Annotated in this window: 50 protein-coding genes (2 of these 50 cut by a window edge); 27 read left to right on the top strand and 23 right to left on the bottom strand. The window is 39.0% G+C overall.

Going from position 1 to position 57671, the window contains the following annotated elements:
• Both LQ201_RS12600 and LQ201_RS12595 read right to left on the bottom strand, forming a co-directional pair.
• Positions 1 to 619, bottom strand: partial view of a hypothetical protein gene (locus LQ201_RS12600; protein ID WP_230142834.1) — the 5' portion only. Its footprint begins 1196 nt before the window's first position; 619 of the gene's 1815 nt are visible here — the first part of the coding sequence; it begins with the start codon at positions 617 to 619; its stop codon lies beyond the left edge, outside the window.
• 68 nt (positions 620 to 687) lie between these two features.
• Positions 688 to 2475, bottom strand: coding sequence for a hypothetical protein (locus LQ201_RS12595; protein WP_230142832.1), 1788 nt, complete (start codon positions 2473 to 2475; stop codon positions 688 to 690).
• Positions 2476 to 3601: 1126 nt separating this feature from the next.
• Here LQ201_RS12595 and miaB point away from each other — a divergent pair.
• The 8 genes from miaB to LQ201_RS12555 all read left to right on the top strand — a co-directional run bounded on the left by miaB (position 3602) and on the right by LQ201_RS12555 (position 11547).
• Complete coding sequence (miaB, locus tag LQ201_RS12590; protein WP_230142830.1) at positions 3602 to 5017, top strand: tRNA (N6-isopentenyl adenosine(37)-C2)-methylthiotransferase MiaB; 1416 nt, start codon at positions 3602 to 3604, stop codon at positions 5015 to 5017.
• Between the two features lie 69 nt (positions 5018 to 5086).
• A complete protein-coding gene (locus LQ201_RS12585; RefSeq protein ID WP_230142828.1) occupies positions 5087 to 6334 on the top strand; it encodes a sigma 54-interacting transcriptional regulator in 1248 nt (415 codons plus the stop codon).
• Between the two features lie 124 nt (positions 6335 to 6458).
• Positions 6459 to 6971: an LptE family protein gene (locus tag LQ201_RS12580; RefSeq protein WP_230142826.1), complete on the top strand. Its 513-nt coding sequence runs from the start codon at positions 6459 to 6461 to the stop codon at positions 6969 to 6971.
• Positions 6972 to 7045: 74 nt separating this feature from the next.
• Positions 7046 to 8095: a hypothetical protein gene (locus tag LQ201_RS12575; RefSeq protein ID WP_230142824.1), complete on the top strand. Its 1050-nt coding sequence runs from the start codon at positions 7046 to 7048 to the stop codon at positions 8093 to 8095.
• A 14-nt stretch (positions 8096 to 8109) separates the two neighbouring features.
• A complete protein-coding gene (secG, locus tag LQ201_RS12570) occupies positions 8110 to 8472 on the top strand; it encodes a preprotein translocase subunit SecG (RefSeq protein ID WP_230142823.1) in 363 nt (120 codons plus the stop codon).
• A gap of 133 nt (positions 8473 to 8605) precedes the next feature.
• Positions 8606 to 9631, top strand: coding sequence for a cell wall metabolism sensor histidine kinase WalK (locus LQ201_RS12565; protein ID WP_029274249.1), 1026 nt, complete (start codon positions 8606 to 8608; stop codon positions 9629 to 9631).
• A 251-nt stretch (positions 9632 to 9882) separates the two neighbouring features.
• Positions 9883 to 10524: a DUF47 domain-containing protein gene (locus tag LQ201_RS12560; RefSeq protein WP_029274248.1), complete on the top strand. Its 642-nt coding sequence runs from the start codon at positions 9883 to 9885 to the stop codon at positions 10522 to 10524.
• A gap of 12 nt (positions 10525 to 10536) precedes the next feature.
• Entirely contained in the window at positions 10537 to 11547 is a 1011-nt protein-coding gene (locus LQ201_RS12555) for an inorganic phosphate transporter (protein ID WP_029274247.1), read from the top strand.
• Positions 11548 to 12163: 616 nt separating this feature from the next.
• Here the strand turns inward: LQ201_RS12555 and LQ201_RS12550 are convergent.
• Together LQ201_RS12550 and LQ201_RS12545 are read right to left on the bottom strand one after the other, a co-directional pair.
• Entirely contained in the window at positions 12164 to 13480 is a 1317-nt protein-coding gene (locus LQ201_RS12550; RefSeq protein WP_230142822.1) for a carboxypeptidase-like regulatory domain-containing protein, read from the bottom strand.
• On the bottom strand, positions 13473 to 14051 hold the full coding sequence (locus LQ201_RS12545) for an RNA polymerase sigma factor (protein ID WP_057933202.1): 579 nt from the start codon (positions 14049 to 14051) through the stop codon (positions 13473 to 13475). Before LQ201_RS12545 ends, LQ201_RS12550 begins: the two co-directional genes overlap by 8 nt.
• 216 nt (positions 14052 to 14267) lie before the next feature.
• Between LQ201_RS12545 and LQ201_RS12540 the strand changes: the two genes are divergently transcribed.
• From LQ201_RS12540 to LQ201_RS12490, 11 genes are all read left to right on the top strand, one after another.
• The gene (locus LQ201_RS12540) at positions 14268 to 15029 is read left to right on the top strand and encodes a DUF4197 domain-containing protein (RefSeq protein WP_230142821.1); all 762 of its coding nucleotides are present in this window, start codon (positions 14268 to 14270) and stop codon (positions 15027 to 15029) included.
• 246 nt (positions 15030 to 15275) lie between these two features.
• Complete coding sequence (locus LQ201_RS12535; RefSeq protein WP_230142820.1) at positions 15276 to 16211, top strand: hypothetical protein; 936 nt, start codon at positions 15276 to 15278, stop codon at positions 16209 to 16211.
• Between the two features lie 10 nt (positions 16212 to 16221).
• Positions 16222 to 17157, top strand: coding sequence for a ketopantoate reductase family protein (locus LQ201_RS12530; RefSeq protein ID WP_230142819.1), 936 nt, complete (start codon positions 16222 to 16224; stop codon positions 17155 to 17157).
• Positions 17158 to 17270: 113 nt separating this feature from the next.
• On the top strand, positions 17271 to 17822 hold the full coding sequence (locus tag LQ201_RS12525; RefSeq protein ID WP_057933206.1) for an RNA polymerase sigma factor: 552 nt from the start codon (positions 17271 to 17273) through the stop codon (positions 17820 to 17822).
• A 10-nt stretch (positions 17823 to 17832) separates the two neighbouring features.
• On the top strand, positions 17833 to 18186 hold the full coding sequence (locus LQ201_RS12520; protein ID WP_230142818.1) for a hypothetical protein: 354 nt from the start codon (positions 17833 to 17835) through the stop codon (positions 18184 to 18186).
• 788 nt (positions 18187 to 18974) lie between these two features.
• A complete protein-coding gene (locus LQ201_RS12515; RefSeq protein WP_230142817.1) occupies positions 18975 to 19241 on the top strand; it encodes a hypothetical protein in 267 nt (88 codons plus the stop codon).
• A 5-nt stretch (positions 19242 to 19246) separates the two neighbouring features.
• A complete protein-coding gene (locus LQ201_RS12510; protein ID WP_230142815.1) occupies positions 19247 to 19480 on the top strand; it encodes a hypothetical protein in 234 nt (77 codons plus the stop codon).
• A 4-nt stretch (positions 19481 to 19484) separates the two neighbouring features.
• Entirely contained in the window at positions 19485 to 19877 is a 393-nt protein-coding gene (locus tag LQ201_RS12505; protein WP_230142813.1) for a hypothetical protein, read from the top strand.
• Between the two features lie 52 nt (positions 19878 to 19929).
• Positions 19930 to 20382 (top strand): Hsp20/alpha crystallin family protein, encoded by a 453-nt coding sequence (locus LQ201_RS12500; protein ID WP_230142811.1) that lies wholly within the window; start codon positions 19930 to 19932, stop codon positions 20380 to 20382.
• A gap of 184 nt (positions 20383 to 20566) precedes the next feature.
• Positions 20567 to 21787 (top strand): DEAD/DEAH box helicase, encoded by a 1221-nt coding sequence (locus LQ201_RS12495; RefSeq protein ID WP_230142809.1) that lies wholly within the window; start codon positions 20567 to 20569, stop codon positions 21785 to 21787.
• Between the two features lie 70 nt (positions 21788 to 21857).
• The gene (locus tag LQ201_RS12490; RefSeq protein ID WP_230142807.1) at positions 21858 to 22769 is read left to right on the top strand and encodes an AEC family transporter; all 912 of its coding nucleotides are present in this window, start codon (positions 21858 to 21860) and stop codon (positions 22767 to 22769) included.
• Positions 22770 to 23039: 270 nt separating this feature from the next.
• Here LQ201_RS12490 and LQ201_RS12485 read toward each other — a convergent pair whose 3' ends face one another.
• From LQ201_RS12485 to LQ201_RS12420, 14 genes are all read right to left on the bottom strand, one after another.
• Positions 23040 to 24233, bottom strand: coding sequence for an aminopeptidase C (locus LQ201_RS12485; protein ID WP_230142806.1), 1194 nt, complete (start codon positions 24231 to 24233; stop codon positions 23040 to 23042).
• A gap of 112 nt (positions 24234 to 24345) precedes the next feature.
• Positions 24346 to 25773: an L-serine ammonia-lyase gene (locus LQ201_RS12480; protein ID WP_230142804.1), complete on the bottom strand. Its 1428-nt coding sequence runs from the start codon at positions 25771 to 25773 to the stop codon at positions 24346 to 24348.
• 238 nt (positions 25774 to 26011) lie between these two features.
• Complete coding sequence (locus tag LQ201_RS12475) at positions 26012 to 26671, bottom strand: MgtC/SapB family protein (RefSeq protein ID WP_215124704.1); 660 nt, start codon at positions 26669 to 26671, stop codon at positions 26012 to 26014.
• A 23-nt stretch (positions 26672 to 26694) separates the two neighbouring features.
• Complete coding sequence (locus LQ201_RS12470; protein ID WP_230142802.1) at positions 26695 to 27714, bottom strand: PorP/SprF family type IX secretion system membrane protein; 1020 nt, start codon at positions 27712 to 27714, stop codon at positions 26695 to 26697.
• On the bottom strand, positions 27711 to 33584 hold the full coding sequence (locus tag LQ201_RS12465) for a PKD domain-containing protein (RefSeq protein ID WP_230146642.1): 5874 nt from the start codon (positions 33582 to 33584) through the stop codon (positions 27711 to 27713). Before LQ201_RS12465 ends, LQ201_RS12470 begins: the two co-directional genes overlap by 4 nt.
• Before the next feature lie 351 nt (positions 33585 to 33935).
• Positions 33936 to 35573, bottom strand: a complete 1638-nt coding sequence (gene groL / locus LQ201_RS12460; RefSeq protein WP_230143449.1) for a chaperonin GroEL — start codon at positions 35571 to 35573, stop codon at positions 33936 to 33938.
• A 131-nt stretch (positions 35574 to 35704) separates the two neighbouring features.
• A complete protein-coding gene (gene groES / locus LQ201_RS12455; RefSeq protein WP_010599229.1) occupies positions 35705 to 35995 on the bottom strand; it encodes a co-chaperone GroES in 291 nt (96 codons plus the stop codon).
• 229 nt (positions 35996 to 36224) lie between these two features.
• On the bottom strand, positions 36225 to 36989 hold the full coding sequence (locus tag LQ201_RS12450) for a TIGR03915 family putative DNA repair protein (protein WP_230142800.1): 765 nt from the start codon (positions 36987 to 36989) through the stop codon (positions 36225 to 36227).
• A 97-nt stretch (positions 36990 to 37086) separates the two neighbouring features.
• Complete coding sequence (locus LQ201_RS12445; RefSeq protein WP_230142799.1) at positions 37087 to 38343, bottom strand: putative DNA modification/repair radical SAM protein; 1257 nt, start codon at positions 38341 to 38343, stop codon at positions 37087 to 37089.
• Between the two features lie 93 nt (positions 38344 to 38436).
• The gene (locus LQ201_RS12440; protein WP_230142798.1) at positions 38437 to 38964 is read right to left on the bottom strand and encodes a hypothetical protein; all 528 of its coding nucleotides are present in this window, start codon (positions 38962 to 38964) and stop codon (positions 38437 to 38439) included.
• 82 nt (positions 38965 to 39046) lie between these two features.
• Entirely contained in the window at positions 39047 to 39691 is a 645-nt protein-coding gene (locus LQ201_RS12435; protein ID WP_215124698.1) for an HD domain-containing protein, read from the bottom strand.
• A 73-nt stretch (positions 39692 to 39764) separates the two neighbouring features.
• Positions 39765 to 40046: a helix-turn-helix domain-containing protein gene (locus LQ201_RS12430; RefSeq protein ID WP_029274217.1), complete on the bottom strand. Its 282-nt coding sequence runs from the start codon at positions 40044 to 40046 to the stop codon at positions 39765 to 39767.
• Positions 40047 to 40359: 313 nt separating this feature from the next.
• Positions 40360 to 40854, bottom strand: a complete 495-nt coding sequence (locus LQ201_RS12425) for a hypothetical protein (protein ID WP_057933225.1) — start codon at positions 40852 to 40854, stop codon at positions 40360 to 40362.
• Between the two features lie 67 nt (positions 40855 to 40921).
• A complete protein-coding gene (locus LQ201_RS12420; RefSeq protein ID WP_057933303.1) occupies positions 40922 to 42100 on the bottom strand; it encodes a class I SAM-dependent RNA methyltransferase in 1179 nt (392 codons plus the stop codon).
• Positions 42101 to 42171: 71 nt separating this feature from the next.
• Here LQ201_RS12420 and LQ201_RS12415 point away from each other — a divergent pair, with 71 nt between their 5' ends.
• The 3 genes from LQ201_RS12415 to LQ201_RS12405 all read left to right on the top strand — a co-directional run bounded on the left by LQ201_RS12415 (position 42172) and on the right by LQ201_RS12405 (position 45501).
• Positions 42172 to 42537, top strand: a complete 366-nt coding sequence (locus tag LQ201_RS12415) for a DUF3127 domain-containing protein (RefSeq protein WP_230142796.1) — start codon at positions 42172 to 42174, stop codon at positions 42535 to 42537.
• A 272-nt stretch (positions 42538 to 42809) separates the two neighbouring features.
• Complete coding sequence (locus LQ201_RS12410; protein WP_230142795.1) at positions 42810 to 44630, top strand: sensor histidine kinase KdpD; 1821 nt, start codon at positions 42810 to 42812, stop codon at positions 44628 to 44630.
• A 175-nt stretch (positions 44631 to 44805) separates the two neighbouring features.
• The gene (locus tag LQ201_RS12405; RefSeq protein ID WP_029274212.1) at positions 44806 to 45501 is read left to right on the top strand and encodes a response regulator transcription factor; all 696 of its coding nucleotides are present in this window, start codon (positions 44806 to 44808) and stop codon (positions 45499 to 45501) included.
• A gap of 140 nt (positions 45502 to 45641) precedes the next feature.
• Here LQ201_RS12405 and LQ201_RS12400 read toward each other — a convergent pair whose 3' ends face one another.
• On the bottom strand, positions 45642 to 46490 hold the full coding sequence (locus tag LQ201_RS12400; protein ID WP_230142794.1) for a menaquinone biosynthesis family protein: 849 nt from the start codon (positions 46488 to 46490) through the stop codon (positions 45642 to 45644).
• A gap of 117 nt (positions 46491 to 46607) precedes the next feature.
• Complete coding sequence (gene mqnB / locus LQ201_RS12395; RefSeq protein WP_230142791.1) at positions 46608 to 47231, bottom strand: futalosine hydrolase; 624 nt, start codon at positions 47229 to 47231, stop codon at positions 46608 to 46610.
• 105 nt (positions 47232 to 47336) lie between these two features.
• Here mqnB and LQ201_RS12390 point away from each other — a divergent pair, with 105 nt between their 5' ends.
• From LQ201_RS12390 to LQ201_RS12375, 4 genes are all read left to right on the top strand, one after another.
• Complete coding sequence (locus tag LQ201_RS12390; RefSeq protein ID WP_029274209.1) at positions 47337 to 47747, top strand: 6-carboxytetrahydropterin synthase; 411 nt, start codon at positions 47337 to 47339, stop codon at positions 47745 to 47747.
• Between the two features lie 12 nt (positions 47748 to 47759).
• A complete protein-coding gene (gene folE, locus LQ201_RS12385; protein WP_230142789.1) occupies positions 47760 to 48395 on the top strand; it encodes a GTP cyclohydrolase I FolE in 636 nt (211 codons plus the stop codon).
• A gap of 87 nt (positions 48396 to 48482) precedes the next feature.
• Positions 48483 to 49364, top strand: coding sequence for an ACP S-malonyltransferase (fabD, locus tag LQ201_RS12380; RefSeq protein ID WP_230142786.1), 882 nt, complete (start codon positions 48483 to 48485; stop codon positions 49362 to 49364).
• Between the two features lie 90 nt (positions 49365 to 49454).
• Positions 49455 to 53186: a HAMP domain-containing sensor histidine kinase gene (locus LQ201_RS12375; RefSeq protein WP_230142784.1), complete on the top strand. Its 3732-nt coding sequence runs from the start codon at positions 49455 to 49457 to the stop codon at positions 53184 to 53186.
• A gap of 41 nt (positions 53187 to 53227) precedes the next feature.
• On the opposite strand, the gene LQ201_RS12370 is transcribed toward LQ201_RS12375, so the two are convergent.
• Complete coding sequence (locus LQ201_RS12370; protein ID WP_230142781.1) at positions 53228 to 54130, bottom strand: hypothetical protein; 903 nt, start codon at positions 54128 to 54130, stop codon at positions 53228 to 53230.
• 206 nt (positions 54131 to 54336) lie between these two features.
• Between LQ201_RS12370 and LQ201_RS12365 the strand changes: the two genes are divergently transcribed.
• Positions 54337 to 55881, top strand: coding sequence for a glycoside hydrolase family 10 protein (locus LQ201_RS12365; RefSeq protein ID WP_230142779.1), 1545 nt, complete (start codon positions 54337 to 54339; stop codon positions 55879 to 55881).
• A 6-nt stretch (positions 55882 to 55887) separates the two neighbouring features.
• Here the strand turns inward: LQ201_RS12365 and LQ201_RS12360 are convergent, their stop codons facing one another.
• Positions 55888 to 56910, bottom strand: coding sequence for a LacI family DNA-binding transcriptional regulator (locus tag LQ201_RS12360; RefSeq protein ID WP_230142776.1), 1023 nt, complete (start codon positions 56908 to 56910; stop codon positions 55888 to 55890).
• Between the two features lie 37 nt (positions 56911 to 56947).
• Positions 56948 to 57671: the 3' portion of an acyltransferase family protein gene (locus LQ201_RS12355; RefSeq protein WP_230142773.1), read on the bottom strand. Its footprint extends 437 nt past the window's final position; only the last 724 of its 1161 coding nucleotides appear in the window; its start codon lies beyond the right edge, outside the window; its stop codon occupies positions 56948 to 56950.

Below are 57671 nucleotides of genomic sequence, written 5' to 3'. Positions count from 1 at the left end.
CCAGCAAGTCGGTTAAGGTAATATTGAGGTCATCAATAGAGAAAGGTACTGAATTGGGTACATTTTTATTGATGTATTTAAAACTTACATCCTTAAACCGGATGCTTTTGATGCTAAATTCATTCAGGTTTTTAGAGATGATGGCGTAAGGCGATTTAATGGGCCTGGGGGCACGCCCTTCATTAAAAGCAAATTGCCGGTTAACCATTGTTACCTCAGGTTTATCAAATATGATTTCCTCTAACTGCAGTTTTTTTTCGCGGTACAAGGTTAACGGGTGGAAGCGCTTCACCACCAGTTTTTTTAAAGAAACTGTATATAAGTTATTTGGCGCTCTTTTTAAGGCGATGAGTTGCTTAAACCGATTGGTATCAGGTATTATTTTTACATTCTGTAAGGTGGCATTACCCGTAAAAACATTGGTAGAAACCTTGGTAAAACTAATGGTGTATAAACTATCGGTTGATTTATAGAGCAGTGTTTTGATCCTATCGGTTAAAATAGGGCGCGATTTAACATTTAACAACCATGCTATACCTGCAAGTACAATAAAAACACTGAGTAATGTACACGCAATCCATTTAAAAACTTTGTAACGATATCTTCTGGTATCAGGCATTAAAAAATGAGCGGCTGTGGTTTTATTAGCAATATACGGTTATAAACATATATTTGAAAAATGTAAGATCAGTTTTTTTCTCTCTGGGCCTTCCGCGCTGCTTTTCTGTCTGCCCTTTTTTGTTCCCTTATTTTCTTTGCGATTACTTTTTGCTGTTTTACCGGATTCTTTTCGGGTACCACGCCAACGCCTACGATATCCTTTATACCTACAAAAACGGTTTTCCACATCAGGTTAAAAAAGGAGGCCGAATTAATTCTCGTATTGGCCATGCTTGCTGTTCTTGGTGCTTCGCCTTTTTGTGGATTTTCGTTTTTAACTAAAATGACATTGGCCAAAAAAGATAAAAAGCCTTTTTCTTTGGTTCCCTCGCCATCAATATTATCTGATAAGAGCTTTATTTTCAGGTTTGTGTACAGCATGTTCATCTTGCCCGATGCAGATCTTAAATTTCCATTTGCGCTAAAATCGATATGTTGCACATCGCCGCTTTCTATCTCTATTAAACCCAGGGCTTTCGATAGCGGGTTTAAGTTTTTCAGATCAAATTTACCCAGATTCCCACTATAGGTAAATGCACCATTATTATCGGTAAGGTTGAAATCGATTTTTACATTCAGCTTTCCGGTACCCATTAAAAGCGAGTTTAAATCTGCCAGGGCATGGCTCTTTTTGCGCAATTGTAAACTATCGTTGGTTACGTTTAAAATGTTTCCTGTTAGTGCCTTAAAGTCAACTGATCCAATTTTTTTACTCGCCGGGTTAAATTCAGCATATTTAACATTAATGTTTCTCAGCTTTACGGTATCAATCAGGGTAGGTATGTTTAATCTTTTTAGGGCCATATGCGGGTAGTTTCGGCCTTTATCAAAACCCGGTGGTGGCGGCGATTCGCGGCTCATAAAAACTTCTACATTTGCCGGGCCAATCCTCAGCGATTTTGCATGCAGTTTCTGGTCGGTATTTAAACCAATATAATCGACGCCGTTAAATTCTATTTTATCAAAACTGAAGTTATACCGGTCTTTCTGGATCTTGTATTTTCTGGCAAAAGTAAGCTCATCGTACAATGGGGTAAGTTTAAATCCTTTAACCGTTATTTTTTTTGATGCAGTAGAGCCTTTAATGGTATCAACTTTCATTGCGTACATTTTATCTTTCGTTATCGATTTATAACCCGCAATCTGAAAAGATGCATCTTTTATATAGTAAAACCTAGTTGTATCATTGCCCGAAAGTGAATCCAACAGGAAATCTTTAATGTTAATATCGAGGTGTTTGATTGAATTTTTGGTTTTTTTTGCTGCGGTTTTGTTGATGTAATCGAAATCTGCATCTATAATTTTAATGCTTTTAACATGTACCGATTTAAAGGTTTTCGAAATCTGTTCATAAAGCGATTTTTCATCTTTTATGCTATCGGGTTTCCTGGTTACTTTGTTAAAAATCATATTGATAGATGGCTTTTGTAAAAGGATTTCATTTACATCTATCCGTTTTTTAAAGTAGGCCGTTAATATTCCAACACGGCTGATCTGTAGTTTCTTTAATTTAAGCTCGAAAGTATGTGCAGGTGCTAGTTGTTTTTTCTTTAAGCTATCAAAAACAGCCGTATCGGGTATTAGCGTAACATTGCGCAGTGCCAGGCTACCTGTAATAACATTCAAGTTAATGCTTTTAAAATCTATCCGGTATAAATGGTGCGAGCCATTATAAACCCCAGACTTAATTTTTTCGGTCAATATAGGTTTCCATCGGGCGCTTAAAAACATGGCGCCAAATGCAACAGTTAAAATCAATATGCCGAATATGCTTCCTATCCAGATCCAAACTTTATTTCTATGCTGAGCTGTCATTTGTTATGGCTTATCGATAGGTAACAGATAGAAGCGCGAAAGGTTTTTTAGGGGCAAGGCAAAAGACTCAAGCAGAAAGACCAAAGAGAAACTACGGATGCTTTATAGTTGAAATTATTTTTTGGAGCGCAAGGGCAGTATAAGCAACATTGTTTGCTCCTTTGCTTCGCTTGTACGCTTTGGCCGTCGTACCTCCTGCCTGCAGGGTACCGCTTCGCCAAGGGCTAGATGGGTTAGGACGGCAGCACGGAAAACCCCTCATAGTAGCAAGAACAGCTGTAATCTAAACCCGATAGTACGAATGCCGATTTTTTCTATCGGCAGTAGGGATAGCGGGGCTGCAGCCCGCCATTGGCACCGGAGCCTACATTTTCAAAAACATCCTGATTTATTTTATAAAAAGGAATTATTAATTTTTTGGAGCGCAAGGGCAGTATAAGAAACATTGTTTGTTCCTTTGCTTCGCTTCTACGCTTTGGCTGTCGTGCCTCCAGCCTGCAGGATACCGCTTCGCCAAGGGCTAGGTGTGTTAGGGCGGTAGCATGGAAAACCCCTCATAGTAGCAAGAACAGCTGTAATCTAAACCCGATAGTACGAATGCCGATTTTTTCTATCGGCAGTAGGGATAGCGGGGCTGCAGTCCTCCATGGGCACCGAAGCATACATTTTCAAAAACATCCTGACTTATTTTATAAAAAGGAATTATTAATTTTTTGGAGCGCAAGGGCAGTACAAGAAACATTGTTTGTTCCTTTGCTTCGCTTGTACGCTTTGGCCGTCGTGCCTCCAGCCTGCAGGGTACCGCTTCGCCAAGGGTTAGATGGGTTAGGACGGTAGCACGGAAAATCTCTCATAGTAGCAAGAACAGCTGTAATCTAAACCCGACCGTAGCGGGATGCCACAATTTTTTCAATTGGGGCAGAAGCGGGGGCGGGGCTGAACCCCGCCATAATAATCGAACCACCCCTTTCCAAAACCCTATCTTGAAAGTTTTTCCCGCCAACGCAAACTGATCAACTAATAACTATTATCATAATCGTACTGTAAACATTTAAACAAAATATGTCAATTTGTCACTTTTAATTTTATTTATGTATTTTTGCAATCCCCAAAATGTTTTTAAATAATGATTGATTTACAAGTACAGGATAAGACGCACGATGAAGCCAGGCAAGGTGAAGCTTTAATTTTAGATACACCAATTAAAGCCGACGCCCGTAAATTATACATCGAAAGTTATGGTTGTGCAATGAATTTTGCTGATAGTGAAATTGTTGCCTCTATTCTTTCTGAAACAGGATTTGAAACCACAGGGGATTATCACCAGGCCGATGTGATCTTCATCAATACCTGCTCTATCCGCGAAAATGCAGAAACCAGGGTTAGGAACCGTTTATCGCAGTTTGGTGTCGAAAAACGCCGTAACCCAAAGTTAATTGTTGGGGTTTTGGGCTGCATGGCAGAACGTTTAAAATCTAAATTTTTAGAAGAAGAGCGGTTGGTTGATGTAGTAGTAGGCCCTGATGCTTACCGCGATCTGCCTAACTTAATTGAACAGGTAGAAAGTGGACATAAAGCGGTTAATGTACTTTTATCCCGCGAAGAAACTTATGCAGATATTAGTCCGGTGCGTTTAAACAGCAATGGAATTACCGCCTTTATTTCCATTACCCGCGGCTGCAATAACATGTGTTCTTTCTGCGTGGTTCCTTTTACGCGTGGCCGCGAACGGAGCCGCGATGCCCATTCCATTATAGAAGAAGCAAGAGGCTTATTTGAGGCCGGTTATCGCGAGGTTACACTTTTAGGCCAAAACGTAGATTCATATACCTGGACATCGGAAGATGGAACAGAAACCGTAAACTTTGCGCAACTTTTGGAGCAAACAGCTTTGGTTAGCCCTGATTTAAGGGTACGTTTTTCTACTTCGCATCCAAAAGATATTACCGACGAGGTTTTACATACCATTGCTAAATACGATAACATCTGTAACTATATCCACTTGCCAGTTCAATCGGGTAATACCCGCATATTGGAGCTAATGAACAGGACTTATACCCGCGAATGGTATATTAATCGTATTGATGCTATCCGTAACATTATTCCGGGTTGTGCAATTTCTACCGATATCATCGCTGGTTTCTGTACTGAAACAGAAGAAGAGCATCAAGAAACCCTGAGTATGATGGATTACGTAGAATATGATTTTGCATATAACTTCACTTATTCTGAAAGACCAGGAACTTTAGCTGCCCGTAAATTAGAAGATGATATTCCTGAGGAAGTAAAAAAACGCCGTTTAGCTGAGATTTTAGCTAAGCAACAAGCACATTCGTTAATGCGCTTACAAGAGTGGGTGGGTAAAACTGTTCGTGTTTTAATTGAAGGCACTTCTAAAAAGTCCGATCTGGATTATTGCGGAAGAGGAGATAGCGGAGCCATGGCAATTTTTCCTGCAATTGAAGGCGTTAAACCAGGCCAGTATGCAAATGTATTTATCGAAAAATGTACATCAGCTACGTTAATAGGTAAAATAGTTTAAAAAGGTAGAGGGTAGAAGGCAAGAGGCGTAAGGTCTAATATCTCAAATCTCAATACTCAAATCTAAAGAATGGATACACAAAATATTAAACAACGGTTCGGTATTATTGGCAATTCGCCATTGCTTAACCGTGCCATCGATATTGCAAGCCAGGTAGCACCAACTGATATGTCGGTGTTAATAACAGGCGAAAGTGGTAGTGGTAAAGAGGTGTTCTCGCAGATTATCCATCAAATGAGTGCCCGTAAACACGGTGCTTTTATTGCTGTAAACTGCGGCGCCATTCCCGAAGGAACCATTGATTCTGAATTGTTTGGTCACGAGAAAGGATCTTTTACAGGTGCACACGAGGCACGTAAAGGTTACTTTGAAGTAGCAAACGGCGGAACCATTTTTTTAGATGAGGTTGCTGAGCTGCCTTTGGGTACACAGGCACGTTTGCTGCGTATTTTAGAAAGCGGCGAATACTTGCGCGTAGGCTCATCTAAAGTTCAGAAAACAGACGTCCGCATTATTGCGGCAACCAATGTTGATGTATATAACCGCGTTAAAAACGGAAAATTCCGCGAAGATTTATATTACAGGTTAAATACCGTTCCATTGCGCATACCGGCTTTGCAAGAGCGTAAAGAAGATATTTATTTATTATTCAGAAAATTCTCTGCCGATTTTAGCGATAAATACCGTAGCCCTGCATTACATTTGGAGCCAGATGCCATTCAGATCTTAACCAATTATAGCTGGCCGGGTAATGTTCGTCAGTTAAAAAATATTGCCGAGCAGATCTGCGTATTGGAAAAAGACCGGAATGTAACCGGACAAGCCATTTTAAACTATATCCCGAACGAGGCCGGAAGTAACCTGCCAATGACGATTAATTCTCAGTCGAAAGAAGATTTTACAGAAAGAGATATTTTGTACAAGGTACTCTTCGATATGAAAAAGGATATGGTTGAGCTTAAAAAACTTGTTGCCGAAATTATTCAGCACGGCGGAAATACCGCTACCGTTTTGGCAGATAATCCTCAGTATATCAATCAGCTATATCGCGATGTGGAACTGCCCGCAGGGCAAGAGCATGCCTTTACCATTCAACAACCTACACCAAGCAATAATAACAACAACAACAATAACAATGCTGATTATTTTGCACATGAGGCCGAAGAGGTAGAAGAATCTTTATCATTAGTGGATAAAGAATCGGATCTGATTAAAAAAGCATTAAAAAAACACAAGGGTAAACGTAAGTTTGCTGCACAAGAACTGGGCATTTCAGAGCGTACCCTGTACAGAAAAATTAAAGAATTAAATTTATAAGTTCGTCGCCTTAAAAAAACAAACCGCGCTTTTGTGAGCGCATTAACTAAGCGAAGCGTTCTCTTGAACACCATTGAGAAAATAAATGCAAGTAAAAATGGCATTGAAAACAATTATACAACTAATGAAAATAAAAATATTTGCTTTAATCCTTGTTGCTTCAATATTGAGCGCCTGCTCTTATAAATTCAGTGGGGCATCAACAACAGGATTAAAAACGGTGGTTGTTCGGGTATTCGAAAATAATGCGCCATTAGTGGTACCAACACTAAGTAACCAGATTACCGAATCGTTAAAGAGCCGGATCCGTAATCAGACCAAATTGATTATTTCTCCCACAGGCGAAGGCGATGCATCGTTTGAAGGAAGAATAACGGGCTATGATATTAAGCCGGTTGCGCTTCAAAATAGTGCTACACCTACTTCAGGTGCAAACAGATTAACCATAACCGTTTCGGTAAAGTATAAGAACAATATAAAAGAACACGAAAAAGAAAGTTTTGAAGAAAGCTTTACCAGATATTTCGATTTTCCGATCAATGGGGCACCAATTCAAACCTTATTGCCTGGAGCCATCGAAAATATTAACAAACAATTATCGGAAGATATTTTTAACCGTGCATTTGCACAGTGGTAAATAAAGCAGGATTCTAAAAGACAAAATTTTCAAAACCCGTCTACATTTTTTTAACTTAGCGGCAAACCTCGATAATGGATAACAAAAAGCTACTGGCAGATTTACTTGCGCAACCTGGAAAGGTTGGACCAGAGCATGTATCCATGTTGCAGGAAATGGTGGCGCAATTTCCATATGCCCAGCCCATTCATTTACTGTTAGCCAAGGCTAATGCATCAGCAGTACCAAAAGCAGCACTTTATAGCCAGGGGCATGTACTGTTCCATATATTAAATATGGTTTCAGTTCGTGAAGCAACAGAAGAAGAAAAAATTAACGAGGTAGTTGCTGAAAATACACAGGATGAACAGGTAGTTTTTGAAGAAATAGGAGAATTAGCTCCGGATCTTCACTCAGAAAACCCAGTAACTCCTATAGAAATACCAAATCGCCTGCCGGGTATTGATAGTCACTTAATGGACTTACCTGCAGATGATGATTCTTTTATTGAAAGTGTAGCTGCTACCGATTTCTTTGCCTTTGAACAGAAATTAAGTACCGATGTGGTTACGACCGTACCAGAAATTGAAACGGTTGTTCCTGATGAGCCCGAAAGGAATTTTGTTTCGCAATATAATGACGATAAGCTTCCGTACACGTTTTTATGGTGGTTGGCTAAAACCCGTAAAGAGCACGAGCAGATTTTTCAGCCTTATGCCCGCCCTAACGCTGGTAAAGTAAAACCACAGCCGCAGAACAACCAGCAGCAAGAAAGGGCTGAGTTTCAACAGCAATATGTAGAGCATATCTTTCACATTCAAACGCCTTTCGAGGTAGCCGATCATTTAGCAGAATATCCTTCTGCCGAAATTAAAGATGCAAAGGGAGCTGAAATTATCGAGCGGTTCTTAAAAGAAGATCCAACAATCAAGCCGCCGAAGCCAGAACAGATTGACAATGAAAATAAGGCAAAGAAAAGTGCAGAAGACAATTACGACCTTGTTTCGGAGACTTTAGCCAAAATTTATATCGAGCAAATGCTTTACCACAAAGCCATAGATACTTATAAAAAATTAAGTTTGAAATATCCGGAAAAAAGCCGTTACTTTGCCGACCTTATCCAATCTATAGAAAAGAAATTTTAAAATATAATATTACCATGGTAACCTTTTTAATCATTTTATTAATTATTGCGTGTGTGGCCTTAGGCTTATTTGTTTTAGTACAAAACCCTAAAGGCGGAGGTTTAGCTACAGGTGGTGGCACCAGTAACATGTTTGGTGTACAGCGTACCGGCGATGTTTTAGAAAAAGGATCGTGGGTATTGTTAACTCTGATCGTAGTGTTAACCCTTGCCGTTACTACAATTGCTAAAACCAGCGGTGGTACTGCAGCAGTTGGAAACTCAGCTATACAAGAGCGTTTAGATAAAACACCATCACCATCTCCACTTGGCGGAAGTTTAAACAGCACTAAACCTGCTGCTACGACTCCGGCTAAAACAGACTCGACAAAGAAATAAGTAATACTTACCCGTATTTTATAAAGCTTTCCTCAAAAAGGGAAAGCTTTTTTGTTTTTTAACATTCCGTAAAAAATGAATCAACCCTTTGTCTCTTAACACACATTTAACATAAAAAGCTTTAAATTGCAGCATGAAATTAAGTGTGCTGGTTCTATTTACTGCTCTCGCCGTTGGTCTTTCCATCGGGATGGTTAATTTTTATTTTCAGCATAGCCTGTATTACATGGCTATTTCTTTTGGCGTATCATTTTTGTGCAGTTTTTTGGTTTTTTATTATTTGCTCGAGAAATATATTTACACCAAAATTAAACTCATTTACAAGCTCATCCATAACCTTAAATTAGGTAAAGATTTAAAAGATGCCCTCGGCGAGTACGTGAGTTCTGATCCGATTAATGATGTAGAGCAAGAAGTAAAGGAGTGGGCGGGTGCAAAGAAAAAAGAAATAGATTTATTAAAAAAACAGGAACAGTTTAGAAGAGAATTCCTTTCAAATGTTTCGCACGAGTTTAAAACCCCGCTTTTTGCCATTCAAGGTTATATCGAAACGCTACAGGACTGTTTGGTAGATGACCCGGATCAGGCTGTATTGTTTCTAAAAAAAGCTGAAAACAATGTAGAGCGACTGAGTTATTTAATTAATGATTTAGATGTTATTTCAAAGTTAGAAACAGGCGAATCGCCAATTAACTACCAAAAATTCGATTTTGTGCAATTGGCAAAAGAGGTAATGGAAAACCTCGAAGACCGCGCTGAAGCAAAAAACATTAAACTCTTTTTTAAAGATAAATATACTGCCATTACATTGGTTTCGGCCGATCGCGAAAAGATTAGGCAGGTGTTAATTAACTTGCTGGTAAACAGTATTAAGTATGGCATTGATGGTGGCGAAACAGCCATTAAAATTTTTGAACTGCACGATCAGGTTTTGATCGAAGTTACCGATAACGGCATCGGTATAGAAGAAAAACATTTGTTGCGTTTATTTGAGCGTTTTTATCGCATTGATACCCACCGGGCGAGAGAAGTTGGAGGCACAGGTTTAGGTTTAGCCATTGTAAAACACATTTTAGAGGCACACCAACAAACCATTTCGGTAAGAAGTACGCCAGGCATAGGCACAACCTTTGCTTTTACGCTACAAAAAGGCGGGTAGCCTTAGAGCGCCGATAATCATTCTTCTGTTTTTGCCACGGAAACACGGGACGCACGTAAAATGTGGCATCCGATTTCATTCCGAAAAGCAATTTACCGCTGTTGATAACCTATTTATTTCATTGTCAGCTACCTGAAAGTATAGAAATAACGCACGCCTGACTAAATAAGGAGATAATTAGTTAATATAATTAATAAATTAACATTAACTTAACATTGGGCTTGTAGCTTTGCAACATATTAAAAATTAACATGAACAATATTTTTAAGTTCTTTACACCTCAAGACAAAAAGTTTCATCCGCTTTTCGAGCAGGCAGGTAGCAATGCATTAAAAATTGCAGAAACCCTTTTAGAAATGGTTAGCACAGGTGATGCTGAAAGCAGAAAAACAATTTTTAAAGAAATTGAGCGCTTAGAGCATGTAGGTGATGATATTACCCATTCAATTTTTCTTGAACTGAGCAGGAACTTTATTACGCCATTTGATAGAGAAGACATTCATGCATTGGCTACTGCCGTTGATGATGTTGCCGATTATATTTATGGTACTGCAAACCGTATGCAGATGTATAATATGAATACCATTAACGAGCCGATTGTTAAAATTGCCGAGCTTTTGGTAGAAATGTGTACTGATATTGATAAAGCAATTAAAGAATTACGCAGTTTCAAAAACATCCGTGTAATTGCCGATGCTTGTATCCGTATTAACAGTGGCGAAAACCAGGCTGATTATGTATTTACATTAGCGGTAGCCCGTTTATTCGAATACGAAACCAATGCGATTGAATTAATTAAACAAAAAGAGGTTTTACAAACGATAGAAAAAGCGACAGATAAGTGTGAGGATGTGGCGAATGTGCTTGAAACTATCTTGGTTAAAAACGCTTAATAAAAAACAAACATGGTAACTACCTTATTGGTTGTTGTTGTAATTCTGGCTATTGCTTTCGATTACATTAACGGCTTTCACGATGCCGCTAACTCGATTGCAACAGTTGTTTCTACAAAAGTTCTTACGCCTTTTCAGGCGGTTTTGTGGGCTGCGTTGTTCAATTTCGCTGCCTACTTTTATTTTACCGATCACAAAGTAGCCAATACAGTTGCTAAAACGGTAATTGAAAATTATATCACTTTAGAAGTTATCCTTGCAGGTTTAGTTGCTGCAATTATCTGGAACCTTTTAACCTGGTGGTATGGTATCCCTTCAAGTTCATCACATACCTTAATTGGCGGTTTTGCTGGTGCAGGTATGACACATGCATTACTTATAGGCGCTAGTCCGCTTGATGCTGTAAACACGGGTTATGTAATAAAAATTGTTTCCTTCATTGTACTGGCACCAATAATCGGTATGGTTATATCAGTGGTATTAACACTGATCATTATCAACATCTGTCGTTATGCTAAGCCAGCAACTGCTGAGAAATGGTTTAAACGCCTGCAATTGCTTTCTTCTGCTGCATTAAGTTTCTTTCACGGAGGTAACGATGCTCAAAAGGTAATGGGGATCATTGCAACAGCTTTAATCGCCTCAAAAGTAATTCCTAATTTCGAAGCCATGCCTGCATGGGTGCCAATTGCCTGTTATTCGGCAATATCGTTAGGTACAATGAGCGGCGGTTGGAAAATTGTTAAAACAATGGGTTCCAAAATCACTAAAGTAACCGCACTGGAAGGTGTTGCCGCCGAAGGTGCTGGAGCAGTAACTCTAGGTATTACAGAGCATTTCGGTATCCCAGTTTCTACAACACATACCATTACAGGTTCGATTGTAGGGGTAGGTGTAGTAAAAAGCGTTTCTGCAGTACGTTGGGGCGTAACCATCAACTTAATCTGGGCTTGGATTTTAACCATTCCGGTTTCGGCTACATTAGCGGCCATTATTTATGCCGTGATCTATTACTTAAAATAAAAACAAAATCCTTTAATATACTTAAGAGACCAAAGCTAATTGCCTTGGTCTTTTTTGTTGGGGTTTGTTTTTTACAACAGATAGCATTTAGGCTTATGGTGCTTACCACAGAGGCCGCGGAGTTTTTACACGGAGTAACACCGAGCGCTTGGGCCTAACTTCATGTCCTCTGTGGTTTTCTTCGGCTAGGATATCAATGACAGATTGCAAGGACGGTCGTCATTTCGACTGGAACACAGTGGAATGGAGAAATCTTTGAACTATGTTAATAGATCTCTCCTCCAAAGGAGTTCCTTTGGAACACTACGGTCGGGATGACGATACCTCCCAACATGTAACCAAAGTCTCCGTTTCAGTTATCAAATGATGTATTTCTTAAGTTATTGATAGTAAGTGTCTAGTGTTGTTGTCTGACAGAAGCATCAGGCTTAATAATTTACGAATCTGTCATCAACACTCCGATGTATTTGAAAAGTTCTAACCTCTACCATTGACGTTTTATAAATAACTTATCCCTTAAGCTGACATGCTAGGGAATTTTAAAAAAATAGAAAGTTTATTAGAAAATATTGGGTGCCTGAAACCTTTCGCTGATCCCGTAATAAATAGCTGAAGCTTAAAACTTAACGCTTATTTCGACTAAATCAGTTCCGTTTTTAGGCAATACCCAATCCGGACCTTCTTGTATCAGTCTTTTGGCTTCCGCATCGGCTTTTTTGTTCAATGATTTTATAACGCTGATATTTGTTGGGCGTCCGTTACTTTTAACTTTGAAACTTAAAATCACAAATTGTTCTGGGCCTTTAGGGTTATAAAGTTTATTGTTATTCTCTAAATATTGGTTATAGTTAATGGTAGAAACCGGAATAGGCTTTGTAATGCTATCAACTGATTTTCCATCCAGGTTTTGTTCTGCACGCAATGTAATTTTTGGTGCCGCAATATTTTCTTTCTTATGCCCGTTCGAACCTGTAATTAATGCAATTTCGTTTAGCGATTTATTCCCACTCAAGGCACTTTTTATCGCGTTAGGATCTTGTAGGCCAGCTACAGGCAATTCTTTAAAGCCAATGGCATTAATCAATAAGTCCTTATCTTTTGCGTTACTATCGGCAGGTAAATAGAAATAACCTTTAGCATTAGTTGCGGTTACATTTTTAGAGCCCGCTAACTTTACCACAGCACCCTGAACAGGTTGGCCATTGCTTTGGTCTACAACGTTGCCGCTAAACGCAATTTTACTTGAGCCTAATGCCGGAACAGGCGCTGCTGCTGCCACTACAGATTCATTTTGTATACTTTGTTCTGCCTTTGCTTTATAAGCGGATGCGTCGAAGCTCTCTGCTTTTGCGGCTCTAGCCCGATTATAATCTGAGGCAGCTTTTACCTCGGCCATTTGTTGCGCTGCCCGTTCTAATGCAGGTTTTGCTTTAGTGTTTTTCGCTAAATCACCTGTTTTTGCGGCTGTAATTGCCTTGTCTACCAAAGCTGCCCTTGTTGAGTTTTGCGTAACCGTATCTTCTTTAGGTTTGGGTTGAACTGAAGCAATACTCGTTGTACTATCTAACTGAACCATTACACCACCCTGTTTATGTGCAGCAAGTTCTGCATTCCTGCGGTTCGTTTCACGCATAAAGAATAAAATGCTTACTGCAATAAATGCTACAGTTGCTGTTGCTGCAATACTTAACCTTTGTGTGGTAATGCCCCAAAGCTTGCGTTTTATAGGTTTTTCAGAAACACGGTCGTACAGTTGTTTTTGTAAAATAGAAAGCGTTTGCTTGCGTTTAGGTGATTGTTTCAGTCCTTCCAATGCTTCGGCAACAAAAGGATCTTCCAAAGCCTGTCTTTCTACAAAGTGCATAGCCTTAGCATCAAGTTTACCATCCAGGTAATCTTCCAGAACATCAATATCTAACCAATCGTTACTCACTACTGTTTTTCTCTATACAAATCTTTAAATTCCGCTTACCATTTTGGATGTAACTCTTAACTTTAAGCATGTCGTAGCCCGTAATATCGGCTACTTCTTTGTAGCATTTTTCTTGTAAATAAAATAAATCTACGCTTTTTCGCTGTTCTTCGGGCAAAGTTTCCATACACTTTTCCATAATGGTAAGCTGCGTTTCTTTTGTGTTGTCTATATCCAGATGCACAAACTCGCTATTTTCCACAAAAGTATCGTCTAACGAGACATTATTTTGCTTTGCCGATTTACGTAGTGCCATTAAACAATGGTTCCGGGTTAAAACATGAAGCCAGCTTTTAAAGTTCTGTACCTCATGTATTTTCAGCTTCGTTACCAGTTCTTCAAAAATCTGCATTACCGCATCCTTACTTTGCTCTTCATCTTTGAAGTAGTTTAAGCAAACCCCGAACACCAAATGCATGTATTTATTGTAAAGCGTACCCAATGCGTCTAAATCGCCTGTATTTTTATACTGGGCAATCAATTTGGCGTCGTCTTGCTGGGCGTTCCCGGCTGTGTTTTTTATAAACCTCAAAAAAATGGTAGCTATTTCGAATTATCTTTCAAGTATAAAAAATATTTCTGAGTGATGGCACATAAACTAATTTTTTAGGAAGAGAAGGGCCTAAATATTTTACATCGTTCCTTATCTTTTTAAGTGGTTTAACATTGTTGCATGTGCAAAGGTTTATCTTTGGGGGTAAATAAGAATTATGGCAGTTGTTTTGCTAAATAGGATTAAACACACAAAATGAAAAAGATCAATATTTTATCGGCATCACTGGCCATGCTGGTATTTGCAAGCCTAAATGTTAGCGCACAGATTAAACTGAGCGATATATTTAAAAAAGTAACCGAAAAACAGGGCACTACTACAGCTGCCACCGGAACGCCGTCTACTTTTGAAATAGGGCAAGGGATTAAGGAAGCGCTACAAATCGGTGTTTCTGCAGGTGCCGATAGGCTTTCGCTTAAAGATGGTTTTTTAGGCAATCTGGCTGTTAAAATTTTGATGCCTCCTGAAGCACAAAAAGTTGAAAGAACATTACGTGGCATAGGCTTGAACAAACTTTGTGATAATGTGATTGTAAGCTTAAACCGGGCCGCAGAAGATGCTGCTACCGAAGCAAAGCCTATTTTTATCTCAGCCATTAAACAAATGACATTAACCGATGCGACTAATATCTTACTGGGTAACAAAGACGCGGCTACCGAATACTTTAAAAGGGTAACTACTTCTCAGCTGATGCAAAAATTTAGCCCGATTGTAACCACAAGTTTAAATAAGGTAAATGCCACCAAATATTATAGCGACTTAACTACACAATACAATCGCCTGCCTTTGGTTAAGCCTGTAAATACGAATTTAACCGAATACGTTACCCAAAAAGCGATAGATGGTTTATTTGTTGAAGTTGCGAAGGAAGAACTCAAAATTAGGGGAAACTTAAGCTCAAGAAGTACAACCTTGTTGCAAAAAGTATTTGGTTACGCGGATAAGAAAAAGATTTAATCTGTTTAGTTGTGGTTCGTGAAGACACGAACCACGGCAGAAAGATATCAATTGCCTCGGTCTTCTTCCTTGGTCTGTGTCCTCACAGACTGAATTAGATTTAAGTGTAGGTATTGATTGTTGCTCGTGGATACAGGAACCAGAGCGAAGGATAAAATCGATCAGCACAAAGTTTGTATTAAGTAAAATAAAGCTTCTGCTTCCCTTCAAAAACCGCAGACACAAAAACTATTTGTAAAATTGTACATGACGAAAATCAGCACCACATTAGTTTCTATTTTAATTTCCTGCGTTGCATTAATTACTTCCTGCAATAGCAATAAATCCGAGGCAGAAAATGCGAAAGCTGTTTTAGATACTGTTTCTTTAAGTAGTAAAAATTTCGCGTTAGCCTATCAGGACGGAGATAAAATTGTAGCCACGAGTATCGACACTATGAAACAAATTTCGTTCGGCGGTGCTACCGATCCGGCTATTTCTCCTGATGGAAATAAACTGGCCTATACCCTGAGCGATTCGGCCGGGAACAGATCCATTTGGATTGCCGATATGGAAAACAAGAGCCAGGGTAAATTGCAGGTAAATAGTAATAATTATTATCAGGCCATGTGGTCGCCTGATGGAGCTGCGATCGCTTTCAATATTTTTAACAGTAAAAACTTATGGAAGATAGGAGTTATAAAAACCGATAATTCTGGATATGTGATGCTCGATAGCGCATCTAAAATAAATATTTATGCGCCAACCTGGAAAAATGAAAAGGAAATCATCGGACAGGATCTTACCAAGCTTTACACCTTTGATCGCGCCGGAAAGTTAATCGATACTAGATTGATAGCCGATTTGATCGGGAAAGAATTTTCCATTGCGAGTAGCAACCGTTTCTTTTATACAAAAGACGGGGCAAAACTGATTTTTAATGTAGGAAATTCCGATAGTTTAGACGGATTAACGGGGCCAAGTGAAGCAGTTTATATTTTAGATCTGGCCAGTAAAAAAGTACAACGGATTTCGCCAAAAGGTATAAATGTTCCTTATGTTTTTCTTACGGCCGATGATCGGATTTTTTATAGCGGAGCTGAAAAACCCTTTACACAAAGCAAAATATATGTTTCTGATTTAGATGGGAATATTAAAACGGTAGTGGATAAAGGAAATAATCCAACGGGTGCATTGAAATAATCTGTTTATCATGCCAAATAAAACAAGAATCGTTATTGTAGGAATTGGCGGAGTGGGTGGATATTTCGGGGGCTTACTGTCTAAGAAATATAGCAACGGAAATGATGTAGAAGTTGTTTTTGTTGCCCGTGGCGAACATTTAAATGAGATCCAAAATAAGGGGTTAACTGTAATAAAAGGGAACGAAAATTTTGTAACAAAGCCATATCTGGCTACTGATGATTATAGTAAAATTGGCGTGGCCGATTATATTATAATCTGCACGAAAAGCTACGATTTAAAACAAACCATCGAAAAGTTAAAGCCCTTAATCAACCATAGAACGATATTATTACCCCTTTTAAACGGTGTTAGTGCAAGTGACGAAATTTTAGAAATCCTGCCCCATGCAAATGTTTTAAAAGGTTGTGCATTTATCGTTTCCAAGATTAAATCACCAGGTATAATCGAAAATTCAGGGAATATTCAAAAGCTATCTTTTGGTATGGATGGACCAATAGGCGAAGCGGTTTTACAGCTGAAAGATTTAATGTTTGATGCAGGAATCGATGTAACGGTTTCGAATAAAATCTCCACCGCCATCTGGGAAAAATTTATATTTATTTCTCCTACGGCTACCGCTACATCTTATTTCGATAGCGCTATTGGAAAGGTATTGGAAGAAAATCTTGAAACTGTTCTGAAGTTAATTGAAGAAGTGAAAAACCTTGCCCTGGCTAAAGGCGTAACCATCAGTGATGACATTTCAGACAAAACATTAAATACGATGAAATCGATGCCCTACGAGGTTACCTCATCCATGCACCGCGATTATCTCAATCAAAAACCACAAACAGAAGTTGAGTCGTTAACAGGCTACATTGTACGCGAAGCCGAAAAACTTGGCATTGCTGCGCCAACTTATCAAAAGCTGTACGAAGGATTACTCAAAAAAGGATCAGTATAAGTCGTTAAAAATCAGGATATTTTGACTGAAAAAATCGATTTTCTGAAAAAAGTAAAGAAAATTTAAAGTAATATTGAGTTTCATCCGTTTACTGGGTTATTAAGCAAAATTTAGTGCCAACAAACGAACCTCAAAATATCATTTCAACGGTTGCCAATTATGGTAAGCGCTTATTCAGTTTCATCCGTGGAAGGGTGAATACAGATGAGGATGCGGAAGATATTTTACAGGATGTTTGGTTTCAACTCAGCAATCAACCCGAGGCTGGCGCCATCGAGCAGATTAGTGGTTGGCTATATCGGGTGGCAAGAAATAAGATCACCGATAAATACCGTAAACAAAAAGAAGAATCGTTAGAAGATTTCACTTTCGAAGGTGAAGATGGCGAAATCAATTTTAAAGAGATTTTACTTGCCGAGGCCTACTCACCAGAAGAAGAAAGTTTAAAAAAACTATTCTGGGATCAATTGTTTTTGGCCTTGGAAGAACTGCCGGAGAATCAGCGTTATGTGTTTGTTCAGAACGAATTGGAAGAACGCACTTTTCAGGAACTGGCAGATGAAAGCGGTGAGAATATCAAAACATTAATATCAAGAAAGGGTTATGCTGTAAAACACCTGCGTAACCGTTTACAAAATTTATATCAGGAATTTATTAACTATTAAATTTGCAGACATGATGAATAGAAATTTTAATCGGCGCAAGAAATTTATTTTCTTTTTACCCGTGGCGGTGCTTATTGCAGCGGTATTGGGTTATGTGGTTATGTTTTTATGGAATTGGATTTTACCTGAGGTGGCACATGCAGGCAAACTTAATTATTGGCAAGCCCTCGGTTTACTTGTGCTGTGTAGGTTGCTTTTTGGAAACTTTAATAAAGGTGGGCATGGAGGACATAATGGCTTCCGCGAGCGGGCAAGAAGCATGCGTGCCAAATGGGAGACGATGAACGATGAGGAAAGGGCAAAATTCAAAGAAGAATATAAACGGAGATGTGGCGGATGGGGCCACTATCGCAATAAGGAATAATTTAGAAGCCTCGATTAAATTCGGGGCTTTTTTGTTTGATCTATTTCTCCGTTATTCTGAACATCTTGAAAGCCTCTTCGCAAATCGCCATCTCGACCGCAGCAACGCGGAGTGGAGAGATCTATCAAGACAGATTTCTCCATTCCGTTGCACTTCAGTCGAAATGACGATCTATTTTTAAACCTTCATACTAATAACGATTTTTTATTTATTCTTTCAGTTGGTGGCTCACCAACCGAAAGGATTATCTACTAAAAAATCCTTCGACTACGCTACCATTGACGTTATTTTGTAATTATTTAAATATGAATGGTTTATGCCGATTGTGTATTTCCATCCAACTAGGCCGTGGCACTGTATCACCGTTCTACTTAAACCCGGCCTAACAAATTTTTCGGGCTGCACTGTCCAAGCCAACGTACTCGCTTCGAAAGAAAAATTTTCAGCCGGCATTTTTTGTTTCTTTTTGATGCCAAAAAGAAAGAGCCCTTCGGCGGCGGCGAGCCGAGGCAAGACTGCGCCATAGACCAAGAAAAAACAACTGTACGTCACTCATATTGATTTTAAACAATTAATTAACCCTCAGGATGACACAAAGGAAGGATGATTCATCACTTAGAAAGATCCTGAACGCAGTGAAGGATGACAAAATCCTTAGTAAATAAAAAAAACAAAATAATTTAAAGTAAAAATAAAGTTGCTCCGTCTTCCTATGTAAATAACAAAAACAGAGATGTGTTAGTCAATTTGTTTATGATGAATTGGTTACCGTAAAAAAAATATAGAAGATGAAAAAGATATTAAAAACCATAGGATTCGGGATTGTACTCGGTACAGTCGCTTTCTTCATACCATTTGTGTTCAAATTTATATTGGCCATCATGCTGATCGGTTTAATGTTCAGGATTTTTATCGGTAGGCGCCACCGTTATTTCCATAACCGCTTTAACAGTTTCGAAAATCATTACAACCCAATTGTGCCAATCGATAACCAATGGTACAGGCCAACCGTACAAGGCAATGGAACAGTTAACAACATTAACGTAAATTATTAACCGCCATGAGAGCATTTAGAATATTATTGGCATTGGCTGTTGCTGCAGGAACTTTTTACAGCTTAAATGTACTGGCCGTTCAGAATGGATACCGCGATCGGTTAGATTTTAAAAACAGGCATTATCAGGATGATTGCCAGCAAGAACATCATAGAAACCATAGTTACAGTCACCATGGCAGAAAAATGGATAATGCCGTGATTAGTCCTGTTAATAGTGTAAACAAAGTAAATAGATAACGGTATGTCACAGGTACTTTTTTTAAGCGATCCATCTCAGGCCGATGTTAGTCCGATTTTGGGTATGGCAAACGAGCTGATTACCCGAGGGGAGAAGGTAACTTTCTTTAGCTCGGATGAATTTAAGGCCCCTATAGAACAAATCGGCGCTGACTTTAAAGCCTACAATCGGGAATTGAATGTTTTTCAAGGGAAAAAGGCGATTGATGAAGAAGAAAAACCTAAATCGGGATTAATCAGCGCACTGCTTGAGCCAATGAAATTTATCGATGATATTTTGGTTCAGATAAGGGGTTTGAAATTTGATTACGCCGTTTTCTCGCCATCATATCCCTATGCAAATATCATTACACAGCTATTGGGTATCCCTAAAACGGAGCAGGCGGCTTACAACTAATTGGCTTAAGCCGATAAATTAACAGAATAAACAACAATTAAAATTAAACAAAATGTACAACGAACATAGATGCCTTTCGGGCAAGATGCATAGTCGCTTTGGCGCAGGAGAGGGAAGATTTGGAAGGCACTTTGGTGGTCCTTTCGGTCACCACAAACATGCCATGTTTAACCAGGGCTTTAGAAAAGTGCCCGTTAACATAGAAGAAACAGAAAGCAGCTTTATTATTGAGCTTTTTGCACCAGCTTTGGTTAAAGAGAATTTAAAGGTAATTACAAAAGATGATGTATTAACCATTTCTTACCAAGCTAAAGAAGAAGCCGATTCTGCTAAAAAGTATAGCCGCAGAGAGTATAGCAACGGCACTTTCGAAAGGGCTTTTGGCCTAAACGGAAAAGTTTTAGTAGAAAATATTTCAGCGAGTTATGCTGATGGAATTTTGAAGGTTACCTTACCTAAAAACCCTGAAACGAATACACCAGAAAAAGATATTCTGGTAGACTAAGTTTCGTCTATTATAATTTCCAGGCCCCGGTTGTTTATAACAATCGGGGCTTGTTTGTTTTTATACCAACTAAAGCGTTACCACATATGGCCTTCAAAATCCATTTAATATATAGATATTAAAATGCGGTTTGCTATTAGCGGTATTTTAAGGTACTTTTGCTAAAAGACATAAACACAATAGATTGAATTTTAACGATTTTAATTTTAACCCCGATTTATACGAAGGCTTAATGGCCATGGGGTATAAAAGCGCTACTCCAATACAAGAACAAGCCATCCCGGTAATTTTAGATAATCATGATCTGATTGCCTGCGCTCAAACTGGTACCGGAAAAACGGCCAGCTACCTTTTACCCGTAATGGATAAAATTAGTAAAGCTGCCGATAGGCACAACAATACCTTGATATTGGCTCCAACACGTGAGCTTGCACAACAGATTGATTTACAGGTTGAAGCGCTAGCTTATTTTACCAATATCAGTTCTTTAGCTGTTTACGGTGGGGGAGATGGTATCGCTTACGAACAGCAAAAACGTTCTATGCGCAATGGTGTGGATATTATTATTGCCACTCCTGGTAGACTAATGGCACATTTATCTTCAGGTGTATTAAAACTGGAACATTTGCAGCATTTAATTTTAGATGAAGCAGATAGAATGTTGGATATGGGCTTTTACGACGACATTATCCGAATTATTAGCTACCTGCCAAAGAAAAGGCAAACACTTTTATTTTCGGCTACTATGGCACCGAAAATAAGAACCATGGCGGGTAAGATTTTGCACGAACCGAAGCAGATTACCATTTCAATTGCTAAACCTGCTGAGGGGATCGATCAACAAGCCTATAACATTCACGACCAACAGAAACAGGCCTTATTAACCGATATTTTTAAAAGTGGCCAATACAAAAGCAGTATCATTTTCGTTTCGACAAAAGAAAAAGTAAAAGCGTTGTATAAAACCTTTAAAGGATTGGGTATTAAAGCAGAAGCTTTTCACTCCGATTTAGGGCAGAAAGAACGTGAAGATATTTTACTGGCTTTCAAAAATAGAAGATTGCCAATTTTAATCGGAACAGATGTGTTATCCCGCGGAATCGATGTTGAGGGAATCGATTTGGTAATCAATTATGATGTTCCTGGCGATCCGGCTGATTATGTGCACCGTATTGGCCGTACAGCAAGAGCTGCAACCAAAGGAACGGCCATTACATTGGTTAACGGTAGAGATAAACGCAAGTTCGATAACATCGAAAAATTAATCGAAAAGGAAGTTCCCCGAATGCCATTGCCAGAAAGCATAGCTGTAATGGAAATTACGCATGTGGAAGAAAAGAGACCTCAACATAAGGGTAAGAAAAAGGTTTGGAACAAAAAGAAAAAACCAAAACCTTCTGTATAAATTACTTAAAAACGCCATAAGTACATTTCCTATTGGCGTTTTTCTTTTATAAATTATCTTTACGCTAACAATGGCAAACTTCATTATTATAGGTTTATGCATTTTAGCCGGGATTCTTTTTAGAAAAAGCAAATCGCTTCCCAAAGATGCACACAAAGGCATTAATGCCTGGATTATCTATATCGCACTACCAGCAGTTTCTTTTAAATATCTGCCACACATTACCTGGACTGAGGATCTATTCTTTCCTGTACTGGCACCAATTTGTGTCTGGCTATTTGGTTGGTTATTTATTACCCTGTATAGTCGCATCCGGAATATTAATAAATCTACTGCTGGCGGGCTAAAACTAACCAGTTCTTTAAGTAATACTTCATTTGTAGGATTTCCTTTAATTGTGGCTTATTTTAGCGAAAAGGAACTGGCTATCGCCATTATCTGCGATCAGGTTACCTTTATGCTTTTATCTACCATTGGCGTTATTGTGGCCATCCGCTCTTCGCAGAATCAAAAGTTAAGCGCAAAATTGGTGCTGAAAAAAGTATTGACGTTTCCGCCGCTTATAGGTTGTGTTTTGGCGCTGACTCTCCCACATTTTATTGACCTTTCTCCACTAGATCCATTATTCGAGAAACTAGCAGGGACGGTTGGTCCATTGGCATTGTTTTCTATAGGCTTACAGCTAAAATTCGGTGGTTGGTTTAGCGAATTGAAACACATCAGCTTTGCTTTATTATACAAACTGATTTTAGCGCCGTTGATAGTTTTGGTTACAGCATTTGTTTTAGGTATGGGCGGAATGATTACCAAAATAACAATTTTCGAAATGGCTATGCCAACACTGGTAACCGCTGGTGTAGTAGCCGATCAGTATAATCTTAATCCGAAGCTTTCTAATTTAGTGGTTGGAATCGGAATTTTATTGTGTTTTATCACCACGGGTTTATGGTGGTTGGTGCTGACTTATTCAGGGCTGGTTTAATGTTTGATTTTTTACCACAGAGCGTAAAGAGAGAAGGCACGGAGATCACAGAGGCTTACATGTTTTAACCACAGATAAAAAGGATGGACACAGATAGAACTTTAATTTAATTAGGAGACGTCACCGTGAGTGGAGTCGAAGGTCTACTTCACAAGGTGACTTCTATCTTCCATCATTTTGTGTTCCTCTGTGTAAAACTCGGTGAACTCTGTGGTTAACAAAAAAAGCCGCAAAATTTCTTCTGCGGCTCCTTTAACGATTTAGATTTAATTACAACGCTAATTTTTTAGAAATTGCAGATGGAATACCTGCTTTGTTTAATAAAATTGCTGTTGTTTTATATTTTACGTAGTTTTTGGTTACATATAAATATCCTTTATAATCGTTAGTTGCTCCCCAAGAGTTTTTAACGATATAATATTCTTTACCTGTTTGATCTTTGGCTAAACCAACAATGTGCATGCCATGATCATCAGTAGTTTGATAGTTGTCGAAAGCAAGCTGGCGGTTCTCCTGCGTAATTTCCATCTCTGGCTGCGGGCCGTTAAACATATCTGCTTTCTGTTTCACGGTCATATCAGCGAAAGGCGTTTGTGGAACAAAAGCCACACCGTTTTTCCAGCTGAAGTTTTTTTCGCTTACATCTGTAGCCCATGCAACAGTGTAACCGCCTTTTAAAGCGTTATCTATAATATCTGTTAACTCGTTCACTTTAACGTTGTAAACCTGATCGAAAGACCAGTTATCAGGTACCAATAAAGTAAATTTGCTATAGAAAGGATGGTCGTTGAACGATGAAAGTTCTACGTAGTTGTCGGCATTTAAACCCACCACTTCCTGAGCGAAAGTTTTTGGTGTGTATTTTTTGCCATTGTACGTAAAGTTTTCTGGTACAGCACCTAGGTAAGCATCAATTACGCCACTATAAGCTTTTAACCAGTTTGGGGTTAACTCGCCATTTGCATTCTTTACAACAGCTTCTAAAACACCTTTTTCAATATCGCCAAGCTCTGCAGTTTTATTAATTTTAGTGCCATAATTTAATCCGGTATATACCTCTTGCGGAACTGCACCGTATTTTCTGTACATGTTGATTACATCGTGCAAAGCACCGCCATCACCTAATGAAACCGCACCATGCATACGCACGTAATTTTTACCTTTTTCTACATAAGCGTTACGGGCCGAAAAAAGCTGAGATAACGTTACGGGCTGTTTACCAGCTTTAATCATTTCTGATTCTAAAAATGAGTTGGTAGAGTAGCTCCAACAGGTTCCTGATGATCCTTGATTCTGAACTGGTGTATTGGCCAGGTTAATCACTTCAGTGAATTTAAAAGAAGAAGCACTGTTTTCGCTTTGGTTGTTTTTTAAAGAATTAACGAGATTGTCTTGCGCATAAGTCGCCGATATAGATAACGACAAAGCCAAACCAATCACACTGATTTTTGTGTAGTTGATCATTTTTTTATGAATAATTAATAAAGTCAGCGAATGTAAAAATACTTGTTGGTTTGACGCCAGGAAATTTGTAATAAATCGATAACGTCGGTCATTTTATTGCAACAATGTTGAATTAACATTCTGGCAAACTGATTGGGATATTGGTTGCCAATCCTCCGTCAGATGTTTCTTTGTATTTGGCATTCATATCGAGGGCGGTTTCCCACATGGTATTTACCACTGCATCCAAACTTACTTTTGCCTTATCAGGATTGCTTTGTAGGGCTAGCTGACTGGCTGTAATGGCTTTAATGGCGCCCATGGTATTTCTTTCGATACAAGGGATCTGTACTAAACCGCCAATCGGATCGCAGGTTAAACCCAAATGGTGTTCCATGGCAATTTCTGCTGCCATTAAAACCTGTCTTTGAGAGCCGCCTAAACACTCGGTTAGCGCTGCTGCAGCCATGGCCGAGGAAACGCCAATTTCGGCCTGACATCCGCCCATGGCGGCTGATATGGTTGCTCCTTTTTTGAAAATACTGCCTATCTCTGAAGCACAGGCAATAAACTGAATGATTTTTTCTTCGCTGTAACCATCGCAAAAGGTAATAAAATATTGCAATACAGCTGGAATTACGCCTGCGGCACCATTGGTAGGGGCAGTTACCACACGACCAAAAGATGCATTTTCTTCATTAACAGCCAGCGCGAAGCAGCTTACCCAGTCTAAAGTATAATTAAAGCCGTTTCCACCTTTTCTAATGGCTTCTACCCAGCTATTATAATCTGAATACTCACTTTTATCAATTAATCGTTTGTTTAGCGGAAATGCCCTTCGCGCCACATTTAAACCGCCTGGTAAAAACCCTGTGGTATGACAGCCGCGATAAATACAATCGCGCATAACGGCAAAATGCTGCAGGATGCCTTTTTTGGTCTCTGCTTCAGTGCGCCAGGCCAGTTCGTTCTCCATTACGATTTCGCTCACCTTTAAACCTGTAGATAAACACCAGTGTAAAAGGTCTTTTGCTTTTTCTACAGGAAACGGAAGGTCTACCTGTGGTTTTTTACTGTTGTCTTCTCCTTCTTTAACTACAAAACCGCCACCAATAGAGTAATAGGTTTCTGAAAAAGCTCTTCCACCCTTTAAAAATGCCTGAAAAGTAACTGCATTTGGGTGAAAGGGCAAACTTTCGGCAAAAAGAAAAAGAAGGTCGTTATCGTAATCAAAATCAAGAATTAAATGATCAGCAAGATTTAATTTCTTATCTCTTTGGATGCTTTCGAAAGTTGGTGTAACGGCATCTACATCAAAAGTTACCGGATCAGCTCCTGTTAAACCGAGTAGAATAGCTACATCAGTTCCATGGCCTTTACCTGTTTTGGCAAGCGAACCATAAAGCAATATTTTTATGCCCTCAATTTCATTAATCAAATTGTTTTGGGCAAGTGAAGCTGTAAACTGTTGTGCGGCCCGCCATGGGCCTAAGGTATGTGAACTGGATGGGCCGATGCCTATTTTAAAAATATCGAAAACTGAAATCTGTTCCTTGATCATTATGAATATAGTTACACAAAGCTATGATTGTTTTATGATTTTGGATAAATTAATTTTGGCTGGAGATGAAAATATTTTACCTTAGAAATATTGGATATAAACGCTCAAAATGAACCTCAAAAACAACTATCGGGAAGTTAATCTAAACCACCATAGTACGACAGCTGGTCGGCTACGATTGTGATTAAAGAGAAAAAAGTGATACTGCAGCAACAGGAGAATGATCTGTTGACCACAGTTAAAAATCAAATTCAATAATCTCATCGTCTTTAAGCATGCGTTCCACAAATTTCTGATGATTTTTAGGTGTGCCTGTAGCAATCCAGTTTCCTGTGATAATATTATCTACCAATTGGTGTTTCCCTCGTTGGGGTTTGAGTTTACTTTCGCGAAAAACTTCTTCATAACTTTCTAAATCGCCGTGGGTATGTTGTTTTTTAACAATGCGGTAAAGCCTTTTGGTAAAACGACGATCGCCAATTTCTTCTAAAAAGGGAAAAATAATCAGCGCCAATAAAACCACAATGGTTACCCCTATAGCCTGTTCGTAATAACCGGAGCCTACGGCCATTCCAATTGCAGCAACAATCCAGATAATACAGGCAGTAGTGAGCCCTTTAACACGGTTTTCTTCCTTGAAGATTACCCCAGCGCCTAAAAACCCGATTCCCGTAACAATGTTCGAGGCAATGCGGTCTTGACTGGTTGGACCGATTTTGATGGAAAGGATGGTAAATAGAGTAGCACCCAAACCAATCATCATCATGGTTTTGAGTCCTGCAGATTTACTTCTGTACTCGCGTTCTGCTCCGATTATGCCACAAAGCAGGGTAGCCAATAGAAATTTATTAATTTCACTTTGTGTAATGAAATGGTTTTGGTCTATGATCTCGTTCATCGCCTTGAATTATCAAAGGCAAATTAATAAAAATCGTAACATCTTAGGCCATTTGCCCTGCCACCATTCGAACTATTTGGAAAATATTTTTCATAACCCACACCAATTTCGGATGTTCCGCCAGTGTTGCTGTAATTGATTTTAGAAGTTGTAGCATCATGACTGATGCCTAACCTGAATTTTTCGCCGTTCGTTCTGCGGTTAAAAATATCGAAGATTACAGAAAAAACAATCGCATCATTTCCATTCGAATTGCCATCATTGCGGTACCATATGCCTGCGTTTATGCCCGCATATTTATATTGCATGCCCACACTGAACGATTTTACGTTGCCCTGTTTGTAGGCAACAATAGATGGGATGAGGTAACTTCCATCGCGATCGTACTCATCTGGTACCAAGGTTAACTTGTAGCTTAAATTGCCTGAGATACGCATCGGCAATTTGGCTTGAAAACCTGATAAGGATTCATCCGGACGGTTAAGGTGATGCACTGCTAACCCCATCATGAATTTCCCCACCACCAGGTTGGCGCCTGCATTGGAATCGAAATAATACCGACTGTCTACACTTGGTCTTTCGGCGCCAGAAATACTACCGGGAATATACCCTGTATTGATATCGATCTGGTCGCCAAAAACAAGTTTATCCCAGTTTAGCTTTTGGTTGGTAATGCCTCCCTGCAAGCCAAATGACAAGGCAAAATCGTCTCCACCGATGATATAAGAATAGCTTAGGGCAATATTGTTCTTTACCAGGTAAGCAGTACCCTCGCTGCTGCGGTTAAAAATTAGACCAATGCCGCTGTTTAATCTCCGTAGATTGAGGTCACCAGAAGCACTCATGTACGAAAAATCACTTGCTAACCCCGTCCATTGGTTGCGGTATAAGGCATTAAACCTGATGTCGCCCTCAAACTGACCTGTTAAAGCCGGATTTAAATAAATCGGCGCATTGTAAAACTGCGAATAAATGTGGTCCTGCGCCAACGAAACCATCGGCAGCAACCAAAACACAAATAATATTATCCCTCTCCTCATCATCTTATTAAATATATTACACCCGTTTTCTTTGGAGGAGATGAATCGTAAGTCATCCCTTTCCAATCGCTGCCATTAATAAATTTTATATCTACTTTCCAGTAATAAACACCTTGCGGTTGTTCCTGTCCTTTATAAGTGCCGTCCCAGCCCTCTAGCGGGGCGCCATCATCCAATTTGGTCGTTTCCCAAAGTAACTGCCCCCATTTATTAAAAACTGACATTTGCCACTCTTTTATGCCGCGGCCTTTTGCTTTAAAGATTTTAATTTCGTTTTTCGCACTTGCGGGCATAAATGAATTGGGGATATTTAAGTAACCCGGTACACCAATAATCCGCACTGATTGGAAAGTAGTGGAAGAGCAGCCTTCTTTGTTCAGTACTTTCAGGGTTACATTATAAGTGCCTTCATTGGCATAGGTATGGTTTGGGTTTTGCAGGGTTGATCCCGATCCATCACCAAAAGTCCATTCCCAGCTTACGGCATCGGTACTGATATCCTTAAAGGCAAATGAATAATTGGGAATGGATACTTCATTGCCTGGAATAACGGTAAAAGTTGCTACGGGTAGGGCGACAACATGGATTAAATCGGCTATGGTAGTGCTGTTTGTACAGCCTAGTGCATTGGTTGCTGTTAAGGTAACGGTATAATTTTTCCCCGGGCCATTAAAAGTATGCGTAGGCTCTATAGCGTTGGATATTGGAGAACCATCTCCAAAATCCCAAACATAACCAATAGCACCTGTACTGGTGTTTTTAAACTTTACGGTAACACCCTCACAGCCACTTGTCTTATCTGATGTGAAACTCACAGAAGGTTGCAGCAAAACTTCAACAGTTTCGGTTGTTGAGGCATTAGAACAGTTGTTTGATGCGTATAAAGTAATGGTATATTTCCCGGGTTGGGTAAATGTATGCGATATAGTTTCGGGTGCAGTATGGGTAACCGTAGTGCTTCCATCGCCAAAATCGTAAACAAAAGTGCCGGCACCTTTGGTATTGTTAAAGAAATCGACTTTTAAAGGTGCACAACCTTTAAGTTGGTTGCTGTTTACGACCAATTCTGGCGTAATGTCATTAGGCGAAACGCGGATAGAATATTGAGATTCATTGCTTCCACATTCATTGGTTGCGGTCATTTTTACAACATAATCTCTCACGGCCAAAGTGGTATAGGTATGGCTTACGCTATTTTTATCGGTAACAGTTAAAGGTGCGGAACCATCACCAAAATCGTAGGTATAGCTGGTATAATTTCCAGGGGAAGTATTGCTAAAGGTAACAGGCAGAGGGGAGCAGCCTGTTGTTTTATCAGGAGAAAAAACAGAAACCGGTTTTGCTTTTACTAATACGGTTGAGGTTTGCGTGGTGGTGCCACAAGCGGTAGTTGCCTTTAAAGTAACGTTATAAGTAAGATCCTTTCCTGTTGGGTCTGGCTGGTAGGTAACCGCTGGCGGTTGAGCCAAATTTGAAGTAGCGCCGTTTCCGAAATCCCAGTTAAAGGTAGCTGCTGTTAGTGAATTGGAAGTATTGCTAAAAACAACGTTTAAAGGTCCGCAGTCAGATGTTGCATTTTGTGTATAGGCGGCGGTTACATTTTGTATTGTGCTAAAAGTATGACTGGTTTCATCGTTATTACAGCCAAGGCCGCTAGTTACGACCAATTTGATAATAACACTTTCGTTATCTGTTGCAATGGTATAGCCAGGAAAGGTAATTCCTGTACCAATCTGTACGCCATTAGCAAACCAGGTGTAAGTATTGTTGCGGTCTGTATAAGGCGTGGCCGATATATTGGTTGGCGTTAAAACAAAGGGTGAACAACCTTTATCTGTATTAAAGACTAATTCTGCCTTAGCATGTGGATTAACTGTTATCTTAATCTGGTTGCTTAAATTGTTGCTGCAAGCACCGCTAGCTACCAATCGACGGTAGTAAATGCTTACGGTTGGTGTTGGAGGTGTAAAGCTTAGACTGTTTGCACCCAATACATCGCTCCAGGCTGTTCCATTTAAGCTCGATTGCCATTGGTACACGTAAGTTCCGCTACCACCGCTCGGCGTAGTACCTATTAAAGCTGCTGCAGCCGTGCCGATACAAATGTTTTGATCGGCAGAAATGGTATTGTTGGTTAGGCCTAGTAAAACAGTAATCTGTAACGAATTACTAATTGAAGTACAGATGGTGCTGTTCACTAATCTTCTGAAATAGGTTGAAGCGCTTACAATTAGGCTTAAGTCTTTACTGATGGCCGAAGGTACATTGCTCCAGGTATTTCCGTCGGCGCTGCTCTGCCATTGGTAGGCAAATGTTCCCGTTCCGCCAGTAGGCGTATCGCCTGTAATAGCGATGCTTTGGCCTGCGCAAACTGGTGCTAATGATGCACTAATATTATTGGTAACAGGTGAGTAATAAGTAACCGTTACATCATCTACAGATGGAGGGCAGCCGTTAAAACCAGAAATGGTCCACCTGAAGGCATAAGTTTGCCCTGGTACCAAACCAGTAACCGTGGTGTTGTACAGTGTAGGGTCGGTTATGGTAATGCCGGTTTGTGCTGATATTAAAGTCCACGCACCGCTGTTAGGCGAAGGGTTGTTGCCATTTAAGGTAATGCCATTTCCACTGCATAAGTTTTGATCTGCGCCTGCATTTGCTGCAACGGTACCCGGATTTACTGTGATGGTAGTTGAGGCTGATATGGCTTCTGCACAGCTACCACTTTGTACTATTGCACGGTACTGTGTGCTTATGGTGAGGTTAGAAAACACATAGGGATTTGCTGTTGAGGTTAAGGTAGACCAGTTAACCCCGTTATCAATAGATCTTTCCCAGCGGATAATATTTCCAACCTGTCCTGTTAAATTGATGTTTCCGCTATTTGCACCCGCACATACGTTTACGTCGCCAGTGGTTGTGCCCCCAATACTGAGCGGGTTAATGGTAACCTGAACATCATCACTGGATGTAGAACAGTTGGTGTCACTTATTGTCCATCTAAAAGTATAAGTATTTCCGGCCTGTAAACCGCTAATTGTTGTATTGCCCTTTGTGTCATCTGCAAAAGTTACGGCTGTTGGTGCAGCAACGATTGTCCATTTGCCTGTGCCAACTGTTGGTGTATTTCCTTTTAGGGTATAAGTGCTGGCGTTGCAGATCGCTTCATCCGGGCCGGCATTTGGCAGTGTTGCGCTTGGCAAAACCGTAATGGTAATGCTGGCTGGTGTACCTGGGCAACCATTTGTAGATACAGGTGTAATGGTGTAGGTTACTGTACCTGCGGTGGTACCAGAATTGGTTAAAATATCGTTGATCTGTGTTCCTGCCGATGCTACTGCTCTATTGCTATTTCCGGTTATTGCTCCGGTTATCACACTGGTATAAGTATAGTTTACACCTGTTAGGTTTGTTGATAAGGTTATGGCCGATGAGGTGGCATTACAGATGGTCGCATTGGCTGCAGTTGGTGTTACAATAGGGTTAGGTTTAACAGTAACCACTAAATTAAATGGGGTTCCATCGCAGCCATCAAAATGGGGAGTGATGATATAAGTTACGCTTGCGTCGGCATTAAGATCAGTATTGGTTAGGATATCGTTAATGGGGCCGCTTCCGTTGGTGGTATAACCAGTTGCAGTTCCAGTCGCCGTCCAGGTATAAGTTACACCTGCTACTGCAGAAGTTGGGGTGTATGCAACGCTATTGCCTGTGCAGATGGTTTTAGCTGCTGCACTGATTAAACTGATATTGGGTTTTATTTTTAGAATAATATCGTCGTCAATCTGGTTGCAGGGGGCGGCGAGTGCGGTGGTAATCCTTAACCTCAAAGTAACCGTGCCCGCTGTTTTTTCGGCTGCGGTTGGCGTGTATGTTGCATTTAAATCGTTTCTGCTGGGTGTAAATGTTCCTAATCCGCCAATCCAGGTTTGCGTAGTGGTCGCGCCAGTTATAGTTCCGCTAAGTGTAAAACTGGGGTCGTTAAAACAGATATTTTGATCTGGCCCTGCACTAATCACTGGTGCTGTACTGAAGGTTAGAATTTGGGTATCGGTTGCGGTGCCGCAATTATTTTTGTGCACAACAGTTACGGTATAAGTGTCGTAACTATCGAATTTTATCGATGGATATTTAGAATTGGAGGTTGTGCCCCCAGTAAAGCTATAGGTGCCCGATCCGGCAGGGGTAACAGTCCAGGTATAACTATCGGGTAAATCTTTTGTGGTACCTGTAATTAATGTTCGGGTTGGCCCTGTTGTAGTATTGTTAAAATCGTAAGTAGCCAGGTTGCATAGGGTAATATCAGGCGATAGAGTAGCTACAGGCCCCACATTAACCACAACAGTTTGTGGGAGGCTGATAATTACGCCGCATGATGGCGTGCTGATGCTTAAAGTAATGGTATAGGTGCCAGGACTGGTAAAATTGAACTCCGGTTCTTTGCTTGCTGCATTTGTACCACCAACAAAGCCCACCGCTGGGCTAACTGACCATGAATAGTTATTGGCTGCATTGCAGGTATTATCTAAAACAGAAAGGTCTGTAGCTTTTAAAGTTGTTCCGGAGCAGATGGTCGTTGAGGGAAGACTAAAATCAGGCTTCGGCGGATCTTGGATACAGATTTTCATTTCTACCGGATCGGCATCGCACTCGCCTGTAATATTTTTAGATTCTAACCGGATAGTATACTCTCCATGAGTTGGAAACTTGTATACAAAATTGTATGATTTGGGCTTGTCAACCTCTTTAATCACACCATCAACATACCAGTTATAGGTTACATTATTTGGTGTACAGGCTGCTGTATTGGTGTTTGGGTTTTCGCCCAAAACAGATGTATTAACAAACGTGATGTTGGCATTGGTGCAGCCCGGCGTATTGAAAGCAAACGAATTTACCGGTTTTACCACCACTTTTGCCGAAGAGGAAACGGGTGTGCCCATTGTGGTACAGAAAGCATTCGATACATTAATGGATACATCAAAAGCATTGTAAATTGTGCCTGCACTTGAGGTAGAAACACTTCCGCAAGATGATCTGGTGTATGCATGGGTAACCTTACCGCCATTGGCAACAATCTCGCAAAGGGTATAGGTGGAGGTGGTTTGGTCGCCCCAGGTAATCGTATAAATATCTCCCGGAAAATTGTTTTGAATACCTGCGCTAGAACTTATATCTACGCTAAATGTTAGGGTGCCTAAAGGCAAACAAACTACTGTATTACCCGAATTGGCAAAAGCTGTTATGGCTTTATTATTGATCAGTAAATAGGCCTTGGTCGCCACAGTACCATCTGGCATCACGGCTTTAGTATAAATGGTATAATGTGTCTGTTGAGCGGTAAAAGGTTGTATTGCAGTAGGGAAATTGATTAAAGTTGGCCCCCCGCCATTTACTTCATCGGTTATGCTCGCGGTAACCGTACTGTTTGCTGTAGATGCATTAGTAAGGAAGAAAGAATTATTGGCCTTACTGGTGCAGGTACCAAAAGTTTCATCGTTTGTCGCATTTAATAATGTTGATGTTAATTTAGCCTCAACTGGTGGCCCCGCCTTTACTTCAAAAGCTGTTGATGGTGTGCTTGTGAATGCAGGAGCGGTTGATTTTATCCTAACCTGATAACCTGTACCAGGAGTAAGAGTTACAGGAAGTTTACCATTTATATAAGTACTATAGAAGCCTGTGTAACTGCCAATAAGTGTTTCGGCGCCAAAATTTCCATTCTGATCAGAAAGATACAACTGAAATTGGTTTCCTTGAGCCGCACAGCCTGCGCTAATATTAAAAGGAACCGCAATGGTACTACCTGGGGTAAAGGGGCCTGCATCGACTGTGCCTATGGTAATTTGGGCGAAAACATTTGACGTGAACAAAAATGCCCCAAAAAACAGGACAAAAGAAAGCCATTTCCTTTTACAACGAATCTTCATAAATCTCTAACACTAGGGAATGATTTTATTGCGTTCTGGAAGCGTTGTTGTTAAACTTGCTTTAATCCAATCTCAGAGATGAGCATTCGACCTAAGACGCGTCAATAAATATTCGTTGCAAAGAACGTAATTTTTGCATTACAGTAACAAAATTTTACACCAACATCAACTAAATGAATGGGTTATAGCTTTGGTAAAGCTTCGTTTTTGCTGTAATAAGGCATAAAAAAACCCCCAAGGCCTTATACCTTGAGGGTGTATTTTTACACGAAATAGTTTCGCTATAGAATGGTATTACATCATACCACCCATACCACCGCCGCCCATTGGAGGCATTGGAGCACCACCTTCTTCAGGTTCGTCTGCTAAAACAACTTCGGTAGTTAATAACATCGCTGCAATAGACGCTGCATTTTCTAACGCTACACGGCTTACTTTAGTTGGATCGATAACACCGGCACCAATTAAGTTTTCGTAAACATCAGTACGTGCATTATAACCGAAATCAGCTTTACCTTCTTTAACTTTTTGAACTACGATAGAACCTTCAATACCTGCGTTTTCGCAAATCTGACGTAATGGCTCTTCGATAGCACGACGGATGATCTGGATACCAGTGTTTTCATCTTCGTTAGCGCCTTTTAGGTTAGCTAAAGCTTCAACTGCACGGATAAAAGCAACACCACCACCAGCAACAATACCTTCTTCTACAGCCGCACGGGTTGCATGTAAAGCATCATCAACACGGTCTTTTTTCTCTTTCATTTCAACCTCACTGGCTGCACCTACGTAAAGAACGGCAACACCGCCAGCTAATTTAGCCAAACGCTCTTGTAATTTTTCTTTATCGTAATCAGATGTAGTCGTTTCGATCTGAGATTTAATTTGGCTAACACGCGATTTAATATCGTCTGAGTTACCAGCACCGTTAATTACCGTTGTATTGTCTTTATCAACAACAACTTTCTCAGCAGAACCTAAATAAGTTAAATCAGCATTTTCTAATTTGTAACCTCTTTCTTCTGATACCACAATACCACCGGTTAAGATCGCGATGTCTTCTAACATTGCTTTTCTTCTATCACCAAAACCTGGAGCTTTAACAGCAACAACTTTTAACGAACCACGGATTTTGTTAACGACCAATGTTGCTAAAGCTTCTCCATCTAAATCTTCAGAAATGATAACCAATGGTTTGCCAGTTTGAACAGTTTTTTCTAAAACCGGTAACAATTCTTTCATGTTACTGATTTTTTTGTCGTAGATTAAAATGTAAGGATTATCTAATTCAGCTTCCATTTTATCTGCATTGGTAACAAAGTATGGAGATAAATAACCCCTGTCAAATTGCATACCTTCAACCGTTTTAACTTCCGTTTCAGTACCTTTGGCTTCTTCAACGGTAATTACACCGTCTTTACCAACTTTACCCATTGCCTCAGCAATTAAAGCACCAATTACTTCATCGTTATTAGCTGAAATAGACGCAACTTGTTTAATTTTGTTGTTGTCTTCGCCTACAGTTTGTGATTGCGCTTTTAAGTTTTCTACAACAGCAGCAACCGCTTTGTCAATACCACGTTTTAAATCCATTGGGTTTGCACCAGCAGCAACGTTTTTAATACCTGTAGTAATAATTGCCTGAGCCAATACAGTTGCAGTAGTAGTACCATCACCAGCAATATCAGCTGTTTTTGAAGCTACTTCTTTAACCATTTGAGCACCCATGTTCTCAACGGCATCTTTCAATTCGATTTCTTTTGCAACTGTAACACCATCTTTGGTGATTGCTGGTGAACCGAATTTTTTATCGATAATTACGTTACGTCCTTTTGGACCTAAAGTTACTTTTACTGCATTTGCAAGAATATCAACACCTCTTTTCAGGGCATCACGAGCTTCTACGTTATATTTTACTTGTTTTGACATTATTTTTTAAATTTTGAATGATTGTATGAGAGAATGATTGAGTTTCTGCTTTTTCATTCTAACATTATTATTTTATTTGTTGATTTATGCTGAATTCACTCATTTGAGGTATTCAGTCATTCAATCCTAAATTATTACCCAACAACAGCGTAAATATCTGTTTCGCGCATAATTAAGTAATCTTTACCTTCGTAAGGAAATTCGGTACCACCGTATTTACCATAAATTACAACATCGCCAACTTTTACACTCGCTTTTTTACCTTCAGCATCTTCTTCAGAAACAGAAACTACAGTTCCTTTAGATGGTTTTTCTTTTGCAGTATCAGGGATATACAAACCTGATGCAGTTTTCTCTTCTGCCGCAGCCGGTTCAACTATTACTCTGTTCGAACTGCCAGCAATTGGTTTAAGGTTTAACGCCATAACTTTTATTATTTTTTATTTTGATTTGAGTTTTTAACTAAGCTTACAATTAACACTTTTTATGCCAAGAGGTTTAGCGGGACAAATTTTCACCAAACTGTCAAACTTTTTACGCTAATTGAGAATGTAGGTGTCAGCATGGCAGTAAGTTTTGATTTTTTTAGCCAGATTTATTCAGAGTTGACCACTGACTAACCTGTATACTATTAGAGATGTCAACTCTTGTTCGCTAAATTGGAACTTTCTCCGTTAAATATTTCCAATACCTTTTAGGTACATGCTGCAAATGTAGTTTGGTGTTTTTCCGCGCTACAATGTTGGCACTTTTAAAATAATCTTTCCAAAGGGTAGCGTACAATCCCTCACGCTCGTCCATTAAAACTGGTGCAAGATTTTGCTTATCTGCACCGTTGCTAAAGCTGATCGTAATTTCTTCAACGCTTGTTAAATTATAATGTAGGCCATATTTGCGCTTTAAATCGTAGATTACCCAAGACTGATCGGCATAACGGTTTTTAAAATGATTGGATATTAAAGGCAATACATTAAAATCAGGATCTATATTGGCATAAAATAGCCCATCACCAGTTTTTTGAAAACGGATAAATGCTTCCATTCTGTGTTTTTCCCTTTCTACGCTTTTGGCATATTTAGCCAGTGCAATTACATGCGGATTGCCATAATTACTCTCTGCACCAACTTGATTTTGAAAAATGTATACGGTAAACTGAAAGAGGTGGTTGTAAGCCTCGGGTATTTCTGATAAGTAGGCGCAGTAGTATTTGCGTTGCCAATCCTTTTTGAGATTCTTTTGCAGCCCTGCCCAAACCCGATCTGCTTTTTCTGCACTGGTGCTAACTGTAAAACTTTCTGCAAAAGCTTCGGGTTGAAAAATTGAAATAGATTTTAGCACAACTTTTCCTGGCTTACGTTCAAACCATTCGAAAACAGCGGTTAATAAACCTTGAAAAGTGCCATCGAAAATGTAGGTCATTGGGTTTTATTTTAGTCCGTCATTCCCGCGAAGGCGGGAATCTTAATGCCGTAGCTTTGAGATTCCCAATCAAGTTGGGAATGACGATCGTAGGGTTTTAAAACAAAATCATCTGGTTGCTATCTGTTTTTAAACATTTGCTCTGGCTTTCGGCCAAAATAAAAGCTTTAATCTGTGTGCCTTGATAATCTTTCAGCTGATAAGGGCTATCCAGGCAAACAATAAAGTGTTTGGCCCGGTTATAAGCTACGCCGATTTTTTTCAACTGGTCAATCCTGAGTTTTCCGAACTTTCTGGCCTGCACAATTTTTTGGGCCGACATTACGCCGATACCCGGTATCCGGAGAATCATTTTATAATCTGCCGTATTAATATCCACAGGGAAATGCTGCATATTTCTAATCGCCCAGCTCAATTTTGGATCGATATCAATATCAAGGTTCGGGTTGGCATCGTTTAAAATTTCCTGCACTTTAAAGCCATAAAAGCGCATTAACCAATCGGTTTGATACAGCCTGTTTTCTCTCAGCAATGGCGGCTGTGTACCAAGTACAGGCATCCTAGTGTCGTTGCTAATGGGTACATAACCCGAATAATAAACTCTTTTCAGAGAAAAGTTTTTGTAAAAGGTATTCGCGGTGTACATAATATCTTTGTCGCTTTCTGGTGTGGCGCCAATAACCATTTGTGTGCTTTGTCCCGCAGGTACAAACGTTGGCACATGTTTGATCAGTTTTTTATCGGCCGTAAACTGGCTGATTTGCTGTTGCACAAAAGCCAAAGGTTTAATTACTTCCCCGTGGTTTTTCTCGGGAGCCAAAAGTTTCAAGCCGGCTTCAGTTGGCATTTCTAAATTAATACTCATCCGATCAGCATATAAGCCAGCTTCCTTAATCAGTTCATCGCTGGCACCCGGAATGGTTTTTAAATGGATATAGCCGTTGTAGTTCTGTTCCAAACGGAGTTTTTTAACCACTAGCAACAGCCGTTCCATGGTAAAATCGGCATTTTTGAAAATTCCTGAGCTTAAGAACAGGCCTTCAATATAGTTGCGGCGGTAAAAATTCATGGTCAGTTCTACCACTTCATCTACGGTAAAGGCCGCACGTTTTACATCGTTGCTTTTCCGCGAAACGCAGAATAAACAATCGTAGATACAATGGTTGGTTAGGAGGATTTTTAAAAGCGAAACACATCGGCCATCTTCAGTGTATGTATGGCAAATGCCGGATGTATGACTATCGCCAAGGCCTTTATTGGTATTTTTTCTCGTGCCGCCGCTTGATGAACAAGAAACATCATATTTAGCGGCGTCAGCAAGAATATTTAATTTTTCACGGATTCGGTCGAACATAGGGATATATTTGCTAACAAAGATAGTTTAATAACTAAAAATATTAGCAAATAGATTTGTCTAACCTATTCTATTTTGGAATAATAATGTTAATTAAAAACTGTTCGAAGGGTTAAGCTTTCTGCTAATTGGGAGTTGATGAGCAATATTATAACTTTCCTGATAGTATTGCAGTTCTGAAAAGAAGCGGTCGGCCTCTATTTCGTGGTTTTTAAGCGGACTAAAGTTGGCCACGAAATCGGGGTCTTTAAATTCAATTTGATAAAAGTAACCTCCATTGTGGTTATCGAACATTTCGGTTACGCTGGTTACATTTTCCCATCCAGAAAAAAACTCGGTTCTCCGATATAAGAAAGAAGTACTTTTTAATTTAAAACTTATACCTTTTTCACTGATTAAAATTTTACTATGTACAAAAATCTGTGTTTTGGTAATCCATAATAAAAGAAGTGCCATTAAAATAATCGATAGCGAAACAAATATCAACGTGGATGTTTCGGAAAGCGACGAAGGTAAACTAAAAAGAGAATACAGCATTAAAGAAATGAAAAACACAGGAATGCCAACCATCGCGATTAACAAAACACTATTTTTATGGTATTTTAGTTTATAAGGATGCATGAGGATTAATTTTTGTAAAGTTAAGCCCAAATGCATGGTTTCGGAATACTTACTATTAGGTATTTTTATGGCTTATTGCTGATTATTTACCATCCCACTCTTTATAAAAGTGCTCCAGGTATAGAAGCATAAAATTGTGTCTTTCTATGGCTATTGCTTTCCCTGCTTCAGTATTCATCATGTCTTTCAACAACAGCAGTTTTTCGTAAAAATGGTTAATGGTAGGCGCAGTGGTATTTTTATAACTTTCTTTAGTGAGGTGTTCTTCGGGTAAAATAGCCGGATCGTAAAGTACCCTGTTTTTGAATCCGCCATAGGTAAATGCTCTTGCAATACCAATGGCTCCTATGGCGTCTAAACGATCTGCATCCTGTACAATTTGCATTTCTTTTGAGGTGAAACCTGTGCCATCAAAACTATTTTTGAACGACATGTTCTGGATAATCAGTTTAACATGGGCAATAACCTCAGCATCAACAGCTATCGATGCTAAGAATGAAGCAGCCATGTTCGGTCCCAGTTCTTCATCACCATTATTAAATTTAGGATCAGCAATATCATGCAACAATGCGGCAAAGGCGACTACAAGTTCGTCGCCATTTTCTTGTTGATTAATGGTTTGAGCGGTTTTAAAAACACGCTCAATATGAAACCAATCGTGCCCTGCCTCGGCATTGGCTAGTGTTTTCTGAACAAAATCGATAGTTTTTTGAATGGTAGCCTGCATCGTTCTAAATTTGTTCCAAAGGTATTGGAATTATTTGCAGGGTAAAAGAAATGATATCAACAGCGCATGGATATTAACTCGCGGCTGCTGTCCGGTTCTCATCATCAGCAATAATTTTAATTAAATCATTGTGGTTAAGGGTTAATAAATGAGATACTTCAACCTCCAAAATTGCTGCAATTTGGAACAAACGATCGATCGTTAATTTACTATAACCGAGCTCAATTTTGCTATAGGCATTTTGAGATATTTTCAATTTCGCTGCCAGATAATCTTGAGTATAGTCTCTGTATTCTCTAATTTTTCTAATATTGCCGGCAACATTCTTTGTTTTTAAAGCCAATACATCTTCCATAAAAAAGGGATAAATTTTTTTAATGTTTTTTCATTATGTACGAAACTTTCACCGCAACAGATTTTAAATTATAAATTTTAGTACTATTGGGAATTACGCGAAACGGATTAATGAACTAATTGTTACAACAAAAAAATAACCTAAATGTTTAAGGGTTCTGTTTTTGATTGATAATCAGGTTTTTGTATTGATTGTTGTGCTTTAGGTGGAAGGAGCGATATGATACATTTAGAATATTATTGCGTGATGCAGCTCAAATCAACAAGAGAAAAGGTGGGAGGTAAGAAAACGCAGAAAAATTAATTATTAAGGCTTAATATAGCCCCCAGTCATCTTCAAATTCGTCTTTTTCGAAATATTTAACCCATTCGATGAAGAGTAGACGAAATTTTTCAATTTCGTCTAAAACAATGTCTTTATATTCTGGAGTGCAGATTTCGAACATATCTGCTGCTCTCACCTGGGTTTCTAATTCACGGCAATTGGTTCGGATAATAGAGGCGTTTTCCATTCTTAAAATATACATATCTGCACCTTCTGCCCCAACAATTTTAGGGCATAACATGAGGGCATTCTGCATAATTAAGTTAGCGGTCATTTCGGCCATCTCTCCTTCCAGTGTTTCGCAGAACAGGGCGGCATATTTATATACGGCTCTTGCCTGGTTGTAAAGGCTTTTAGCCCTGGTCACTTTTAGTCTGACCTTTTCTGCATCAACACTTGATAGATTTTCTTCATCCTCATCATCTCGGCCAAATCGGCTAAAATGCTCCCATTCGGGCATATGGTCCATGTCATCAAATTCCATATTCTTCAAAATTTTCTACGTTATGGTACGTAAGAGAGCGTAATATATTAATTTTCAATGAAAAAGACTAGGCCTCAATTAACGGTGCTCTGCGAGAGCCATCATATAATTCATACTCTAGTAAACGACAGTCTAATTTACCATTATAAAATTCAACTTTTTTAGCAGCTTTTAATCCAATTTTTTTTGCAAGATCAGGATTTCCTGTGAAAATATATCCAGAATAGCCCTTGCATTTCGTTTTCATAAAATCGCCCATACGTTTATAAGTCAATTCTAACTTGCTGTGCACACCTAAACGCTCACCATACTCAGGGTTAAAAACAACAACACCTTTGCCATCTTCAGGAACCGGTGTTAACTCAAAATCGCACACTTCGAATTCGATTAAAGTATCAACACCAGCAGTTTTAGCATTTCTCCGGGTTACTTCAACTGCATCTTCCGAAAGATCGGAAGCTACGATTTTAAGATCAACATTTTTAATTACCTGATCTTTTAAAATTCTACGCTCAGCGAAAAAATCTTCTTCATTATAACCTAAGATGTGCATAAAACCATAATTCATGCGGTATAATCCAGGGGCACGGTTGGTCGCAATCAGCGCGGCTTCGATAGCTAATGTTCCTGAACCGCACATTGGGTTAATAAATGGCGATTTCTTATCCCAATTTGTTGCTAAAATAACACCAGCAGCCAAGGCTTCTAACATCGGTGCTTTTCCGGGAATTTTACGGTAACCGTGTTTAGCAAGGGTTTCGCCTGAAGTATCCATAAAAACATCGGCATCTGCATCTTTCCAGTATAAATGCACTACTGTTTTATTTGCATCAGATCCAGAGTTGGGGCGGATGCCCTTTTTCTCTTTCATGCGGTCTACAATTGCATCCTTTACCTTTAAGTTTGCGAAAAGTGGTGTGGTAATATTTGGGTTATCAACATTTGAGGTTACCGAGAAATAACCCGAAAAATCGATCAGTTCTTCCCACTCAATGGCTGCAATTTCATTGTATAAATCATCGGGTGTAATGGCTTTGAAACTTTTTATGGCATATAGAATCTGACTGGCACAGCGCAAGTTCAAATTGAGCTTTATACACTCTGTAAGGGTAATATTAAGCTCAACACCCGTAGCGAAAGATCTTTCTATGGTGTAACCTAAAGCCGTAACTTCATCTTGTAAATAGGGCGAAAGGCGCTTGTTGCAGGTAATGATTACCTTGCTTTTATTGTGGAAAACTTGCATCATAATATATGCGAAGTTATCAATAAAATTATAGAGATTTGATGTTTATAGTACATTAAGTAGTATTAGATATGGAAATTAAAGGAAAAGTACACGAAGTAGGTGCCACACAACAAGTAAGTGAAACGTTTAAAAAGCGTGATTTAATAATAGAATACGCAGAAAATCCAACATACCCAGAATATATCCGTTTTGAGGCTTTACAAGATAAAACTGCATTATTAGATACATTTAAAGCAGGCGATGAGGTTGAGGTTTTCTTTAATTTACGGGGTCGCCCTTGGACAGATAAAGCAGGTAAAACATCATATTTTAACAGTTTGGTTATTTGGCGTATAAATGCAGTTGCAGCAGGTGCTCCAGCAGCTACGCCAGCTTATGCAGCTCCGGTTGATGTAAGCAGTGCACCAGGTGAAGATGATGATTTGCCTTTCTAAATAAAGAATCTTTTTTAAGCAAACAATTTTGAACCATGCCGAGGCTTTAGTCTCGGCATTTTTTTTGGCCCACCTCAGAATCCGAAGTTCTTCCATCGCTTAGACTTTCGATTTTACTAGGCCCGTGTTTCCGAAAACTTCAGAAGTCTTCTCTGCGCTGTTAAAATATGTTAAAAACAAACACTTCGCTTAGCTAATCAGTATTTTTGATATCTGTTTAGATTTAAGAAGATTATGCTCCGGTTTTTTTAATTTTAAAACCAATCTAGTTCATGAAGAAAAAGAGTTTTTGGTTAATTACCGTTTTAATGACGGTGGCTTTGCTTGGTGTTTTTGTAATGCAGCTGTATTACATCAGGGAATCGTATAAACTAAAATCTCAGCTTTTTGATGAGCAGGTAAACCAAACGCTAACATCGGTAGTAAATAAACTACAGCGTAGAAATGTTGCCGATCACTTAAACAGGAAAGATGCTGAAAATAAACTGAAGCAGTTACAAGACTCCAGGCAACGGGCATTGGATATTAAGGATTTACGGCAACAATATGTACAAGAGGCAGAGCTGCGGCAAGCCGAGAGGGAAAATCAGATCGAAAGTTACCTGAACCAACAAGATAGTATCATCCGCGTATCTTATCGGGCGCCCAATGTAATTTCTGAAAGGGAATATACTTCGTTGAGTTCGAAGAACGGCGACAAGCTGGATTTGCAGATGGATGCGATTATTGATATTAAGAGCCTTATTTTAAAAGGTTATAGCATGCGCTCCAAGCCTTTTACGGCGCCACCAAAAACATTCGAATTTAAAAGCCTGCAAAGTTTGCCCGATACATTAAGGTATTTGGTTTTTGATCCCAGAGATGGCACGCCCGGTTTTGCAAATGTTCCAAAGATCCCTAACGATTTACAGAAAAAATTTCAACGCGAAGATGAGATTGAGCGGAAAAAATTAGAACTTAAAATTGCAGCATTGGGCAAAGATACTTTTTCATATACCCGATCGAGTGTAGTTGAGGATGTATCTAAAGAATTGCAGGAAGCCAATGTACCAATCTATAAACGCATCAATTTTAATTCGTTAGGCGTTTTATTAAAGCAAGAACTCCTTGCCAATAATATTACACTAGAACCTTCTTACCGGATTTCGCTAGCGAGAAAAGATTCGACCATTTATATGACGGCATCTAACGTTAAAGGAGAGTTTTTGCCCGAAAACACCTACAAAACACCTTTGTTTGGAAACGATATCTTTCGCGATCCCGGGATGCTTTTCGTCAGTTTTCCGAATAAAAATTCGGCAATTATTTCTAACCTAAGTGCAACACTTGCCTCATCCATCGGCCTGTTATTGGTACTTGTTTTCATTTTCTCCTATACCCTTTACGCTATTTTAAAGCAGAAAAAACTGTCGGAGATGAAAACAGATTTCATCAATAACATGACGCATGAGTTTAAAACCCCTGTGGCTACTATCATGATTGCGAGTGAAGCTTTGAAAGATCCGGAGGTGACAGCAGATAAGGCCAGATTAAAACGCCTGGCAGGGATTATTTATGATGAAAATGTTCGTTTAGGGAATCATATCGAACGTGTTTTAAGTATTGCCCGCTTAGAAAAAGGTGAACTTAAAATGGAGAACACCGAAGTAGATGTGAACGATTTGATTGTGATTGTGCTGGATAGCATGGAATTGCAGTTACAGAAAAGGAATGCCATTATCAATGTACATACCGAGGCAGAAAATGCCATTGTATATGGCGATGAGTTGCATCTGTCGAATGTAATTTATAATCTTATTGATAATGCAAATAAATACAGTAGCGATACACCAGAGATAACCATTACTACCCGCAATACAGGTAAAAATTTAATTATCGAAATAGCAGATAAAGGCATTGGAATGACCAAGGAGCAGTCTAAACGGATTTTCGACCAGTTTTATAGGGTGCCAACAGGTAATTTACACGATGTTAAAGGCTTTGGCTTAGGTTTAAATTATGTTCAGGATATAATAAAAAAATTGAATGGAACCGTTAAGGTAAGTAGCGAAAAAGATAGAGGAACCACGTTCGAAATATCTTTACCTTTATAAACAGTTAAACATCGGTACAAAAGCTTGCTTTATCGATACATTAAAATGAGCAGATTTAATTTAGCTAAAATAGTGGAGTATTAATTTAATCTACAGCATAAATTAAACCGTTATGCATATTCAGAATCAAACTTTCAGTGTGGCCAGTGCTACATAGGTGAATAAAAACAAGAAAATGAAAAAAATACTTCTGGTAGAAGACGACCCAAATTTAGGTTTATTGTTACAAGACTATTTGCAGCTTAAAGGCAAGTTTGATGTAGTATTATGCACCGATGGCGAGGATGGATTGAGAACGTTTAATAAGCAGAACTTCGATTTATGTATTCTGGATGTGATGATGCCTAAAAAAGATGGCTTTACCTTGGGTAAAGACATTAGGAAGGTAAACACACAGGTACCCATTATTTTTGCAACGGCTAAAACCATGCTGGAAGATAAATCTGCTGCTTACGATTTAGGTGGTGATGATTATATTACCAAACCTTTCCGTATAGAAGAGCTTTTACTACGCATTAATGCGATGTTTAAGCGCGTGGCCAATAAAACAGATAACAACGATGAGGCTGCCGAAACACAGTTTTCTATCGGTCAATATCATTTCGATTATACAACCCAGATTATTACCGATAACGATCACCAGCAAAAACTTTCTACCAAGGAGGCCGAACTGTTGCGTTTATTGTGCTTGAAAAAGAATACCGTTTTAACGCGCGAAGAGGCATTGTTAAGTATCTGGCATGATGATAATTACTTTAACGGACGGAGTATGGATGTGTTTTTGAGCAAGTTGCGTAAGTATCTCAGGGCAGACCCGACAGTAGAAATTATTAACGTGCACGGAAAAGGCTATAAACTATTGGTGAGTTAGATTAATTAAACCAATCGTCCTCCTGAACTTGTTTCAGGATCTATCATGATGCCGATTTATCGTCATTTCGACTGGAGTGCAGCGAAATGAGAAATCTTTTATAGATCTCTCCACTACGGCCGAGATGACGGATCGATGAATTAGATATATAAATTCTCCTGAATAGCAGGAATAATATTTCTTTCCTGGGCAAGTTTAAATAAAGTATCAACTGCTTTTCGGCCTTCTTCACCAAGGTTTATGCTGTATTTATTCACATATAATTCGATGTGTTTGTACATCACGCTTTCTTCCATGGCCTGGGCATGCTGGCGGATAAAATCGATCCCCGATTTTGGATGTGCGAAGGCAAACTCTACCGACTGGCGGATTAAACGGTTCACTTTTAACTGTACCTCGCGATCTAAATTGCGATTGATTACGATGCCGCCCAATGGGATGGCACAACCAGTTAGTTTTTCCCAGTAATCGCCTAAATCAACAATTTTGGTTAAACCTTTATCCTGATAGGTAAACCTGTTTTCGTGAATAATCAATCCTAAATCAATCTGCCCGTTAAGTAAAGCCGATTCAATTTCAGAAAAAACAAGCTCCTGTTTGTTTTGTAAATGAGGATAAGCAATTCCCAGCAAAAAATTAGCCGTAGTGTATTTTCCTGGTATTCCAACCCTTAGTTTGGAGTCTGGCGTTTGGAGATCAGTGTCATTTTCTCCATCGAAATGATTCTTACTGATTAATAACGGTCCAACACCAAAACCCAGGGCACTCCCAGCGTCGAGTAAAGCATACTGGTTGGCAACATAGGCAAAAGCATGGAAACTTAACTTGGTAATATCTAATTCGCCCCTAAGTGCCTTTTGATTTAACGTTTCTACATCATCATAAGAAACCTCAAATTCTAATCCTTCTGTATCAATTTTATGGTGAATTAGTGCGTCGAAAATAAACGTATCGTTAGGGCAGGGAGAAAATCCAAGTGTAAGTTTCATCTATTTATTTTTTGTTTTCAGTTGTTAGATGGAGCCTTTGACAATTAAAATAACTATTTTAATGGTGTCGGGTTCATAAATCAAAATTAAGTACTGTGGTAAACTAATCAGTCATAATCAGTTCATTTCTCCAACAAAAGCAATGGCCCAATCGTTTAAATTTTTAATAGCTAAGCCAATTTTCCAATTGTCTTTATTTCTTGGTTCTACATAATTAGATATACTTCTAATCTGTAAGCAATCTATATTTAACTGTTTACTGGCATAGAAAACCGCGGCACCTTCCATACTTTCGGTAGTTGGGTTTAACCTCTTAATCAGGTTTTTAATGCTTTTTTCGCTCCCCGTTACACAGTTCATGGTTATCCCTTTTGCTACGGGTAGGTTAACGCTTTTGTGTGTTTTGGAGGTGTAATGGTTCTCTCCAAAACCTAAATCGCTTATGGTTAAAAATTCGTCTCCGTTTTCGGCGCCCAGTTCGGCAAAAGTATCTTCGGTAATATTTAATACGGTGCCTAAAGCTATATCCCGATCGAAGCTTCCAGCAATGCCGAAATTTACCACAAGACTATATTTAGATGAAAGATGTTTGCCCAGGGCAAAGGCTGTTGCTACCATTCCAACGCCAGTGATCAGCAGATCGAAATTTTTACTCTCTACAAAATCTCCCTCCGGCAAATTAAAATGTTGATAAAAGAAGGTGAGTTCGGCTTTTGTAGCAGCAACAACTAAAGTTTTCATAACGTAAAGTTAGCAGATTGTTTTCATTTAAGTTTTATGTAAGCTTTGGTCTTTAGTCTTTAAGCTTAAACCTTTATCCGTATATTTGCATTTTATTTTATAGTAATGATTTACATAACGAGAAAAGCATCCTTCAATGCGGCGCACAAATTGGCCCGTACCGATTGGGATGATGATAAAAACAATGAAGTTTATGGTAAATGTGCCAACCCCAATTGGCATGGCCATAACTATTGGTTATATGTTACAGTTAAAGGCGAAGTTAATCCAGAAACCGGTTTTCTTGTTGATTTAAAATGGCTGAAAGACGTAATGAATGACTATGTGGTAGATAAGGTTGACCATAAAAATTTGAATCTTGATGTAGATTTTATGAAAGGCAAGTTGGCCTCAACAGAAAATCTGGCCATAGAAATCTGGAAACAATTATGGGCGCCGATTGCAGAGAGCGGTGCAGTTTTACATTGCGTAAAAATATACGAGACCGAAAATAATTTTGTTGAATACTTTGGTTAAAAACCCGAATTAATGAGCGATAAAGACGTATTGAAAGGCGAATCGAGAGACGGCTATGTAAAAATAGACCGTTACAACGAAGATAAAATTGAAGCTGTAGCTACACATTATAAAGATATTCTTGGCCAGTTGGGTGAAAATCCAGAACGCGAAGGTTTACTAAAAACACCGGAGCGCGTGGCCAAGGCGCTGCAATATTTAACACATGGGTACGATTTAAAACCCGATGAGATACTGAAGGGCGCAATGTTTGAAGAAGATTATAGCCAAATGGTTGTAGTTAAGGATATTGAAGTGTATTCGATGTGCGAACACCATATGCTACCATTCTTCGGTAAAGCACACATTGCTTATATTCCTAACGGACACATTGTAGGTTTAAGTAAAATCCCACGTGTAGTTGATGCTTTTGCCCGTCGTTTACAGGTACAGGAACGTTTAACGAACGAAATCAGAGATTGTATTCAAAATACCCTTAACCCAATGGGTGTTGCAGTTGTGATAGAATGCAGGCACTTATGCATGTCTATGCGTGGCGTGCAAAAGCAAAATTCGGTAACCACAACATCAGCCTTTACAGGAACTTTTTTAAGTAACGATAAAACAAGAGCTGAGTTTTTAAGGTTAATTACGGCAAGTTTAGATTAATAGTATCAGGTAGAAAGTAATAGGTATCAAGATAGGGCAATAGATAAAAACGCTAGCCGATAAACGCGATACGCCAAACTAATTATAATGAGAGCATATATTTTTCCCGGACAGGGAGCACAGTTTGTAGGTATGGGTAAAGATCTTTATGAGCACCCAAAAGCTGCAGCATTATTTGAACAGGCCAATGAAATTATCGGTTTCCGCATTAGCGATATTATGTTTAGCGGAACAGATGAAGAGCTTAAACAAACCAACGTAACCCAACCTGCAATCTTTTTGCATTCGGTTATTTTAGCCAAAGTCTTGGGCGATGATTTTAAACCAGACATGGTTGCAGGCCATTCCTTAGGCGAATTTTCGGCATTAGTGGCCGCAAACGCATTAAGCTTTGAAGATGGATTAAAACTGGTTATTGCGCGTGCAAATGCCATGCAAAAAGCTTGTGAAGCACAACCATCAACCATGGCCGCTATTTTAGGTTTAGCTGATGATGTAGTTGAAAAAATCTGCGCAGAAATTGATGCTGTGGTAGTTCCTGCAAATTATAACTGCCCTGGGCAATTGGTAATTTCGGGCAGTATAGAAGGGATTGATCTGGCTTGTGCTAAACTTACAGAGGCAGGCGCTAAAAGAGCTTTAAAACTAAATGTTGGCGGTGCATTCCATTCTCCTTTAATGGAACCTGCAAAAATTGAATTACAGGCAGCTATAGAGGCCACTCATATTTCTGCACCAATTTGTCCGGTTTACCAAAATGTTGATGCAAAGCCATATACTGACCCAACTGAAATTAAAGGCAATTTAATTAAACAATTAACGGGTGCTGTACGTTGGACACAAACAGTAGAGAACATGTTAGCTGATGGTGCAACTGAATTTGTAGAAGTTGGCCCAGGTAATGTGTTACAGGGATTGGTTAAAAAGGTAAGCCGCGAAGTACAAACAAGTAGTGCTGCCATAGCTTAATTTATTCAAAATAGAATATTAGTGCCAACGCCATAAACTCAGCTGTTTATGGCGTTGTTTTTTATCAATATTTAATATCTTTATCCGTAGATGAAAATGAGCTTTGGTGTAAAAATAAGATTTCTATTGCTTGTTTTGGGCTGCTGCCTCATTGCAACTTCTATTTCGTTAAGCAGGTTTACCACCAAAAATGAGCTCTTGGAGCACGATGCACAAGAGATTCAGCACAACCTTTTAATCAAAGAAAGATCCGTTCAAAGTTTTCTGGCTGATAAAAAACAGGTTGCCAAAGCCAAACAATTTCATCTCGATCCTAATAGTGCAATAGATTTTATCGATAACTATCGCAAAAAGAGTGGTATAAATTTATTAACCTACAAAAACAATCAGCTTAAATTCTGGAGTACCTATAAAATATCAGAAATAGATCCAACTACAATAAAAGAAGGTAGTTCGGTATTGTTTTTTTATAACGGCTGGTATGAGGTGATTAAAAGTACCCAGGGCGATTTTAGCCTTATTTTCTTGATCACCATCCAATCTCAATATCCTTTTAAAGAAACAAAGTATTTTAAAAATGATATCGATCCAATTTTATCAAATACCAAAATATTAACATTTGCATCTTTTACCGATAAGGATGTGTATGTAATAAAAAGCCTGGATAATAAGTTTTTATTCGGGCTTAAGGTTAAGCCAGGGTATGCAGAAACTCATTATTCGGGTACGCAATTATGGTTGTTTGTTGCTGGTATGTTGTGCATCTGCATGTTTTTTAACTCTTTAAGTTCGTTTATTGCCCGGCGTGGACATATTGCCTGGGGTACCTTTTTATTGTTGTTTTTCTTCCTAGCATTTCGGTTAACAGATTTATATTATGGTTGGTTTAACCATAGGTTTACTTTAGATCTATTTGATCCAAGAATATATGCAGATAATTTTCTGATGCCTTCGCTGGGCGATTTTCTTTTAAATGTAATTGCACTAACCTGGTTGCTCTTGTTTATGTACAACCATAAGGAACAATATAAGTTTCCGGGATGGATTAAGCGGAGCAAAATAATCGGAGTTGTTATTCAGGCTGGTTTGATGGTGTTGATAGGGCGGATAGTTTGGGATACCGACGATATTTTCTTCGGGTTGATCTTTAACTCAAAAATTAATTTCGATATCGTTAATATCCTTAAGCTTAGCGGTACCAGTTGGGTAGGTATTGTGATTTTATGCCTGGCCTGGTTTCAGATTTACCTGATAACGGCTGTTTCGGCAACAGTAAGCAGCCAATTAAATGTTACCAATAAAGAGCGGGTCATTATTTTCTTAATTGGCTTTGCAGGTGTTTTTATCTATAAGCTAGTGGTAGATTTTAATGCATTTTTTATCGTTTTTGCCCTTGTATTATTTATCGTGGCACGGGCTGTTTATTTAAAAGAAAAAAACTTCTCAATCGGCATGTTTGCCATCGTATTTTTCTGCCTGGCCTTTAATACCTCTATTAAATACACCAAGTATAAAGATATTAAGGAAAGAAGTTTGCGCGAGCCTCTGGCCAGAAAGGTGCAATCGTCAGAAGATCCGAATGCCATTATTGCTTTAGGTACTTTGGGGAATGAAATTGTTAAAGATAATTTTCTGACAAGCTATTTTACTCAAAACCGAAAAGGCAGTTACTCGGTGCTCAAAAATCATATCAAAGATTATTTAGATGGCTATTTAAACCGCTACGATTATCAGATCTATCCATATGATAGATTGGGTGCTGCGATAGAAAATTCTGATACGCCACCGATTGATAAATATAAAAACCTGGTTGAGGTTGGCTCTGTTAAAATTGATGGATCTAACTTTTTTTATCAGGTTAACAATACATTTGGTTACCAGGATTACTTTGGTATCATCTCCGTTGTAGATAAGGGCAGTTTATTAGGTACACTCGTTATCGAACTCCGCTCGAAGCCGTATAATTATAATAATCGGCTACCCGATCTCTTAGGGGATCAAAAAATGATCAAGGACGAAGATTTTAAAGGTTATTCTATTGCCTTGTACAGCAATAATAAACTGCTTAATCAATCTGGAAATTATACCTATCCTTTAGATGGAAGCATATTCAAAGGTAAAAAGGATGATTTTATAACCAGTAATGATAATGAACTTCGTTACAGCCATTTAATTTATAAGCCTACTGATAGCAAAATGGTTGTAATCAGTAAAGAGAAGGTAGATTATGTAGAACGTTTAGCTGCGCTATCGTTTTTCTTCCTGATATTTATCATCTTCTCTTTGTTGCTTTATGGTTTAATATGGCTAATCAAAAATCTCGATGATGATAAGGTTGGCTGGTTTAGTATCAATAGATCTTTAATGATCAATGCCAATAAGATCTTGTACAAAACCAGAATCCAGGTATCTATAGTGTTGGCAGTTGTGGCAACGCTGGTTATTGTAGGTTGGGGAACTTACTATTACATGAACAATGAGTACCGGGGGCAGCAGGATACTATATTAAAAGATAAGATAAGGAAGGTTCAACAGAATTTTGAAAAGCAGATTTTTAGTAACGGTATTATTGCAAACGACGAGAATGCAGCAGCAGATTTTAACAATTTTGCAGATATCAATAACGCGGATCTGAACCTATACGATCTAAGTGGTAACCTGATCATGACCACTTATCCAAAACTCTATAACTATAAAATTATTGGTAAAAAGATGGGGCCATCAGCCTTTGCTTCTTTAGGAGGTTTACATCGATCAGAATTTATCAATGCTGAAGAAAAAATAGGCAACTTAACCTACGCTGCAGCATACGCCCCCATCAGGAATGCACAAAATAAAACAATTGCCTATATCGGCCTGCCAAATTACTCTACCGAAGAAGAATATACAGATAAACTGGCGCTATTTGTAAGTAACCTGATTAATCTTTACGCCTTGGTATTTGTGGCTATTGGCGTATTGGCTGTGTTTTTAGCCAATCAGATTACCAGTCCGCTAACTTTCATTCAAGACAGTATTAGTAAAACGAAAATCGGGCAAAAGAACGAGCCCATCGTATGGCGTAGGCATGATGAGATCGGATCTTTAATTAAGGAGTATAACCACATGATTGCGGCCTTAGAAGATAGTGCGATTAAGCTCGCCAGATCGGAACGGGAGAGTGCCTGGCGCGAAATGGCCAAACAGGTTGCCCACGAAATCAAGAATCCGTTAACACCTTTAAAATTAGGTGTTCAGCTGTTAGAAAAATCGTGGAAAGAAAAAGATCCAAACTTCGAGCTGAAGTTTAATAAATTTAGCAAATCGTTTATAGAACAGATTGATAGCCTTTCGAAAATTGCTTCCGAGTTTTCTAATTTTGCCAAAATGCCCGACACCAATCTGGAGCGCCTTTCTTTACTTCCGATTATTGAACAGGCGAGAGAAGTATTTAAAAGCACGGAAAATGTAACCATTGATGTGCTTGATAAAAGTGAGAAGGACATCGAAATCATGGCCGATCACGATCAGCTTTTGAGAACGTTTAACAACCTGCTTAAAAACGCAATCGAAGCTATTGATGAGGAAACTTTATGCTGCATCACCATCATTATATATGTAGATGCAAAAAATGCTTATATCGAAATAAAAGATAATGGGAAAGGCATTCCACCGGCCCTGCATGATAAAATATTTGTACCGAACTTCACTACAAAAACATCAGGTACAGGTTTAGGCTTAGCCTTTGTTAAGCAGGCTGTAGAAAATGCGGGAGGTTCGGTTAAGTTTACCTCAATAAGCGGTTTAGGAACAACGTTCTATCTGAACTTTCCTTTAGCTTAAATTAAAAAACAGGTAGATATTGGTTAATCAGAGCGTGGGTTTTACCTCAGCTCCACTTGAGCCTTGCCCATGGTATTACCATCAGCATATAAAATTACGGTATATATGCCCTTTATAAATGGTTTAGGGTTTGCCCAGTCGATAACATAGGTACTGTCATCGTTATTGTAGTTAATAAAAATAGAATGGCTGAACTGCATATCCTGCCCATCAGCCTCAAAATGGTTTTCCTCGTCTGCAAGCAGGTTTCCAGCTGGATCGAATACCCGGAGATAAATGTTATGATGTCCTTTTTCTGCCAATTGGTTAGGCACAACATTAAAGCGCACGCTTAACTTCTCGGCAGTAGATGATTTGCTTACTTCAACTTTTTTACCACTTGATTTCGTTCTGAAAGCAATAATTTCGGCAGATTGAAGCTTTAATACCGCAGCAGTTTTAACTTTCGCATTTAAATTAGCGTTTTCGTTCTCTAAGTTCGATGCCTTACTGCTGATGTTTCTTAGGGTATTCTGTAAACTATCGCGACTGTTTTTTAGGAAGATATTGTCTTTCTGCAACTGAATAATCTGATCATTGTAGTTTTTTACAAATGTTTTCAGTTCATTAATCTGTGCATTGGCTTTGTCGAGTTCGCCCTGGGTAATCTGGTTTTTTTCTAAAGCTGCTTTAAGTTCTTCGATTTTTACCCGGGCAAGTTTCTGCTCTTCAACAAGTTTCTCGTTTAAATCCAAGTTCAATGCATTGACCTTATCCAGCTCTACCTCAATTTTTTCTACCTCGAGCCGCAGTTTATCCTTCTCTGTGCTAACTGTAACAAATCTTTCACTTTGCTGTCGATCTTTAAAAAACAAGTAAGCATTTGTGCCAATTAAAGCTGCAATAACGATGACCAGGAAGTAAATTTTGTTTCTATCACCCTTATTAATCTTTTGTGGTTCCATTTTTAATAACGCTGTATCTTCTGTAAATTAATATACTTTTGTTCTCCATAGGTAAATGGGGGTACACAATTAATTTTAGTAGGGCGCAAATTAATTTTTTTAAAAACTTATAAGAGTTTTTAAAAAAAATCGTTTACTTGCTAATGTTCATTTGTATTCAAATCAACACAAACACACAGCCTGAATAAAAAAATAAGACAGAAATAATGCTTAAAAACTTCCTATACGCACTTTTATCTTTAATTGTAGTACCTTATATATTAAATGCACAACCTTTATCAAAAATTGCACCAAAAAGGGAGTTTAGAGGTGTTTGGGTGGCTACTGTTACCAATATAGACTGGCCATCGAAGCCAGGTTTAAGCATTGATCAACAAAAGCAGGAGCTGATCGGTATTTTAGAAAGACATAAAAGTCAGGGGATGAATGCAATTATTTTGCAGGTTAGACCAGCAGCCGATGCATTTTACGCAAAATCAAGAGAGCCCTGGAGCCAATGGTTAATGGGTAAACAAGGTTTGGCACCTGCACCTGGTTACGACCCTTTGGCCTTTGCCATTAAAGAAGCCCATTTCAGGGGAATGGAACTTCATGCTTGGTTTAATCCTTATAGGGCAAGTATGAGCAGTACAGCTGTTTTAAGCGAAAACCATGCTTATCGTAAACACCCTGATTGGTTTTTTACCTATGGTGGCAAAAAGCAGTTCGATCCGGGTATTCCGGATGTAAGGGAATACATTGTTCAGGTAATTTTAGATGTAGTAAAAGGATACGATATTGATGGAATTCACTTCGACGATTATTTTTACCCTTATAAAGTAGAGGGGCAAACCATTAACGATGGCAATACTTTTTATAAATACCCGAATAATTTTTCAGACATAAAAGACTGGAGGCGCAACAACGTCGATCTGCTCATCAAGCAGCTAGACGATAGTATCCACCACTATAAAAAATGGGTAAAGTTTGGCATTAGCCCTTTTGGCATCTGGAAAAATAAAAATGAAGATCCCGAAGGTTCTGCTACCAGTGGCCTATCCAATTATGCAGAACTTTTTGCCGATAGCCGTAAATGGGTTAGAGAAGGTTGGGTAGATTACATCAACCCTCAAATTTATTTTACGTTTACCAGAAGAGTGGCTCCCTATGGTATTTTGGTCGACTGGTGGAGCAATAATACCTTTGGTAGGCATGTTTATGTCGGACAGGGTGCTTATCTGGTAAATTCGAGGGCAGAAGCAGCATGGAAAAACTTAAGTGAAATACCCAATCAAATTAGATACATAAGAAATAACAACCGAATTCAAGGGAGCGTGTTTTTTAGTTCTAAATCATTAAGTACAGTTGCTAAAGCCGTAGGCGACTCTTTAAAAAATGATTTTTATAAGTACCCTGCTTTGCCACCGCAAATGCCATGGCTGGATGAAGTGCCGCCAAACGAGCCTCAAGCATTAACGGCTGATGCACTAAAAGATGGCGTACATTTAAAATGGCAACTTCCGTTAAAGGCAAAAGATGGAGAAACGGCCTCTGGATTTGTAATTTACCGCTTTAGTGAAGGAGAAAAAATTTCGGTACTCGATCCTAAGTACATCGTTAAAATAAGCTTTGAAGATTATCTGTCATATATTGATACCAATGTAGAAAGTGGAAAGCGGTATAGCTACCTTGTAACTGCGCTAGACCGATTAAAAAATGAAAGTGAACCGAGTGGGCCTGTTGGTGTCGAAGTTCCTTTAGCGAAAGAATAATAAGCGCTATTTATCTTTCTTATTGGTTGATTCTCTTTCTACAACAGCTGGATCGAGCACGATATGCTCCATATTGGCGTATGGGTTCTCCTGATTAATCATTTTCAGAAACATTTTAGCGCATTCTTTGCCCATTTGTGGCGCATGCTGATCAATTGTTGATAGGTTAGGTGTAATGTAAGCGGAGAATGCTTCATTGGCGAAACCAATTACACCAACTTCAGGGGGTGTTTCATCAATCTCTTTAAGCTTTTTAATTACGCCTAAGGCGGTAAAATCATCACCTGCAATAATAGCATCAGGTTTGTTTCTGCTGCGCATTAACTTGCCAGCGCCAAACCGACCATCTTTAATGGATAAGCCGCCAAAAATAATATGTTCTTCAACTAGCGGAAGGTTATGGTCTGCTAAGGCTGCTTTGTAGCCTTCTAAGCGATCGTTAAATATTTTAATCTGATGAACGGTGGTTACAAATGCAATTTTTTTATAGCCCTGATCGATCAAATGTTTCGTAGCGATATAACCTGCCTTAAAATCATCAAGTGTAATGGTAGGAACCTTTAGTTCTAGATTTACCCGGTCAAATAAAATAAGTGGTTTATTTTGCTTAATAATTTCGGCAAAGTGCGAAACATCTTTTGTTTCTAAAGACAAGGAGGCCATAATGCCGTCTACCTGCGCCTCTAGTAAGGTTCTTACGCCGTTTATTTCATTCTCTACAGATTCGTTTGATTGGTAGATAATAACACGGTAGCCGCTGTCTTTCAGCCCGTCTTCTATGCAATGGATAATAGATGCGAAGAAATGTGCCTGTACACTTGGTACAATTACACCAATAATATGGGTTTTGCCGGATTTTAATGCAGAGGCGAGTTTATTTGGGCTATAGTTTAATTTTTTAGCCATTTCAACAACAGCCTTTCTGGTGGCATCACTTATTGCCGGAAAGCCACTAAGCGCCCTCGAAACTGTTGATACAGTAATATCAAGCTCCTTGGCTATATCGTATATGGTGGTTTTCTTTTTCAATTGCAGATGGGGGGCGATCAATTATAGCGTAAATTTACTAAACCTTAATAATAATGTTCTTTTTATACATAAAATATAATAACACATAAAAACCGAGCACATAGGTTATGGCCCAAACTAAGGAAGCATTTATGGGGCTAAAAAACGGCGTGTAACAAGTTTCATAAAAGTGCACCAATAATCCTGTTTTTGTCCCATCAGATTTGGTAATCTGGATTAGGTTTAATACCCGCGGCATTAAGCCTGCCAAGAAAAAGACTGTTATCGCATTTACACCATAAACAACAAAAGGAGTGGTAAATTTTTTGTAGCCCTGAACATCGATGATCCAGTAACAAAGTGCCAATCCTATTGACGCCAATCCACCTGCATAGAGTACATAAGAACTTGTCCAAAGGGCTTTATTGATCGGGAACTGTAAATCCCAAAGTAAACCTAAAATAACAGCGGTTATACCTGTAGTAAATAACCAGGCTACCTTAGTTGCATTGTCTACATCTTTTCTGCGCATCCAAACGCCAACCAGAATACCAAATAAGCAGGTCCCTACTGCTGGTAATGTGCTCAGAACCCCTTCTGGATCCCAGGTTTTGGATGAGGCCCAGGTATGTGCTTCGGTTAAAATCCCGCGGTCGATCCAGGCAGCTAAATTCGTTTCTTTTTCCAGGTTGGGATAGCCTACTCCCGGTACAGGAATAAATGTCATTAAGGCCCAATAAAGGGCAAGGATTACGATTAAGATTTTGAATATGGTTTTGTTC

This window comes from Pedobacter sp. Bi126, assembly GCF_918698245.1.
Classification (GTDB): Bacteria; Bacteroidota; Bacteroidia; order Sphingobacteriales; family Sphingobacteriaceae; genus Pedobacter.
The sequence above is the reverse complement of the archived record's forward strand: the minus strand, read 5'-3'. Positions and strand labels throughout refer to the sequence as shown.

What these genes read in the sequence shown, in the direction of transcription:
- LQ201_RS12595 (WP_230142832.1), bottom strand. Translation starts at nt 2,475, where the DNA reads ATGACAGCTCAGCATAGAAATAAAGTTTGGATCTGGATAGGAAGCATA.
- miaB (WP_230142830.1), top strand. Translation starts at nt 3,602, where the DNA reads ATGATTGATTTACAAGTACAGGATAAGACGCACGATGAAGCCAGGCAA.
- LQ201_RS12585 (WP_230142828.1), top strand. Translation starts at nt 5,087, where the DNA reads ATGGATACACAAAATATTAAACAACGGTTCGGTATTATTGGCAATTCG.
- LQ201_RS12580 (WP_230142826.1), top strand. Translation starts at nt 6,459, where the DNA reads ATGAAAATAAAAATATTTGCTTTAATCCTTGTTGCTTCAATATTGAGC.
- LQ201_RS12575 (WP_230142824.1), top strand. Translation starts at nt 7,046, where the DNA reads ATGGATAACAAAAAGCTACTGGCAGATTTACTTGCGCAACCTGGAAAG.
- secG (WP_230142823.1), top strand. Translation starts at nt 8,110, where the DNA reads ATGGTAACCTTTTTAATCATTTTATTAATTATTGCGTGTGTGGCCTTA.
- LQ201_RS12565 (WP_029274249.1), top strand. Translation starts at nt 8,606, where the DNA reads ATGAAATTAAGTGTGCTGGTTCTATTTACTGCTCTCGCCGTTGGTCTT.
- LQ201_RS12560 (WP_029274248.1), top strand. Translation starts at nt 9,883, where the DNA reads ATGAACAATATTTTTAAGTTCTTTACACCTCAAGACAAAAAGTTTCAT.
- LQ201_RS12555 (WP_029274247.1), top strand. Translation starts at nt 10,537, where the DNA reads ATGGTAACTACCTTATTGGTTGTTGTTGTAATTCTGGCTATTGCTTTC.
- LQ201_RS12540 (WP_230142821.1), top strand. Translation starts at nt 14,268, where the DNA reads ATGAAAAAGATCAATATTTTATCGGCATCACTGGCCATGCTGGTATTT.
- LQ201_RS12535 (WP_230142820.1), top strand. Translation starts at nt 15,276, where the DNA reads ATGACGAAAATCAGCACCACATTAGTTTCTATTTTAATTTCCTGCGTT.
- LQ201_RS12530 (WP_230142819.1), top strand. Translation starts at nt 16,222, where the DNA reads ATGCCAAATAAAACAAGAATCGTTATTGTAGGAATTGGCGGAGTGGGT.
- LQ201_RS12520 (WP_230142818.1), top strand. Translation starts at nt 17,833, where the DNA reads ATGATGAATAGAAATTTTAATCGGCGCAAGAAATTTATTTTCTTTTTA.
- LQ201_RS12515 (WP_230142817.1), top strand. Translation starts at nt 18,975, where the DNA reads ATGAAAAAGATATTAAAAACCATAGGATTCGGGATTGTACTCGGTACA.
- LQ201_RS12510 (WP_230142815.1), top strand. Translation starts at nt 19,247, where the DNA reads ATGAGAGCATTTAGAATATTATTGGCATTGGCTGTTGCTGCAGGAACT.
- LQ201_RS12505 (WP_230142813.1), top strand. Translation starts at nt 19,485, where the DNA reads ATGTCACAGGTACTTTTTTTAAGCGATCCATCTCAGGCCGATGTTAGT.
- LQ201_RS12500 (WP_230142811.1), top strand. Translation starts at nt 19,930, where the DNA reads ATGTACAACGAACATAGATGCCTTTCGGGCAAGATGCATAGTCGCTTT.
- LQ201_RS12490 (WP_230142807.1), top strand. Translation starts at nt 21,858, where the DNA reads ATGGCAAACTTCATTATTATAGGTTTATGCATTTTAGCCGGGATTCTT.
- LQ201_RS12485 (WP_230142806.1), bottom strand. Translation starts at nt 24,233, where the DNA reads ATGATCAACTACACAAAAATCAGTGTGATTGGTTTGGCTTTGTCGTTA.
- LQ201_RS12480 (WP_230142804.1), bottom strand. Translation starts at nt 25,773, where the DNA reads ATGATCAAGGAACAGATTTCAGTTTTCGATATTTTTAAAATAGGCATC.
- LQ201_RS12475 (WP_215124704.1), bottom strand. Translation starts at nt 26,671, where the DNA reads ATGAACGAGATCATAGACCAAAACCATTTCATTACACAAAGTGAAATT.
- LQ201_RS12470 (WP_230142802.1), bottom strand. Translation starts at nt 27,714, where the DNA reads ATGATGAGGAGAGGGATAATATTATTTGTGTTTTGGTTGCTGCCGATG.
- groES (WP_010599229.1), bottom strand. Translation starts at nt 35,995, where the DNA reads ATGGCGTTAAACCTTAAACCAATTGCTGGCAGTTCGAACAGAGTAATA.
- LQ201_RS12450 (WP_230142800.1), bottom strand. Translation starts at nt 36,989, where the DNA reads ATGACCTACATTTTCGATGGCACTTTTCAAGGTTTATTAACCGCTGTT.
- LQ201_RS12445 (WP_230142799.1), bottom strand. Translation starts at nt 38,343, where the DNA reads ATGTTCGACCGAATCCGTGAAAAATTAAATATTCTTGCTGACGCCGCT.
- LQ201_RS12440 (WP_230142798.1), bottom strand. Translation starts at nt 38,964, where the DNA reads ATGCATCCTTATAAACTAAAATACCATAAAAATAGTGTTTTGTTAATC.
- LQ201_RS12435 (WP_215124698.1), bottom strand. Translation starts at nt 39,691, where the DNA reads ATGCAGGCTACCATTCAAAAAACTATCGATTTTGTTCAGAAAACACTA.
- LQ201_RS12430 (WP_029274217.1), bottom strand. Translation starts at nt 40,046, where the DNA reads ATGGAAGATGTATTGGCTTTAAAAACAAAGAATGTTGCCGGCAATATT.
- LQ201_RS12425 (WP_057933225.1), bottom strand. Translation starts at nt 40,854, where the DNA reads ATGGAATTTGATGACATGGACCATATGCCCGAATGGGAGCATTTTAGC.
- LQ201_RS12420 (WP_057933303.1), bottom strand. Translation starts at nt 42,100, where the DNA reads ATGCAAGTTTTCCACAATAAAAGCAAGGTAATCATTACCTGCAACAAG.
- LQ201_RS12415 (WP_230142796.1), top strand. Translation starts at nt 42,172, where the DNA reads ATGGAAATTAAAGGAAAAGTACACGAAGTAGGTGCCACACAACAAGTA.
- LQ201_RS12410 (WP_230142795.1), top strand. Translation starts at nt 42,810, where the DNA reads ATGAAGAAAAAGAGTTTTTGGTTAATTACCGTTTTAATGACGGTGGCT.
- LQ201_RS12405 (WP_029274212.1), top strand. Translation starts at nt 44,806, where the DNA reads ATGAAAAAAATACTTCTGGTAGAAGACGACCCAAATTTAGGTTTATTG.
- LQ201_RS12400 (WP_230142794.1), bottom strand. Translation starts at nt 46,490, where the DNA reads ATGAAACTTACACTTGGATTTTCTCCCTGCCCTAACGATACGTTTATT.
- mqnB (WP_230142791.1), bottom strand. Translation starts at nt 47,231, where the DNA reads ATGAAAACTTTAGTTGTTGCTGCTACAAAAGCCGAACTCACCTTCTTT.
- LQ201_RS12390 (WP_029274209.1), top strand. Translation starts at nt 47,337, where the DNA reads ATGATTTACATAACGAGAAAAGCATCCTTCAATGCGGCGCACAAATTG.
- folE (WP_230142789.1), top strand. Translation starts at nt 47,760, where the DNA reads ATGAGCGATAAAGACGTATTGAAAGGCGAATCGAGAGACGGCTATGTA.
- fabD (WP_230142786.1), top strand. Translation starts at nt 48,483, where the DNA reads ATGAGAGCATATATTTTTCCCGGACAGGGAGCACAGTTTGTAGGTATG.
- LQ201_RS12375 (WP_230142784.1), top strand. Translation starts at nt 49,455, where the DNA reads ATGAAAATGAGCTTTGGTGTAAAAATAAGATTTCTATTGCTTGTTTTG.
- LQ201_RS12370 (WP_230142781.1), bottom strand. Translation starts at nt 54,130, where the DNA reads ATGGAACCACAAAAGATTAATAAGGGTGATAGAAACAAAATTTACTTC.
- LQ201_RS12365 (WP_230142779.1), top strand. Translation starts at nt 54,337, where the DNA reads ATGCTTAAAAACTTCCTATACGCACTTTTATCTTTAATTGTAGTACCT.